The sequence below is a fragment of the Streptomyces candidus genome (assembly GCF_014207445.1).
Lineage (GTDB): Bacteria > Actinomycetota > Actinomycetes > Streptomycetales > Streptomycetaceae > Streptomyces > Streptomyces candidus.
Genome location: NZ_JACHEM010000011.1, coordinates 167,923 through 224,412 on the forward strand (window position 1 = coordinate 167,923; position 56,490 = coordinate 224,412).

Below are 56,490 nucleotides of genomic sequence, written 5' to 3' on the forward strand. Positions count from 1 at the left end.
GTGACGTCATGCCCCCGGAACCCCTTCTGTACGGGCGGGCCCGCGTCGACCTGGCCCGCAACGCGAGCGCGCGCTGTCCCGGTGTCTGAGCAGCGACGGACTGGACGACCGCACCACCCGTACCCGCCGAAGGACAACTCCGTGACGCCCCAGTCCGCTCTCGTGCCCGACGTCGCCGTGCCGCGGCCGACGGGACCCGCCCCCCAGGCGGGACCCGAGCTGCTCCGCTCGGTCTTCCGGCAGCACGCCGCGGGGGTCGCCGTGATCACCGCCGCGGGCCGCGACCTGCGACCCGTCGGATTCACCGCCACCTCACTCAACTCCGTCGCCGCGGAACCCCCGCTGATCTCCTTCGGGGTGGGCACCGGCTCCTCCAGCTGGCCCGTCCTCGCGGAGGCCGAGCACATCGGCGTACACGTGCTCGGAGAGGACCAGGAGGCGCTCGCCGCGACGTTCGCGCGCAGCGGCGCCGACCGGTTCGGCGCGCCGACCCGGTGGCGGACGGGGCCCGAGGGGGTGCCCGTCCTCGACGGGGTGCTGGCGTGGCTGGTGTGCCGGGTGGTGGCCCGGGTACCGGCGGGAGACCATCGCATCGTGCTCGCCCAAGCCGTGGCGGGGAATCCCTCGGCGGACCCCTCCGGGCGGGGGCGGCCACTGCTCTACCACCAGGGGCGCTTCAACGCCCTGCGCGACTGAGAGTTCCCCGAAACAGATGTTTGCCGGCGATTGCACAGCGTCGGCAAGGTCACAGTTCAAAGCGCTTGCTTAACGGGAACGCTGTGGATGTACTGACGAGTAATATTCGAGTTGGAGCGCAACCAGCCCCGACCGGAAACCGCCCCTTCAGGCGCCTATGCTGCCTGCAACGAGGCAGCCGACAAATAGACGATGCAGTAGGAGAGCCGGCGTGAGCTTGAGGATCGTTGTCTGTGTGAAGTACGTGCCCGACGCCACCGGCGACCGGCACTTCGCCGATGACCTGACGGTCGACCGCGACGATGTCGACGGTCTGCTGTCGGAGCTCGACGAGTACGCGGTCGAGCAGGCGCTCCAGATCGCCGACGAGGCCGACGACGCGGAGATCACCGTGGTGACGGTGGGCCCCGAGGACGCCAAGGACGCGCTGCGCAAGGCGCTGTCCATGGGTGCCGACAAGGCCGTCCACGTCGAGGACGACGACGTGCACGGCAGTGACGTCATGGCGACCTCGCTGGTGCTCGCCAAGGCCGTCGAGAAGACCGGTTACGACCTGGTCATCACCGGCATGGCGTCCACCGACGGCGTCATGGGCGTCCTCCCGGCGATCCTGGCCGAGCGTCTGGGCGTTCCGCAGGTCACCCTGCTCTCCGAGGTCAAGGTCGAGGACGGTGTCGTCAAGGGCCGCCGCGACGGCGACGCCGCGAGCGAGCAGCTGGAGGCCTCCCTCCCGGCGCTCGTCTCGGTGACGGACCAGTCGGGCGAGGCCCGCTACCCGTCGTTCAAGGGCATCATGGCCGCCAAGAAGAAGCCGGTGGAGTCCCTGGACCTCAGCGACCTGGACCTGGACGCCGAAGAGGTCGGCCTCGAAGGGTCCTGGACCGCGGTCGACTCCGCGGACAAGCGTCCCGAGCGCACCGCGGGCACGATCGTCAAGGACGAGGGCGAGGGCGGCAAGCAGCTGGCCGAGTTCCTCGCGGGCCAGAAGTTCATCTAGCGGCCGGGGTCCGGGGCCAGACCCCGGACCGGCACAGCACCTGAGCGCCCGTCCCCTTCCCCGTTTCTTCGCACTCGCAGGAGAGCATTCCCATGGCTGAAGTTCTCGTCTACGTCGACCACGTGGACGGTGCCGTCCGCAAGCCCACCCTGGAGCTGCTGACGCTCGCCCGCCGTATCGGCGAGCCCGTCGCGGTCTTCCTCGGGGCCGGTGGCGACGCCGCCGCCGCCGTGCTCGGCGAGCACGGCGCGACCCGCGTCCTGACCGCCGAGGCCGCCGAGTTCGGCGACTACCTCGTCGTCCCGAAGGTCGACGCCCTCCAGGCCGCGTACGACGCCGTCTCCCCGGCCGCCGTGCTGGTCCCGTCCTCCGCCGAGGGCAAGGAGATCGCGGCCCGTCTCGCGGTCCGCATCGGCTCCGGCATCATCACCGACGCCGTCGACCTGGAGGCCGGTGACGAGGGTCCGGTGGCCACGCAGGCCGCGTTCGCCGCCTCGTACACCACCAAGTCCCGTGTCTCCAAGGGCGTCCCGGTCATCACCGTGAAGCCGAACTCGGCCCCGGTCGAGGCCGCCCCGGCCGCCGGTGCCGTCGAGGCCCTGCCGGTCACCTTCTCCGACGCCGCCAAGGGCACCAGGGTCGTCTCGCGCACCCCGCGCGAGTCCACCGGCCGTCCCGAGCTGACCGAGGCCGCGATCGTGGTCTCCGGCGGACGCGGCGTCAACGGCGCCGAGAACTTCGCGGTCATCGAGAAGCTCGCCGACTCGCTCGGTGCCGCGGTCGGCGCCTCCCGCGCCGCCGTCGACGCCGGCTGGTACCCGCACTCCAACCAGGTCGGCCAGACCGGCAAGTCGGTCTCGCCGCAGCTGTACATCGCCTCCGGCATCTCCGGCGCGATCCAGCACCGGGCCGGCATGCAGACCTCCAAGACGATCGTCGCCGTCAACAAGGACGCCGAGGCTCCGATCTTCGACCTGGTCGACTACGGCGTGGTCGGCGACCTCTTCGAGGTCGTCCCGCAGCTCACCGCAGAGGTCGAGTCGCGCAAGGGCTGACCTGCACTTCTCGTACGACTCGGGGCCGCACGGTGTTCTCACCGGGCGGCCCCGAGCCGTATCCGGGGCCGGTGGCGGGGAACCATTGACGTGGATCACGGTGGGCCATTAACTTCGCTATGCGGATTGTTGATTCCGTGAAGCGGAAAACTGGAGGGTTGAGATGGGTCAGCAGGAGAAGGTGGCGACGAGCCTCACCGGCGCGGTCAGCGAGGGCATCAGCGCCTCCCTCGCACCGGTCGACGCGGAGCTGGCCCGCCGCTACCCCGGAGACCCCGGCACCCGGCAGCCCGTCCACACCGTCTACGTACCCGGCAACCTCTACGAGGCGGGCACCCTCCGTTCCTGGGGCGAGCAGGCGCTCGCGATGCTCGACGAGCACGCCCCCGACGCCGCCTCGTTCGCCGCCGTGCTCGGCCTGGACGCCTCCCTCGCGGACGCCGTGTACGACAGGGTGCGGGCCAAGCTGGAGCGCGAGCCGATCGAGGACCTGCGCATCGACTTCGAGGACGGCTACGGCGGCACGCCCGCCGACGAGGACGCCGACGTCGCCCGTACGGCCCGGCTGGTGGCCGAGGCGTACGCGAACGGCACGGCCGCCCCGTACATGGGTATCCGCATGAAGTGCTTCGAGGCAGCCGTCCGCGACCGCGGCATCCGCACCCTCGACGTCTTCCTGAGTGAACTGATGGCGGCCGGCGGGCTCCCCGAGGGCCTGGTCCTCACCCTCCCCAAGGTGACGTACCCCGAGCAGGTCACCGCCATGGTGCGGCTCGTCGAGGCGTTCGAGAAGGCGCACGCACTGGACGCCGGCCGGATCGGGTTCGAGATCCAGATCGAGACCAGCCAGTCCATCCTGGGCGCCGACGGCACCGCCACCGTCGCCCGCATGATCGACGCCGCCGAGGACCGCGCCACCGGACTGCACTACGGCACCTTCGACTACAGCGCCTGCGTCGGCGTCAGCGCCGCCTACCAGGCCAGCGACCACCCGGCCGCGGACCACGCCAAGGCGGTCATGCAGGTCGCCGCGGCGGGCACCGGGGTCCGGGTCTCCGACGGCTCCACGAACGTCCTGCCGGTCGGCTCCACCGAGAAGGTCCACGACGCCTGGCGCCTGCACTTCGGCCTCACCCGCCGTGCCCTGGCCCGCGCGTACTACCAGGGCTGGGACATGCACCCCGGTCACCTGCCGACCCGCTACGCGGCCGTCTTCGCCTTCTATCGCGAGGGCTTCGAGCAGGCCGCCGCCCGCCTCGCCGCGTACGCGAACCAGCTCGGCGGCGACATCGCCGACGAGCCCGCCACCGCCAAGGCGCTCGCCGGCTACCTGCTGCGCGGTATCGACTGCGGCGCCCTCGACACCGCCGAGGTCGCCCGGCTCACCGGCCTCACCCGCGCCGACCTGGACTCCTTCGCCTCACCGCGCCGCGGGGACCTCACGGCAACGGCTTCGTAACCCTGCTCAGCCCCGCGCCCGGCTGTCACTGCTGCCCCGTACTCTGTTCGCAACCACATTTGGCGTAACGGATCGGGGCAGTGGTGGCTACGGGGGAGAACGAGCGGCTGGCCGGCCGCTACCGCGTCATCGAACAGCTCGGCCGCGGCGGCATGGGCGTCGTCTGGCGCGCCGTCGATGAGGTGCTCGGCCGCGAGGTCGCCGTCAAGGAACTGCGCGCGTACAACGACGCCTCGGCGCCCGAACTGGCCGATCTGCGCGTACGGATGCAGCGCGAGGCCAGGGCTGCCGCCCGGGTCCGCCACCCCGGAGTCGTCGCCGTCCACGACGTCGCCGACCACGAGGGCCGCCCCGTCATCGTGATGGAGCTCGTGGACGGCCCGTCCCTGGACGCCGTGCTGACCGAGAAAGGTCTCCTGGACCCGCGCGAGGCCGCCGCTCTGGGAGCCAGGGTGCTGGAGGCGCTCGGCGCCGCCCACCGCGTCGGCGTCCTGCACCGCGACGTGAAGCCGGGCAACATCCTGCTCGACGGAAGCGGCCGGATCGTCCTCACCGACTTCGGCATCGCCGCCATGGACGACCCGGGCGACGGCTCCACCACCCGCCTCACCCGCAGCGGCGAACTGGTCGGCTCCCTCGACTACCTGGCACCCGAGCGCGCCCAGGGCCAGGAACCGGGCCCCGCCTCGGACATCTGGGCACTCGGCGCCACGCTGTACACGGCCGTCGAGGGCGGCTCGCCCTTCCGCCGTACGTCGACCTGGTCGACGCTGACCGCCATCGTCGTCGACCCGCTCCCGGAACCCGTGCGCTCCGGGCCGCTCGGCCCCGTACTGCAACGGCTCATGAGCAAGGACCCCGCCCAGCGGCCCGACGCGGCCGAGGCGGCGCGACTGCTCACCGCGGTCGCCGAGGGGAACCCGGCCGGGCCCGCACCGCGCCCCGCGCACCGAGCGACCGGCGCGCACGCACAACAGCCCCAGGGCGCGTTCGGGCCCGCCGTGCCCCCGGCCGCCGCGGCCGGAACGCCCGCCGCGGCTCCGTACGCCCAGCCGGCACCGGGCTTCGGACCGCACACGCCGCCCGCCCCTGGCGACTTCGGCACGGGGCCGGGCGGATACGGCACGAGCGGCGGCTACGGCACGGGAGCGAACCCGGCCGCGCACCCCTCGTACGCCACCGGGCCGACGCACCCCGCCGAGCAGGGGGGCCACCCGACCGGCCCGACGCCGTCGGCCGGGCCGCAGGACCCGGCATCCCTCGCGGCCTCCGCCGTCGCGGCGCCCGGGGGCGGCGGGCGGCGCGGCCGGGCGGCGCCCGCAGACACGGCCTCCGGCGGCCGGCGCAAGGCGCTCGTGGCCTCGGGCGTCGCCGCGGTGCTGCTGGCCGGCGCGGGAGTGACGTACGCCCTGGGCGACGGGAGCAACGCCGAGCGGACGGCGGGCGGCCCCGCGGCGAAGAGCTCGCAGGCGGCCGACGCACCGGACCCGGACGGCCTGCCGGCCATCGGCTCGCTGCCGACCGACGCCGCGCAGAAGACCGCCGCGCCCACGCCCCCCGGGAAGGACAAGGGCAAGCAGGCAGACCGGAAGACGCCCACGGCCACCCCGGGCGGCACGAAGCCCGGCTCTCCGTCCAGCGGCACCGACGCCGCGGGAGGCGTGGGTGGCAAGGGCGCCAAGACGTCCGACAACGGCTCCGCGGGCGCCGGCTCCGCGGGCGGGGCGGCCGGCTCGGGCGGCCGGGGTACGGCGGCGGGCGGCAGCGTCGCGGGAGGCGCCGCGGCCGGCGGCGGCAACCCGCCCCCGCAACCGCCCCCCGCGGCTCCGGTCTGCCACGGCATCGGCGCCGGGAAGTACAACTGCGACGTCTGGCGGACCTCCGACTCGATCCGCGCGAACGGCGACCGGGCAGGCACCCTCAACGCCGGCACCAACTACTTCTACTGCCAGGCCGACCTGGGCCGCCGCGTCACCTACGGCAACTGGACGAACGTCTGGTGGGCCAGGACCGACGACGACAACGGCAACACCGGTGTGTACGTCAGCGTCGTCTACCTCAAGGGCGGTGACAACGACCGGCCGCTGCCTGGCCTGCCCACCTGCTGAGCCGTCCCGGCGGTCACTCCCGCCCGCGCTCCGGCGGGATCTCGCCCGAGCCGCGCGGCACCAGGCGCGTCTCCAGCACCACCTGCACCGGGGCGCCTCCCGCCCCGTCCAGCCGGCTGAACAACAGGTCGGCGGCGGTGCGGCCGAGCGTCGCCGCGTCCTGCGCGACGACGGTGACCCCGGGATGCAGCAGATCGGCAAGTTCGAAGTCGTCGAACCCGACCAGGGCGACGGGGTGTTCGCGCCCCGCCAGCACCCGCACGACCGTGACCGTCACCCGGTTGTTGCCGGTGAAGACGGCCGTCACCGCCTCGTCCGCCGTGCCCTCCAGCATCGCCTCGGCGGCGGCCCGTACCCGCTCCGGTGCGGTGCTGCCCAGTGCCACCCACCCCTCGGCGACCGGAAGCCCGGCGTCCGCCATCGCGGCGTGGTAGCCGCGCAGCCGCTCGGTGGCGGTGTGGATGCGGGGCTGGTCGCCGATGAAGCCGATCCGGCGGTGCCCGTGTGCGATGAGGTGCGCCACGCCCGCGCGCGCCCCGCCGAAGCTGTCGGACCGCACGACATCGGCCTCGATGCGCCCCGCCGGACGGTCCACGAACACGGTGGCGACCCCCGCCGCCATCTCCGGCTCCAGGTAGCGGTGGTCGTCGCCGGCCGGGATCACGATCAGACCGTCCACCCGGCGGGCGCACAGGGCGAGCACCAACTCCTGTTCCCGGTCCGGGTCCTCGGCGCTAGAGCCGTTGATGAGGAGTGCGCCGTGGGCACGGGCGACCTCCTCGACGGCCCGGTTCAGCGGCCCGTAGAACGGGTCGGCGAGGTCTTCGAGGACGAGTCCGATGCTGGCGGTGCGGCCCTTGCGGAGCACCCGGGCGCTGTCGTTGCGGCGGAAACCCAGCGCGTCGATGGCCTCCCTGACGCGGCGTTCGGTGTCCGGGGTGACACCGGACTCGGCGTTGACGACCCGGGAGACCGTCTTGAGGCCGACGCCCGCGCGGGCGGCGACGTCCTTCATGGTGGGCCGGTTGCCGTAGCGGCTCTGCGGCGGCACGGGGCGCCGGGACCCTCCTGAGACGGACGGGGGAGGAGCGGTGGTGTCGGCCACGGTGCGCTGTCCTTCGGTCGTCGGCGTGGGGGCGGGTCGCGGGGTGTCGCGGACGTCGCGTCGGCTCACGGCACCGAGCATAGGGCTCCCGCACCTGGACAACGTTGTCAGGTGTAGGGAGACTGGCCTGGCCCTGGATCTTTCCCATCCCTTTTCCTCCCTGGAGTGGTACGCCGATGCACACCGAGTTCACCGACCTCGTCGCCGCGCTCGACATCGGCGGTACCAAGATCGCGGGTGCACTGGTGGACGACACCGGCCGGATTCACCTCAGGACCCAGCGGCCGACGCCCGCGCAGGAGGACGGGGAGAGCGTGATGGCCGCGGTCGACGCGGTGCTCGCCGAACTGACGGCCTCTCCGCTGTGGACCGCGGTGTCCGCCGTCGGCATCGGCAGCGCCGGCCCCGTCGACGCCGCCGCCGGTACGGTCAGCCCGGTCAACGTCCCCGGCTGGCGGGGCTTCCCGCTGGTCGCGCGGGTACGGACGACCGTCGGCGAGCTCCCGGTGCGGCTGGTCGGCGACGGTGTCGCGATGACCGCCGCCGAGCACTGGAAGGGCGCCGCCCAGGGCCACGACAACGCGCTCTGCCTGGTCGTCTCCACCGGCGTCGGCGGCGGTTTGATCCTGAACGGCCGCCCCCACCCCGGCCCCACCGGCAACGCGGGCCACATCGGGCACATCAGCGTCGACCTGGAGGGCGACCCCTGCCCGTGCGGCTCACGCGGTTGCGTCGAGCGCATCGCCAGCGGCCCCAACATCGCCCGGCGGGCCGCCGATCAGGGCTGGCGGCCCGGCCCCGACGGCGATGCCTCGGCCGCCGCCGTGGCCGCCGCGGCCCGCGCGGGCGACCCCGTCGCACTCGCGTCGTTCGCCCGCGCGGCGCAGGCCCTGGCCGCCGGAATCGCCGCCACCGCCACGCTCGTCGAGGTGGACATCGCGGTGATCGGCGGGGGAGTGGCGGGCGCCGGCGACGTCCTCTTCGAGCCGCTGCGGGCCGCGCTCGCGCAGTATGCCGCGCTGTCCTTCGTACGGGGGCTCAAGGCCGTGCCCGCCCGCATGGGCACGGACGCCGGTCTGGTGGGTGCGGCGGCCGCCGCGCTGCTCGACGGGAGTGCGCGGAGCGGTGGCGGCGGGCCGCGGTGAGCGCGCCGGGACGCGCTGCCTACCGGTCGTCGGCTCCCACCCGCAGCAGCGTCGTGCCGTGTGCGGGCACCGTCGCGGAGAGCGTGCCCGCGGACCGGACCTCCGTCTTGCGCCACAGGTCGCGCACCCGGTAGCCGGGGGCGTCGGGCAGACCGGCGGCGGTCGCGGCGGTCGTGATGCGCTGCGGCTTGTCGCTCTCGTTGAACAGGGCGACGGCACGGCTGCCGTCTGCCAGCTCCTTGGCGACGACCCAGCGGCCGCCCTCCGAGGAGACCACCGATCCCTGCCTGCCGAGCGGGTCCTGGTCGACGGCGACGACCTCCCGGTTGGAGAGGATGGCGAAGGTCGCGGGGGAGGCCTTGCGCAGGTCTGTGCTGATGAACAGCGGGGCAGCCATGATGGACCACATGGAGAAGTGCGTGCGGTACTCCGTGTCGGTCATGCCGCCGTTGCCCACCTCCAGCAGGTCCGGGTCGTTCCAGCCGCCGGGACCCGCGTGGTCGGCCAGCCGCAGGTTCTCCTTCATGATCCCCAGCATGATGGGCCACTTGTCCTTGATGTCCCGGGTGGTGCGCCACATGTGGCCGACGTCCCGGCCCCACTCCCACGGCCGGTACGAGCCCCACTCGCAGAGGCTGTAGAGGATGGGGCGACCGGTCCGGGCGGACGCGGCCTGCAACGCGTCGCGCATGGTGGTGTACCGGAGCATGTGGTCGACGCCCTCGTTGTTGCAGTTGTCGTACTTGAGGAAGTCGATGCCCCACTCGGCGAACTGCTGTGCGTCGCTGTACTCGTGGTTCAGTGCGCCGGGCATGCCGACACTGTCGCAGGTCCGGGTGCCCGCGCTGCTGTACAGGCCGAACTTCAGCCCTTTGGAGTGGACGTAGTCGGCGACCGCCTTGATCCCGTGGGGGAAGCGGACGGGATCCGGCACCAGCTTGCCCGCGGCGTCGCGCTGCGGCTTCGCCCAGCAGTCGTCGAGATTGACGTACTCGTAGCCGGCGTCCTTGAGCCCCTTCGAGACGAAGAGGTCGGCGATGCCCTTGATCATGGCCTCGTTGAACTCGGCACGGCAGTGGGTGGAGTTCCAGTTGTTGAAACCCATGGGCGGGGTGAGCGCCAGCGCTCCGGGGAGGGAGCGTTGGGCAGGGGCGGAGGGCTCCGCTCCGGCGGAGGGCTGTGCGGCGGAGGACGGCGCCGTGACGCACACCGCCCACAGCAGTCCGGCGGCGAGGGCAGCGGCCACCCCCGGGCGGGGCGCACGACGCGAGCGGCGGGGCGGGACCGGGCGACCGGACGAGGGGTGCATGGAGAGTTCCTCCGTAACGGCGGATGAACACGACCGGCTCAGCAAAACACGGACGCCGCGGCGGTGCCCGCAGGCGACCGGCGTGTTCACGCCGCGAAGACCGGACGGACGGTCAGGGGTGGCGTGCCCCGGGCACGGGTACGTTGATCCCGGTGACCGTCGACGACGCACCCCTCACCGAAGCCCGTCTCCTCGCGCAGCGCCTCGGGCTGCAACCCCTGCCCGTGGAGGGCGGGTTGTTCCGGCAGACCTGGGCGGGGCCGGCCGACGGAACGGGGCGGCCCGCCGGCACGGCGATACTCGTCCTGCTGACCTCGGCCCCCGGCGACTTCTCGGCGCTGCACCGGCTGCCCGTCGACGAGATGTGGCACTTCTACCGCGGTGATCCGCTGGAGCTGCTGCTCCTGGCCCCGGACGGCACCGACCGCCTCGTACCGCTCGGAGACTTCGCCCGGGGCGGTCCCGTGCAGTACGTCGTACGGGCGGGAACGTGGATGGGGGCGCGCGTGGCGCCCGGCGGCGCCTGGTCGTTGTTCGGTACGACGATGGCTCCCGGATTCCTGCCCGCGGACTACGAGGGCGGGGACGCGCGACAGCTCGGTGCCCGCTATCCGCAACAGGCCGCCCTCATCCGGGAACTGTGCCGCGACGGAGCACCGCTCAGCATGATCTACGGCAAGGAAGGCAACGAAGGTGACGGAAATGCGTGAGGCGGACCCGTGGGACCTGAGCGGACGCGTCGCCCTGGTGACCGGCGCCAGCGGTCGGGTCGGCCGGGGAATCGCGGAGAGGTTCGCCGCCGCCGGGGCCGACGTCGTCATCCACTACCGGCAGGACGAGAAGTCGGCCATGGCGCTCGTCACGCGGATCGTGGACGCCGGCGGCCGCGCCCTGTCCGTACAGGCGGACCTGACGCGCGAGTCCGAATGCCGACGGCTGGTCGAGACGGCGGCGGACTGGCGGGGCGGGCTGGACGTGCTGGTCAACAACGCGGGGATCCAGCCCACCCTCGACCTGGCGGACATGACCGCCGACGACTGGCGGGAGATGTACGACGCCAACACCACCAGCGCCTTCTGCTGCACCCGCGCCGCCGCGCCGCTCCTGGCCGCGAGGGGCGGCGGCAGCGTCGTCCACGTGGCCTCGATCGAGGCCGGTCAGGCCGCGCCGGGGCATGCGCACTACTGCGCGTCCAAGGCCGCACTGGTCATGTTCGCCCGCTCCGCCGCCCTGGAGTACGGTCGGGACGGCATCCGCGTCAACAGCGTCTCGCCGGGCCTGATCGACCACCCCGGCCTCGCCGGCGAATGGCCCGAGGGGGTGCGCCGCTGGGGCGCGGCCGCCCCGCTGCAGCGGCTCGGCACGCCCGAGGACGTCGGCAACGCGTGCGTCTTCCTCGCCTCCGACGCCGCCGCCTGGATCTCCGGTACGGACCTCGTGGTGGACGGAGGGATCAGCGCGCGGCCCACCTGGTGACCCGGCGCCGACACGCCGTCAGAGGGCGGCGACCTCCGCGGGCGCCGCCGCCTGCGCCACGACCACCAGGAACGCGTCCGCGTCCAGGTCCATCACCACTTCGGCCGGGCAGCCCTCCGTGCGCCGCGCGTGGGCGTACTCCTCGGCGGGCCAGCTTCCCCGCGGGCCACCGGCCGGAAAACGACGCAAAACCGTGCGGTTCATGCCGCACCCCTCTCATCCGTGCTCCTGCTGTACCTCTGTGCGCCCAACGAGACTCCGTGACGACGGGTCACGGCCGCAGCCGTCCCGGGGCGCCCCCATTATCTGCATCGACGCCGTTCGACGGGTGCGGCGTTGCCCGCGGCGGGACACAGCACTGCCACGGTTGTGTCCGCGGCCCGTCGCGGGCACCATGCCGCGGGACCGGCTGTTCGTGGCAGGGTGTTGCGGGCAGTCCACTGGGGGCAACGGCAGAGGGGGAACCGTGATTGTTTGGGTCAACGGTGCGTTCGGGGCGGGCAAGACGACTACCGCGCGCGAACTGATCGATCTGATCCCGAACAGCACCTTCTACGACCCGGAGGTGACCGGCGCCGCGCTCGAACACCTGCTGCCGCCCAAACGCCTCGCCGAGGTGGGCGACTTCCAGGACCTCCCCATGTGGCGGCGCATGGTCGTGGACACGGCGGCCGCCCTGCTCGCGGAGATGGGCGGGGTGCTCGTGGTGCCCATGACGCTGCTCAGGCAGGAGTACCGGGACGAGATCTTCGGCGGGCTCGCGTCACGCCGCATCCCGGTGCGGCACGTGCTGCTCCAGGTGGAGGAAACGATCCTGCGGGAGCGGATCGCGGCCCGTGCGGAGCCCGGAGGGAGCGCGGCGGACGCCGGGCTGCGGGTGCGGCAGCGGGCGTACGACCACATCGAGCCCTACCTGGCCGCACTGGAGTGGATCGTTTCCGACGCGCACGTCGTCGACGGCAGCCGGCTCACCCCGTACGAGGCGGCCGTGGCCGTCGCCGAGGCGGTGCGGTCCGGGGCGGCCCGACCCTGCGACATCGTGCAGACGCCGCCGCCGACCGCCGAGACCCTCGCCGCGGGAGTGCTGCTCTTCGACGAGGCGGACAGGGTGCTGCTCGTCGACCCGACGTACAAGCCCGGTTGGGAGTTCCCCGGTGGGGTGGTCGAGCGGGGGGAGGCACCCGCGCGTGCGGGGGTGCGGGAGGTCGCCGAGGAGACCGGGATACGACTGGAACGGGTGCCCCGGCTCCTGGTCGTGGACTGGGAACCGCCCCGCCCACCCGGATTCGGCGGGCTTAGGCTGCTGTTCGACGGCGGGCGGCTGGACGGGGAATCGGTGGAACGGGTGCTGCTGCCGGGGCCAGAGCTGCGGGAGTGGCGGTTTGTGAGAGAGGAGGACGCGGCCCGGCTGCTGCCGCCGGAACGGTACGAGCGTCTGCGGTGGGCGCTGCGGGCCCGGGAACGGGGCACGGTGCTCAACCTGGAGGCGGGGGTGCCGGTCGGCTGAGCGCACGGGGCGTCCGGTGAGCCGAGGTTGCTACCCGGCGGACGAGGCTTGTTCCGCCGCGGTGAGCAGCCGGGTCGCGGCGTCCTCCGTGAGCGGGTCGCCGTGCCCGAAGCAGGCGACGGACGGGGCGAGCGAAGCCAGCCGGCGCATGGTGGCCAGCGCCTGCGGGCGGTCCACGTTGAAGACACCGAGCATCACCTCGCCGACGGCGGCGACGCAGTCCCCGGTGAACAGGACGCCGTGGTGCGGGAGATGGACGCCGATCGAGCCGTCCGTGTGGCCCGGGGCGTGCACGACGCGCGCCCCGCCGCCGAAGCCGAGGAGGTCGCCGTCCTCCAGTTCACGGTCCACCCGGGTGGGCGGGGCGGGTGGAACCGTCAGCCCGTGCCGGTACAGCGGCACCTCCCAGTCCAGCAGGTCGGGCTCCGGGGTGGGCGCGTCGCCCCGCACCACCGGCGCGTCCAGGCGGTGTGCCAGCACCTGGGCCCCGTACCGGGCTGCCAGCTCCTCGGCGGCGCCCACGTGGTCGCGATGACAGTGGGTGAGCACGATGCGGCGCAGGTCCCGTGGATCGCGGCCGAGGCTGCGGATCGCCCGCTCGATGTCGGCGGCGGCATCCCGGTGCCCGGCGTCGATCAGGGTCAACTCGGTTCCCGAGGCGCCCTGTTCACGCCACAGGTAGGCCTGGCCGATGGGGAAACGCAGCATGTGGAGGTGCGGCAGTATCTCTACGAGGTCCATGCGGCGAACGTACGAGACGCCGTACGCCCGCCGCAGGAATCTACGCTCAGCGCTGAGTTCGCCCAGCGCTGAGCAGCCGTCCCGGGCGGCGCGTCAGACCGTCTTGGCGGACGCGTAGTTGAGGAGGAACAGGGCCTCGGCGACCGACAGGCGCTCCAGTTCCTCGGGCGACACGCTCTCGTTCACCGCGTGGATCTGTGCCTCCGGCTCGCTCAGTCCGATGAGGAGGATCTCCGCCCGCGGGTGGAGCGAGGCGAGCGTGTTGCACAGCGGGATGGAGCCGCCCATGCCGGAGACCTGCATCTCCTCGCCGGGGTAGGCCACGCGCATGGCGTCCGCCATCGAGGTGTACGCCGGACTGCTGGTGTCCGCCTTGAACGGCTGGCCCTGGCCGACCTGCTCGACGGTGACCCGGGCACCCCACGGGGCGTGCGCGTGAAGGTGCGCGGTCAGCAGCTTCGTCGCCCCGGCCGCGTCCTGGCCCGGCGGCACCCGCAGGCTGATCTGCGCACGGGCACTCGCCTGGAGGGACGGCGTGGCGCCGACGACCGGCGGGCAGTCGATGCCGACCACGGTGACGGCCGGGCGCGCCCAGATCCGGTCGGCCACGGTGCCGTCGCCGATCAGGCCGACGCCGTCGCGCACCTTCGCGTCGCCGCGGAACTCCTCCTCCGGGTACTGCAGGCCGTCCCAGGTGCCGTCCGCGGTGAGACCGTCGACGGTCGTCGAGCCGTCCGCGTCCCGCAGCGACGCCAGCAGATGGATCATCGCGGCGAGGGCGTCGGGGGCGGCGCCGCCGAACTGCCCCGAGTGCAGGTTGCCTTCGAGGGTGTCCAGGGTGACCCGCAGCATCGTCATGCCGCGCAGGGTGGCCGTCACGGTCGGCAGGCCGACGCGGAAGTTGCCGGTGTCGCCGATCACGACGGTGTCGGCGGCCAGCAGGTCCGGGTGCGCCTCCGCGTACCGCTCCAGGCCCCCGGTGGCCTGCTCCTCGGATCCCTCGACGACGACCTTCACGGAGACCGGGACGCCGCCGTTCTCCTTCAGCGCGCGCAGCGCGAGCAGGTGCATGAGGAAGCCGCCCTTGCAGTCGGCGGCCCCGCGCCCGTACCAGCGGCCGTCGCGCTCGGTCAGCTCGAACGGCGGCGAGACCCACTCGTCCACGCCGAGCGGCGGCTGTACGTCGTAGTGCGCATACAGCAGTACGGTCGGCGCGCCCTCGGGTCCCGGCAGGAAGCCGTACACCGACTGCGTCCCGTCGGGGGTGTCGAGCAGGGCGACGTCCTCGAAGCCCTCGGCGCGCAGCGCGTCGGCGCACCAGTTCGCCGCGGCCTCGCACTCGCTCCTGGGGAACCGGGCGGGGTCCGCCACCGACTGGAAGGCGACCAGCTCGGCCAGCTCCGTCCTGGCACGGGGCATCAGCGCGGCGACGGACGCGGCGATCGGGTGGGTGGCGGTCATGGGCGCAACTCCTCGTGGGTGCGACGGGGAAACGGCTGGGTGAGGCGGTGTGCGGTGCGGGGCAGCCGCATCGGCGACGCGGGTTCCGACCGTGCTTCCGGGACGTTTGTGCGTACGGGGAAGACGTGACCGATCCTCCCACAGGGGAGCCCGCGTCGGCCGCGCCGTAGGATGCCGCAGGAAAGCATGGGGCACGGGTCGGATCAGGAGCAGAAGCACATCGTGAGCAGCGAGAACGCAGACGCCACAGCAGACGCCGGACACGAGCGGGGCGAGGACGGCGGGCCCGTGTGGGACGTCGTGGTGGTCGGGGCAGGGCCCGCCGGGGCCTCCGCGGCGTACGCGGCGGCGAGCGCCGGGCGGCGCGTACTCCTGCTGGAGAAGGCGGAACTGCCCCGTTACAAGACGTGCGGCGGCGGCATCATCGGCCCGGCCCGCGACAGCCTTCCGCCCGGGTTCGTCCTGCCGCTGCGGGACCGGATCCACGCGGTGACCTTCTCGCTCGACGGGAAACTGACGCGTACCAGGAAGTCCCGCAAGATGCTGTTCGGCCTCGTCAACCGGGCCGAGTTCGACCAGGCGCTGGTGGACACGGCGACGAAGGCGGGCGCGGTCCTGCGCACCGGCGCCACCGTCGCCCGCGTGGAACAGCACGGCGCGGCGGTCCCCGACCGGCGGACCGCGGCCGTGATCCTCTCGGACGGGGAGACCGTACTCGCGCGGGCCGTCGTGGGCGCCGACGGCAGCGCCAGCCGGATAGGGACACACGTCGGTGTGGAACTCGACCAGGTCGACCTCGGCCTGGAGGCGGAGATCCCCGTGCCCGCGACCGTCGCCGAGGACTGGGCCGGCCGGGTGCACCTCGATTGGGGCCCCCTTCCCGGCAGTTACGGCTGGGTCTTCCCCAAGGGCGACACGCTGACCGTCGGCGTGATCGCGGCCAAGGGCGAAGGGGCCGCCACCAAGCAGTACTTGACGGACTACATCGCCCGTCTCGGCCTCTCCGGCTTCGAGCCCTCGATCTCCTCCGGGCACCTGACCCGCTGCCGCGCCGCCGGATCACCGTTGTCGCGGGGCCGTGTGCTGGTGTGCGGCGACGCGGCGGGCCTGCTGGAGCCGTGGACCCGTGAGGGGATCTCCTTCGCACTGCGGTCGGGACGGCTGGCGGGGGAGTGGGCGGTACGGATCGCCGAGGCGCAGGACGCGGTCGACGCCCGGCGGCAGGCCCTCAACTACGCCTTCGCGGTCAAGGCCGGGCTGGGCGTGGAGATGGGCGTCGGCAAGCGCCTGCTCACCCAGTTCGCACGTCACCCGGCAGTGATGCACACCGCGCTCACCGGTTTCCGGCCGGCCTGGAGGGCGTTCGCCCGGGTGACCAGCGGAGCGACGACCCTGGCCGAGCTGGTGCGGATGCACCCGGTGGCGCACCGGATGCTGAGCGCGACGCACAAGCCGGACACGGCGCCCGAGCGCGACGTGAAGTAGCACCGCCGCACACGACGGCCGCCGGATACGGTCCGTCGGTCCGTCCTCGTCCGTCGGTCCGCCCTGGTCCGGCGGGCCGTCGCGGGGCGGCCGTTTCCCTTTTGTACGGGCAGGTGGCCGTGGGCACGGCCGGCCCGATGCGGCTACGAGTCGGCGCGGGTGCGGCCCGGGTGGCCCGGCTGGGTGCCGGGCGCACCCCGGTAACGCCGCAGGACGTGCACGAGGCGTACCAGGAAGGCCACGGCGGCCAGTGTGCCCGCCGCGAGGCGGAGGATCCTCGTCACGGCGGGGGAGAGGTCGAGGAAGTAGACGGGGGACAGCAGCGCGCAGAGCGTGATCACGGCCAGCACAGCGGACTGACCAGCGCGTATCCGGTCTCGATGGTCATGGCGTCGCGCTGTGCCTGCGTCCGGCGTGGCCGGGCCCCCGTTTCCATGGGGGAAGCGTGACAAGCCGTACGGCCGTAGGGAAGAGGCCCGCTTCCCGGCCGTACGGTGGGTGCCCGGCGATCCCGAACTGCTGCGGGTGCGGCGGCGCCTCCGGTACAGGCTTGTCCGCGAGGTTGCCGCCGCACGCCCGGTGTCCCGGGTGTCCCGCGCCGGACGCCGGACCTCAGATGCCCGACAACTCCCGCCACGCCGCCGCGAGCCGGGGGTCCCCCGACAGCTCGGCCGACTCCGCGGGAAGCCGGTTCCACAGCACCGCGTAGAGCAGCCCCGCGGACCCGCTCAGCTCGGTGTCGGCCGGACCGTCATCGGTGCGTACGACGCGCGGCGGTGCGTCCTTCGTCAGGTGCATCGTCCACACGGCGTCCGTGCCCGAGGGCGCGTCCGTGGCCCTGATCCGCAGCGTGCGCGGGGAATCGGTCCTGACCCGGCTCCGGTCGCGCGCGTGGAATCCCGTGAGCAGCTCGTCGATGCCGTCGAGTGCGAAGTCGCGCTCCACGGGGCCGGGCCGACGGCCGGTCGCCGACTCGGCGTCGATCCGGTGCACCGCCGTCTCGTGCGCCTGCCGACGGGCCCAGAAGGCGCGCGGCGACGGAGCGGGCAGGAACGTCCAGCACTCCAGGTCGTCGGGGGCCGAGCGCAGCGCCGCGACCAGGGCGGCGTGCCCCTCCCGGTACCAGTCGAGCAGCGGGGCCCCGTCGAGGTCGGGCTCGGCGCCGCCGGGGCGGTACTCCCGGTGCCCCTGCGTGACGAAGGCCGTCGCCCAGCGGTGGACCTTGCCCGTGTGCCGCAACAGGTCGCGCACCCGCCAGCCGGGACAGCCGGGGACGGTGGCGTCGGTGCCCGCACTCTCGGCGGCGGACGCCAGCAACTCCCCTTCCGCAGCGAGGCAGTTGATGTGGGTCTCGTCGAGGGTCATGAGGCCGATCATGGCATGTCCGCGCGGTGTGGTCGTGGCCGTTTTCCGAGCGTGTGCCGTTCAGTGCGCGCAGGAGGGCCCCGGACGGGCCCGGCCGGCCACCAGGCCCAGGACCGCGGCCGTGGCGGCCAGTACCGCCACCGTCGTCAGCGCGAAGGGCAGTGAGAACCATTCGGCCAGGAAACCGATGGCGGGCGGGCCGAGAAGCATGCCGCTGTAGCCGAGGGTCGACGCGGTGGCGACCCCGCTCGGGCCCGCCAGCTCGCCCGCCCGCACGATCGCGACGGGGAAGATGTTCGCCAGGCCGAGACCCGTCACGGCAAAACCGAGCAGGGCGAGCCACAGCGTCGGCGCGAGGGAGCCGAGGAGCATACCGACGGCGGCGGTCGCCCCGCCCGCGACCAGCGTCCTGGTCTGGCCGAGCCGCTCCAGCAGGGTGGTGCCGGTCAGCCGGCCGACGGTCATGGCGAGCGCGAACAGTGCGTAGCCGGCTGCCGCCGCGCCCGGGTGCGCGCCGAGGTCCTGCTGGAGGTGCAGCGGACCCCAGTCCGCGAGCGCGCCCTCCCCGTAAGCCGTGCACAGGGCGATCACGCCGAAGAGCGCGACGGTACGACGCGTGGCGGGCGAGGTGCGCGGCCTGCCGCGGCGCGCGGCGTCGGCGCCGGTGGGTGCTGCGTCGGCCGCCGGGCCATGGGCGGTTGCTCCCGTACGGGAGGGCGGGCCCGTCTCCGTACGGTTCGAGGACCGCGGCGCCGGGGGGCTGCCCGCCGACGCGGTGGGCCGTACCGGCGCGAGATGCCGGGACTCCCGCAGCAGCATCGGCCCGGCGGCCGCCGTGAGCAGCAGGCCCAGTGCGGTCAGGGCCGTCAGGTGGACGAGCGGGGAGAGGCCGCCTGCGACGAGTCCGCCCAGCCCCGCGCCGACCATGCCGCCCAGGCTGAACGCCGCGTGGAAGCTCGGCATGACCGGTCGGCGCAGCGCCGCGACCAGGTCGACGGCCGCACTGTTCATCGCCACGTTGATGGCGCCGTACGTCGCGCCGAACACCAGCAGGACGAGACCGAGCGCGAGCGGCGAGTGCGTCAGCGGCGGCAGCGCGATGCTCAGCGAGAGCAGCACGCCGCAGACGACCGTGACCCGGCAGCTGCCGAAGCGTTCGCAGAGCCGTCCGGTCAGGGTCATGGTGATCACCGCGCCCGCCGACACTCCGAGCAGGGCGAGTCCCAGCGCGGCGGCCGAGGCCTCGGTCTGGGCCTTGATGGCCGGGATCCGCACCACCCACCCGGCGAAGACGAAACCGTCGAGGGCGAAAAAGAGGGTCAGGGCGAGACGGAGGCGGGCCGGCGAGGGCGCTGCGACGGTGGTTCCGCCCGGTCCCCCTGATGCGGCCGTCCGGACTTTGTTTAGGTTCGGCACAAACTCAGCGTAGGGGAAGCCACCGAACGGGGCAAGGCGCCCGGACGGCATGGCAGACTCCACGTCATGAACGGCAAGGGGACACGGGTGAGCAGCACCAGAACGAAGCTGGAAAGGGGCCGGGGAGCGCTCGGGCCCGCGCTGGAACTCGTGCACACCGGCCGCGCGCCCACCCGCGCCGTGCTCACCGCCGAACTCGGCGTCACTCGCGCCACCGCAGGCGCGGTCGCCGCCGAACTCGAAGCGCTTGGCCTCATCACGGTCGACTCGCGGCCCGTCGCCGTCGGTTCGCAGGGCCGCCCCTCGCACCGGCTCACCGTCGACGACGCGGGCCCGGTGGTGCTCGCCGCCCAGGTGCACTCCGACGGCTTCCGCGCCGCCCTGGTGGGCCTGGGCGGACGGATCGTCGCGACCGCGCCGGGCTGCGAGGTCGTCGACCCGGACCCCGCACAGGTCATCGGCGCGGTGGTCGACACGGGCGCCGCACTGCTGCGGCAGAGCGGACGACGGTGCGCGGGGGCGGGGCTCGCCGTGCCGTCGGCCGTCGCCGAACCCGAGGGCACCGCGCTCAATCCCATCCACGTGGCCTGGCCCGCCGGTTCCCCGGTCCGGGACATCTTCGCCGAACGGGTCGCCGCCGCCGGGATCGAGGGACCCGCCTTCACCGGCAACGACGTCAACCTCGCCGCGCTGGCCGAACACCGGCACGGGGCGGGCCGCGGCGCCCACCACCTGCTCTGCGTGGCGACGGGACACCGCGGGGTGGGCGGAGCGCTGGTGCTCGACGGGCGTCTGCACAGCGGGAGTTCGGGGCTGGCGCTGGAGGTGGGGCACCTCACGGTGAACCCCGAGGGGCGGCCGTGCTTCTGCGGGAGCAGGGGATGTCTCGACGTGGAGACCGACCCGCTCGCCTTCCTCGCCGAGGCGGGACGGACGCCGGGCCCCGAGACGTCGCTGCTCCACCAGGCGAAGGAACTGCTCCGGGAGGAGTACGGGGACCCGGTCGTGCGAGGCGCGGCCAGGGCGCTCGTGGACCGGCTGGGACTGGGGCTCGCGGGGTTGGTGAACATCCTCAACCCGGACCGGATCATCCTGGGCGGCCTGCACCAGGCCCTGCTGGCCGCCGAGCCCGACCGGCTGCGGGCGGTGGTGGCGGACCGCAGTCTGTGGGGACGCAGCGGGGGAGTGCCGATCCTGCCGTGCACGCTGGAGTACAACTCGCTGGTGGGGGCGGCGGAGGTGGCGTGGCAACCGGTGCTGGACGATCCGCTGCGGGGGCTGGCGGCGGGAGCGTAGCCGCAACGGCCGAGGCGTGCTGCGGGCCGGGCGGTGCTCGCCGTCACCCGCGACGCAGGCCCTCGGGCGGGCGGATCCCGGACGCGCCGCCGGGTGCGTGGGCAGGAGTCCGGCCGGGCCGGGGCGTCACCGGGGTGGGCGAGACGGCTTGCTACCTTCCGGGGATGACCGTTACCCCTGATGACATACGGCGGAGCGTCGGCCTCGCCTCCGCCGTCCTGCGGCAGACCGCGGGGAACGACTGGGGCGTCAAGGCCGGGGGGCTCGACTGGGACTGCTGGGAGACCGCCGAGCACCTCGTCGACGATCTCTTCTCGTACGCCGCCCAGCTCGCCTCGGGGCGTACCGACGCCGATGTGCCGCTCCGGTACACGCAGGAGGCTCCGGGCTCGCCGTGCAACGCGGTCCGCGTCGCACGCAAGGCGGGCGTGGAGGGCTTGCTGACGGTGCTCGAATCGGCGGGCGGACTGCTGTACGCGGTGGCCGCCGCCGCGCCGCCGCGGGTACGGGCACACCACGTCTTCGGGGTGTCCGACCCCGAGGGATTCGTCGCGATGGGCGTCGTCGAGACGCTCGTGCACACGCACGACCTGGCGACCGGGCTGGGCATCGGGGAGGCATGGCAGCCTCCCGCCGAGCTGTGTGCCCGCGCGCTCGCCCGCCTCTTCCCCGACGTCGCCGCCGGCCCGCCGCCCTGGCCCGCTCTGCTGTGGGCCACCGGCCGCGGCGAACTTTCCGGGGTCGCCCGGCGCGACACCTGGCGCTGGTACGGCGAACCCCGCTGATGCCTCGGCCGGGCGGCCGGCGTGACGCTGCCGGACCGCCCGGCGGAGAACCGGGCGCGGGCCCGGTCAGCCCACGGGGGCCGACTGGACCTGCGCGGTGCGTTTCTTGCGTTCGTGCCCCGTGAGCGGGGCCGACTTCAGGGTGACCGAGGGGGTGGGCAGGGCGAACCAGACGGTCTTCCCCGCGTCCCCCAGTGGGCGCACGCCCCAGCTTTCGCTGACCGCCTCGATCAGGGACAGACCGCGTCCGCCCGTGTCGAAGGGTTCGGCGTCACACACGGTGGGAAGCCGTGGGTCGTGGTCGCGGACGGACACCGTGAGCCGGTCGAAGAGCAGCTCCATCTCCACGGTGCATGTCTTGTCCGGTTGCGCGTGCTGGTGCACGTTGGTCAGCAGCTCGGTCACGCCGAGTGCCGCCGGGTCGATCAAAGGGTCCAGATGCCAATAGCGCAACTGCGCTGAAACGATTCTGCGGACTTGGCCGATCCGCGACGGCAGGGCTTGGAGCTCCACCGTGCAGTGCCTGCTGGGCTTGCTGATCACGGCTGCGACTCCCCGATTGAGGTCGGAAGGCGGTCGGAGACGATCTGATTCTCCGGGTGCGTGTCGAACGGGGCCGGATCTCAGCGTCACCGTCCGCACACCCTTGGTGAGGTATCGCAAGGGTGGCCCAGCGGAAACCGCCTCGCAACTCGCGTCGCTTCAGCCATGCGCGCCACGCAGCGTTTCGAGGAGGCCGTCGCCGGGCTCCGGGGCGGTCAGCGAATAGCGGGTGCCGTTCAGCCGGGCCACCAGTCGGCCGTCCCCGGCGAACCAGGGCCTGCCCGTCGTGACCGCGTCCAGCGGGGCGCTGTCGATGAGTGCGCCGTCGCTCCTCAGCAGGCTGAGCGTGCCGTCGCGGACGATGACCTGTCCCGCCCTGGTGAGCGAGCGCGTCCAGCGCTCTATCCGTACGCCCAGGACACTGAATTCGGGCTCCGGCATTGCCTGTTCGCCCCCTTCCGGTCGAGTTTCGCTCACTGACCCCCGGTTCGTACCCCCGTGCACTGCTCGGCAGTCTGCCCCCGGCCGGGCGCGTGCACCAGAGGGACGGCGCGCGGAAAGGAGCACTCCGTTTTTTGCGCCCCCGCCACCCGGTGCCCGTGGCACAAGGGAGTGCTATGGCTGCCCAAAGTGAACGTTTGTGCAGGTAGGAGGGATAAAATGGCGAATGCGAGGATCGCTGTGCCGGGTGCACGTGCCGCAGGCGCAGTCCCCTCGGGCAACCGATGCGAGCAGGAGGAGGAGTGGCGCGGATGAGCACCAGCGAACCGGCGGGTCCCGCGGATCCGACGGGCCCCGACGGCCCGGCAGGTCCCGACGCACCCGCAGGTCCCGTACGCCCGGCCGGTGTTGCGGGCCCCGGGGGCGGGCCGGCCGTCGCCGTTCCCACCGGCGACGTCGACCGCAGCGACCCCGAGTACCGGGCCTGGCTCAAAGAGGCCGTGCGCAAGGTGCAGGCCGACGCGAACCGTTCCGCCGACACCCACCTGCTGCGCTTCCCGCTGCCCGAGCAGTGGGGCATCGACCTGTACCTCAAGGACGAGTCGACCCACCCCACGGGCAGCCTCAAGCACCGGCTCGCCCGTTCGCTGTTCCTGTACGGGCTGTGCAACGGATGGATCCGGCCGGGGCGCCCCGTCATCGAGGCGTCCAGCGGTTCCACCGCCGTCTCCGAGGCGTACTTCGCGAAGCTGGTCGGGGTGCCGTTCATCGCGGTGATGCCGCGCACGACGAGCGCGGAGAAGATCCGCCTCATCGAGTTCCACGGCGGCCGGTGCCACTTCGTGGACGACTCGCGCAAGATGTACGAGGAGTCCGCCGCACTCGCGGCCGAGACCGGCGGCCACTACATGGACCAGTTCACCTACGCCGAGCGGGCCACCGACTGGCGCGGCAACAACAACATCGCCGAGTCGATCTACCAGCAGCTGCGGCTGGAGCGCTACCCCGAGCCGAGCTGGATCGTCGCCACGGCAGGCACCGGCGGCACCTCCGCCACCATCGCCCGCTACGTGCACTACATGCAGTACGACACCTTCATCTGCGTCCCCGACCCGGAGAACTCCTGCTTCTTCGACGGTTGGACGAACGGCGACCCGCTCGCCGGCAGCGACTGCGGCTCCCGCATCGAGGGCATCGGACGCCCCCGCATGGAGCCGTCGTTCGTGACGGGCGCCGTCGACCGGATGATGAAGGTTCCCGACGCTGCGAGCGTGGCCGCCGTACGGGCGCTGGAGGCGGTGCTCGGCCGCAAGGCCGGCGGCTCCACGGGCACCGGCCTGTGGAGCGCGCTGAAGATCGTCGCGGAGATGGTGGAGCAGGGCCGCACGGGCAGCGTGGTCACCCTGATCTGCGACCCGGGCGACCGCTACCTGGACAAGTACTACTCGGACGCCTGGCTGGCCGAACAGGGCCTGGACATCGCCCCCTACTCGGCGGCCATCGACAAGTTCCTGGCGACCGGCGTCTGGCCGTAGTCCCGAAGAGCCGGCCCGTGCGCGCCTCACGCGGCGCGTTGGTCAGGTCGATCCGGTACGCGTAGCGCGTCGACGGCTCGGCGGCCAGCACCGTCTCCATGAACCTGATGCCGCCCAGGAGGTGCGTCTCCCGGCCGCGGGCCGTGGGCCTGGCGAACGTCACCGCCGGAAACCAGCGGGCCAATGGGGCGGTCTCCCGGGCCGACGCCCGGTACACGTCCTCTGGCGGCGCACGGACGTCGGCGGCGAACACCAGGCGCACGGGGCGGACTCGACGAAGTCGAGCCCCACATCCCTCAGTGGCGGACCCCACGGGGCTGACCTCACGCGTCACGGATACGAGGCACAGGCAGAAGGCAGTTGACGGGGTATCAGCTGTCTGCGGGATCCGCCGGCTCTCCGGCCACCACGAACCCCGGCAGGTGCTCCGCCATCTCCTCGCGTGCCGCGTCCGACAGTCCGCTGTCCGTGACGAGGACGTCCACCCGGTCCAGCGCCGCGAACGAACTCAGGCCCACCGTCCCCCACTTGGTGTGGTCCGCGACCACCACCACCCGGCGGGCCGAGTCGACCAGTCTTCGGTTGGTCTCGGCCTCGGCGAGGTTCGGTGTGGACAGCCCCGCCTCCACCGATATGCCGTGCACCCCGAGGAACAGCAGGTCGAAGTGGAGCGAGCCGATCGCCTGGTCCGCGACCGGCCCCACCAGGGAGTCCGAGGGGGTGCGCACCCCGCCGGTCAGTACCACCGTCGCCGCCCCCGTGTTGTCGCCGCCCGGCTGGCGAGCCGCATGGAAGACGTCCGCCACCCGTACCGAGTTGGTCACCACCGTCAGGTCCGGCACGTCCAGCAGATGCCGGGCCAGGGCGTACGTCGTGGTGCCGCCGGACAGGGCGACCGCGCTGCCGGGGACGGCCATCGCGGCTGCGGTGCGCGCGATGTCCTCCTTCGCGGACAGCTCCAGCGCCGACTTCGCCTCGAAGCCGGGCTCGTGGGCGCTCGCCTCGACGACCGGCACCGCACCACCGTGCACCTTCTCGACAACGCCCTGGCGGGCGAGGGCGTCGAGGTCGCGGCGTACCGTCATGTCGGACACGTTCAGCCGCCGGGTCAGCTCGTTGACCCGCACCCCGCCGCGCCGCCTGACCTCGTCGAGGATGAGGGCGCGCCGTTGTTCCGCGAGCAGGTTCTGATTCTCGGTCACTGCGGGCCCCGGTCCTTTCCACGTCGCCGTAAGGGCTGCTCATCCTCGCACGGGGTGCAACGCGCCTCCACGGATGGTGCGGTACGCCACGCGAGGGACGGGTGAGGTGCGGCGTGCGGGCGCGACTTGCGAAGAATGTGCGGCGGGGTGGGCAGGGAGGGCCGCGTCCGGGATGCTGGAATTCCGCGTAAGGCCTGCGTAGAAGCAGCAGCTTGCCGTCGGCCTCGGCCCGTCGTACGTCCGCGAGAGCGAGTCCCGAAGTGCCCCCTGCCCCCGCCGTCCCGGACGGCCCCGCTCCGGAAGCCGTGGCTCCGGATGCCCGCGTCCCGCAAGCCGCCGCTCCGGGCATCCGTGTTCCGGAGATTCTCACCCCGCGAGCCGCCGCTCCGGAGGTTCTCGTCCCGGCCGGTGCCACGCCCGGCACCCCGCCCGCGCTCGAACTCGAACTGCTCGTCCACGGCGTGGGCGGCGCCACCCCCGAGGAGATGCTCGACGACCCCCGCACCGTGCGCGTCACCGGCGACGGCACCGCCGCGGTGTTCCGCCGCAGCGAGGACGTCGACGCCGAGGACCGGCCCACCGACTACCGGGACAAGCCGATCCCCGAGGCGTACGTCTGGTGCAACCTCACCTCGGGCAACGGCATCCGCGCCCTGTGGCTCCTGCTGCTGCCCTTCATGGTCGTCAATCTCGCGCACTGGATGCGCCCCGCCTCCGACGGGCACCCCCGCATCCTCCGCCTCTACGGCGTCCTGGTCCGCCTCGTCGCCCTCAGCCTCACCTTCCTCCTCGTCGGGGCCGCCTGCGAGGTCGCCCTCGACCTGACCGCCTGGCAGTGCGGCGGCTCCACCACCTGTGCGGGCAGGAAGTCCTGGCTGGGCTTCCTGTCCACCGCGCACGGCGGCTGGTGGAGTCAGCCCGGCCGGCGGATCGCCCTGGCCGCCCTTGTTCCCGCCGCCCTCACCGGACTGCTCTGGTACCTCTCGCACCGCACCTGGAGCGCGTACGAGTCCCAGCAGCCGCTGCCCGCCGCCCCCGACGACACCGAGGGCGCGGCATCCGGCCCGGCCCTCGGCCGCCCGGGATTCTGGTACGGACGCAGGCTCGTCGCCCGGCTGCGCGCCGCGCACACCGCGGCCGGGTTTCTCACCGTCGCCGCCGCCCTCGCCGTCACCACCGCCCGTTACGACAGGTCGGCCGCCCACACGGTGCCGGACGTGCTCGGCTGGGCCCTCCAGGGCGCGCTCGCGGCCGGCGGGATCGTCGTCGTGTGGGTGGTGTGCCGGCGCGGACGCACGGAGTCGCGCTTCGATGCGGCGCTGGACCGCGCACTGGTCACCCTGCTGCCCGCCACCGCGCTCGCCGCACTGCTGCTGTCCGTGCTGTACGCGGGCTGGTCCCGGCCGGGCTGGACGTCGGCGGGCCGCCTCGGCGGCGCCGACCGGGCCTTCGGTCTGCTCACCCTCGCCCAGCTCGTGCTGATCCTGACGCTCGGCGCGGTCGCGTTCTTTCTGCACCGCGGGGCGCCCGTCGCACGCAGCGCCATGCGCGGACTCGGCGGCCCTGCCGTCGCCATGCTGGCCTGCGCGCTCGGCGGCGTCATGACCGGCGGCGTCGCCCAGCGCGTCGCCGACTGGCTCGACGGCTCCGCCACCCCGGGCATGAGCACACGCCCCGCCGAAGGTGTCGCCGGCCCGCCCGTCCTGCTGACCTGGCAGGCGTCCGTCATCCCGCCGCTGTTGTGCGTCCTGCTCCTGCTGGCTCTCCGCTACGGAGTACGCACCTGGCACACCCGCGGCTCCCTCGCCGCGCGCGTCGAGGCCGACTACCCCGGCGAGAACCCGGACCCGGTGCGCACCCGGCGCATCGCCCTGGCCCGCGCCGCCGCCTCCCTCACCGACCTGGCCCCGCGCATGCTGGCCGTCCTGTCCGGTGCGACGCTGGCCCTGGGCGGTGTCGCACTGCTCGGCGCGCACCTCTACGACGAGGTGCCGGGCCGCGCCGCCAAGGGCACCCCCTCCGCGGTGGAGGCCTTCGCGCACACCTCCCAGGCCCTCGGCTCATGGCTCGTCGGCTTCGGATTCCTGCTGTTCGTCACCTGGGGCCGACGCGCCTACCGCGACCCCAAGGCCCGCCGCACCATCGGGATCCTGTGGGACGTCGGCACGTTCTGGCCGCGCGCCGCCCATCCCTTCGCCCCGCCCTGCTACGCCGAACGGGCCGTGCCGGACCTGACCTGGCGGATGGCCACCTGGACCGAACGCACCGGGGGCCGCCTCGTCATCTCCGGCCACTCGCAGGGCAGCGTCCTGTCCGCCGCCGCGCTCTGGCAGCTCCCGCGGCGCACCCGCCGACGGGTCGCCCTGCTGACGTACGGTGCGCCGCTGGAGCGCCTGTACGGCCGCTGGTTCCCCGCCCACTTCGGCCCCGACTGCCTGCGCCACCTGCACGACGAGGTCGCCTGCTGGCGCAACCTGTGGCGGCACACCGACCCGATAGGAGGCCCCGTCCGCGTCGACCCCGGCGCAGGACGACAGCCGGTGGACCATGACGCCCTGCTCGACCCGCTCGCCCACGGCCGCACCCGCGCCCACCCGCTGCCCGCACCGGTCCTGGGCCACTCCGACTACCAGGCCGACCCCGCCTTCGCCGTCGAACGGGACAAGCTCCTGGACCGGCTGCCGGAGACCGCCCTGCCGCGCCAGGACAGGGCGGGACGGAGGGCGGGCGGGTGACGTGCGCGCGGCACCTCAGTGCACGGGCAGTTCGGGCAGATCGTCCGGATAGAGCAGCGTCAGGTCGTCCGTGGACACCTCGGTGAACTGGGCGACCCGGCCCGCGTGCCGCTCCACCATCGACTCGAACGTCTGCCTGGCGGTACGGCCGTTGCCGAACGCCGGCCCTTTGGGAAGCGCCGTGAAGTACTTGAGCAGCGCTTCCGGGGTGCCCGTGCCCAGCCGGTACTCGTGGTCGTCCGCCTGCTGCTCCACGATCCGCAGAAGCTCGTCCGGCTCGTAGTCGGAGAAAGTGATGGTCCGTGAGAACCGGGAAGCCACACCGGGGTTGACGGAGAGGAAGCGTTCCATCTCCACCGTGTAACCCGCGACGATCACCACGACCGCCTCCCGGTGGTCCTCCATCAGCTTCACCAGGGTGTCGATGGCCTCCTTGCCGAAGTCCCGGCCGGAGTCCTCCGGGGAGAGGGCGTACGCCTCGTCGATGAACAGCACCCCGCCGCGCGCCCTGTCGAACGCCTCCTGGGTGCGGATCGCCGTCGAGCCGATGTGCTCGCCGACCAGATCGACCCGGGACACCTCCACGAGATGGCCGCGTTCCAGCACACCGAGGGAAGCGAGGATCTCCCCGTACAGCCGGGCTACCGTCGTCTTGCCGGTGCCGGGGGAGCCGGTGAAGACCAGATGGCGGCGGACCGAGGCCGCCTTGAGTCCGGCCTCCTGGCGCCGCCGGCCGATCTCGATCATGTCGGTGAGGGCGCGCACCTCCCGCTTGACGCTCTCCAGGCCCACCAGCGCGTCGAGTTCGCCCAGCACGTCCTGCGATGAGCGCGCCGGATCCGCGACGTCCGTGACCTCCGCGGCGGCGCCGGCCGTCGGCCGCTGGCCGGGAAGGGCCGAGAGCAGGCCGGGGGACTGGGTGGCGGTCAGCACCGCCGGTGGCGGCCCAACGGCCGAGGTCTTCACCGCGCTCTCGTCGCTGACGCAGTCCTCCACCACCGGCCCGTCCTCGGGGAACTCGTAGCCGCCGCGCGCGCACCGCTCGGTGCGGCAGCGCGTCAGCGTCGTACGGCAGCCGTCCATCACGTGGAAGCCGTAGCCGGTGCTGCCGCTCACCCGGCAGTTGTGGAAGGTGCCGCGTCCCTCGGCGGACACGTAGAAGCCCGACTCGGCGGGGGAGGTGACGGTGCAGCGCTCGATGCGCGGGTCCGCCCCCTTGGTGACGATCACACCGGTCTGCACTTCGTCGATGGTGCAGCCGGACAGGGTGCCGCCGCTGCCGTGGTCGCGGAACCACGCGCCGGTGGACGCCTCCTTGATGCGGCAGTCGTCCAGCTGGGCGACCGCCCCGTCGCTCACCGAGACGGCGGTGTTGCGCACCTGGGTGAGATCACTGTCGACGAGGTCGGCGCGCGAGCCCCGGTCGAGGACGAAGACCGCGTCCGGTACGTCGTGCACCCGGCACGACTCCAGCACGACGCTCGCCCCGTCGCTCACCCACACCGCCGGGTAGTCGCCGGTGCTGTCGTGGATCTCGCAGCCGCTGGCGTCCACGCGGGTGCCCGGGTCCCACACGGACAGGCCGTTGCGTCCGAAGCGGCGCACCGTCGAGCGGGACAGCGTGAGCACCGCACGTCCGCGCAGGTCGAGCGCGTTCTCCGGGATGTCGTGGATGTCGCAGTCCGACAGCGTCAGTACCGCGTCCGTGTCGAGGGTCACGCCGTCTCCCGAAGTGCGGTGCACCGCGCACTCCTTGAGGTGCCCAGTACCGCGCGCGGTGACCTGCACACCGGTGCCCTTCACCTCGTACACCTCGCAGCCGACCGCCTCGACCCCGCTGCCCTCGCCGGTCACCGACAGGCCCGAACCCGACGTGTGGTGGATCCGGCACCGTTCCAGGCGCGGATGCGCGCCGCCGCTCACCGAGACGCCGCTCTGGCCCGCCGCGAGGACCTCGCAGTCCTCGAAGAGGCCGCCCGCCCCGTCCAGCACGCCGATGCCGACGCCCCCCGGATTGTCGATGGTGCAGCGCCGCACGGTCGGCCTGGCCGCCCCGCGCACCTCGATCCCGACGGCGGACCGTGTCACGATCCGCAGGCCCTCCAGCTCCGGGGTGCCGTCCTCGATCAGCAGGGCGGGCGCGGCCGAGTCCTGCCCCTCCAGGGACAGTTCCTGCACGACGGCGGAGGCGCGCACCGTCAGGGCCACACCGTCCACCGGCGCGATGCGCACCGAACCGGCGGAACCCTCCGGCCCCCGCAGCGTCACCGCGCGCCGGAGGACAAGGTTCTCCCGGTACGTACCGGGAGCGATGGTGAGGACGTCGCCGTCCCCCGCGGCCTCCAGGGCGGCGGCGAGGGAGTCGTACTCACCCGTGCGGCGCCGCCACCTGGACGTGCCGGAGTGCGTCACCTGGACCGTGCCCTGTGCCATGGCGTTGCCGTGCCCCCACCTCGTGCGTCCCGCATGTCGCGTCGATCTCGCTGCACCACCGTAGCGCGCGGGGGGAGGGGGAGTTGACCGGTCCCGGCAGCGCCGTCCGGCCGCGTCCGGCGCACCGGGCGCCGCACGGGACACGACGTCAGCCGCCCGCGCCCGTGCGTCCCCACTCCGGGCCCACCTTCGCCCACGTCCGGTCCAGGAGCTCGTACCGCTGCCGAGTGAGGCGGCGTACGACCAGCCGCCTGCCGGAGTGCGCGAGGGCCGCCACCAGGACGGCCGCACCGAAGCCGGTCAGCGCCGCCCGGGCGCGCGCCGCCGCGGCGTCCACGGGCCGGTTGACGATCCGGCCGCGGTCGTCGGTCCACAGCGGGAACGTGTCACCGGGCTCGGCCACCCTGCGGAGCGTCGTCGTGCGCCCGGTGTGCCTGCTTCCGTCGTACGCCGTCCAGCTCGCCAGCACTGTGGCCGGGCCCGGATATCCGGAGCCGGCTTCCTCGCCGCCCGTGCGCAGCTCGCGCGCCGACTTGAGCACCACGGCCGTCGTCCCGTGCCGCTGCGCGTGCTGGAGGCGCACCTCCCGCTGGAGCGACGCGTCCGTCCGCACCCCGGCCGTGAGGCCGGCCACCGGGGCGACGAACGCGATGAGCACGACGGCCGCGAGCGCAACCCAGGCCTCCACGCGGTCGGTCGGCCGGCACAGCGGACTGCCGCGCCACCGCCACACCCCCGAAGCCGTCCCCCTGCGGGCCGGCAGCCGCTCCCTCCGCCGTGCCGGCCGTTCCGCTTCGCCCACTGTCCGCCCCTTCCGCGCCCGCCGGTCAACGCGCCCCGCCACTCGGCGAGTTCCCGGGGGAGATGCGCTCATTCGGCGGATTCGGGACAGAACTCTATGCGCCCTCGACCCTCACCGGGTCTCCGATCCGCACCACCCCGGTGCCCTCGGGAACGAGGTTCTGGCCGAAGACCAACTGGCTGCCGAACCTGCGGTGGCGGGCCAGCGAGCGCAGCGGTTCCTTGCCGCGCTCGGCGGTCCGCTGGTCCGTGGTGGTGACCACGCAGCGCCCGCACGGCTTCACGACCCGGAAGGACACCTCGCCGACGGTGATCCGCCGCCAGCCGTCCTCGGCCCACGGGGCGGTGCCGTCGAGCACCAGATTCGGCCGGAACCGGTTCATCGGAAGGGGGCCCTCCTCGGGCCGGTCGCCCTGGGCGATCAGGGAGTTGAGGGCGTCCAGTGACGACAGCGTGGTGACCAGGAGGGGGTAGCCGTCGGCGAAGGAGACGGTCTCGCCCTCCTTCGCGAAGTCCGGGTCCACGGGGCGCCGGCGTGCCGGATCGTCCATGTGCACCAGCCGGGTCCCGGCACCCAGGTAGGCGCTCCACCACGCGTCGGCGGCCGAACCGGCGGGCACCGCCTCGTACTTGTCCCCGAACAACGTCACCGAAACGGTCCGTACGGGGTCGGGGACCGCGACCTCCAGCGGGTCGTGGCCCGGAGCGGACACCCGGACGGCCCCGCCGGGCAACGGCTCGGAGGAGGTCAGTGCCAGGCGTGCGTGCTCGCGCTGGGTGAGCGCCTTGCCCGCCGCGTCGGTCAGCAGCCATCTGCGGTCCCCCGCCGGACCCCAGGGCTCGACCGTCATCTCACGCGGCGCGCAACCTCCCGTCGCCTTCACCGGATAGACGTGCAGGGCGTGCACCGACGCGGGAACAGAATTCGTCATGCGTTCATCCTGCCAGTGGGCCCGGACATCCGTCCGAGCCCACCTCGTGCCGTGGTGCGGTGCCCCGGCGCGCTGCCTCGCCCCGTCGCCCTAGTAGCCGCCACCGCCCTGCTGGTACTGGCGGTTGTACGGGTCCTCGTACTGCTGCGCGGCGGGTGCGGGGCGCGGAGCCACGGGGCGCATCGCCTCGTACCCGGCCGGCTGGGCCTGCCGCTGCGGCTGGTGGCCGTGCGGTCCCGTCGGAGCGACGGGACGCTGCGGCTGCGGCCGCTGCATCTGCGGGGCCTGAGGTCCCGGGTAGCCGCGCGGCTGGCCGGTCTGCTGCGGGATGTAGGGCGCGGGCGCCTGCTGCAGCTGCGGCATCGGTGCCTGCTGGAGGTGCGGTGCCTGCTGGTACTGCTGCACCGGTGCGGGTTGCGGCGCGGCGGTCTGGGGGTAGCCGTACGCCGGCTGCGGGTGGGAGGGTGCGGCCGGCAGCGCGGGGAGCGCGGTCGGCAGGGCCGGCAGGTAGCTGTTGCCGGCGTCGTACATGGCGGGCACCCGGATCGGTGCGATCTGGGGGGTGCCCCGCTCTGCGACCAGTGAGTCGTAGATCGGAGTGTCCGCGAAGGAGGGGGCGGAATAGTAGCCGCCGCCATAGGTGGAGCGGGGGGAGGTCATGGCACATAAGTTAAGCCCAAGATGTTCTGGTTGGGGAGCCCGGTAAGAGTGTTGTTTTGCGCGTTGTGTGCGGCCATGGGTCACTAATCAGAGCTAACTTGGGAAAATCGGTCGTCTTGTAACGTTCGGATCGTGTAAGGAACGGTCTATTTCGACTCGTGATGGGGGCGAGCACGTTCATGCTCAAGGGAACCAATGTGCCGGTGCCGGCGCAGTCCGTACGTGTCGAAGTCGGCCGCGGGTCCGGCCCCGGAGTGCCGGAGGTCGACGCCTCCGCGCTGTTGCTCACCGGCGGACGGGTGCGCTCCGACGCCGACTTCGTGTTCTACAACCAGCCCGCGCACGCCTCGGGCGCCGTGCGTTACGAGGGGAAGCAGCCGGGTGCGGGCGGCGTGGTCACGGACACGCTCTCCGTGGACCTCGCGCGCGTGGAGCCCGCCGTGGAGACCGTGGTGCTGGCCGCCTCGGCGGACGGCGGCGACTTCGGGCGGGTGCCCGGACTGTACGTACGCGTACTGGACGCGGCGAACGGCACGGAGATCGCCCGCTTCGACAGCCAGGACGCCACCGTCGAGACCGCGTTCGTCCTCGGTGAGCTGTACCGGCGGCAGGGCGCCTGGAAATTCCGTGCGGTGGGCCAGGGGTACAGCAGCGGTCTGGCGGGACTGGCGACGAACTTCGGGATCAGCGTCGACGAACCCCAGCAGGCGGCGCAGGCCCCCGCGGCCCCACCCGCACCGGCGGCCCCGGCGTACGTGCGGCCCACGGCGGCCCCGTCAACTCCGGTACCTCGGGCGGCGCCCGCGACGCCCTCCGCGCCGTCCCCCTCGTACGCCACGCCCCCGCCCGCGCCCGCTCCCGCCCCCGTACGGCTTTCCAAGGTCACGCTCACCAAGGCGTCGCCGACCGTCTCCCTGGCCAAGCAGGGCGGCACCGGCGGCGCCATGCGCGTCAACCTCAACTGGGAGTCCCGCAAGCAGTTCAAGGGGTGGGGCAGCAAGCTCGGCCGGGCGATGGCGGTGCACGCCGACCTCGACCTCGACCTCTGCGCGCTGTACGAACTCACCGACGGCCGCAAGGGCGTGGTGCAGGCCCTGGGGAACGCCTTCGGCGCGCTGCACCAGCCGCCGTACATCCTGCTCGACGGCGACGACCGCACCGGCGCCGTCTCCACCGGTGAGAACCTCACCATCAACCTCGACCACAAGGACCGGCTGCGGCGCGTCCTGATCTTCGTGACGATCTACGAGGGCGCACGCTCCTTCGCCGACCTGCACGCCACGGTGACGCTCACCCCGCAGAACGGCGCCCCCATCGACTTCTCCCTCGACGAGTGCACCGTCCCCTCCACCGTCGCGGCGCTCGCGCTGATCAGTGACGAGAACGGGGAGCTGACAGTCCGCCGGGAGGCCCAGTACCTGGTGCCGCAGCGCGGCGTCAGCCCGCAGCGCACCGTCGACCAGACGTACGGCTGGGGCATGGACTGGACGCCCGGCCGGAAGTAACGGTTCCGCGTTCCCGGACGGGCGGACGGCCCCCCCGCCCGTCCGGGATTCAGCGGTCCGGAGCGGTCTCCGGACGGGAGTACGTACGCCCCTTCCAGGCCGCGCCCCGGCCCCGGTGGTGCTGCACGGCCGAGTCCACCGTCATCAGCACGTACAGCAGCGCCGTGAACGGCAGCAGCGGGGCCAGCGCCGCCGTCTGCCGGTAGTAGGCCAGCATGGGCAGGTACGTGCCCGTCATCACCGCCCAGGCGGCCAGCCCCGCCCAGCCCGCCGCCACGTCCCCGGTGAACAGGCCGGCGGCCACGGCGTACGGCGGCACCAGGTAGACCAGCACCAGGCCCGCGACCGTCCCCAGGAGCAGCAGCGGACTGTGCCTGAGCTGGGCGTACGCGCTGCGCGACACCATCCGCCACAGATCCCCGAGCCCGGGGTACGGGCGCACACTGTCGACCCGTTCCGCCAGGCCCAGCCAGATCCGCCCGCCCGCCCGCTGCACGGCCCGCGCCAGCGCCACGTCGTCGATCACCGCACCCCGGATCGACTCGGGCACCCGCGCGCGGAGCGCCACCTCCGTACGCAGCAGCACACAGCCGCCGGCCGCCGCGGCGGTCCGCGCCCCCGCGCGGTTCACCCACCGGAACGGATAGAGCTGCGCGAAGAAGTACACGAAGGCCGGGACGACGAGCCGCTCCCAGGTGCTCGTCACGCGCAGCCTCGCCATCTGCGACACCATGTCGAACCCGCCGCCGGAACCGTCGCCCTCCGCCCGGCCGTCGCCTCGCGCGGCCGAAACCAGTTCCCGGAGGCTGTCGGGCTCGTGCGCGATGTCGGCGTCGGTCAGCAGCAGGTACGCGGGGTTGCCCGCACGGGCCACTTCCACCCCGTACCGCAGCGCCCACAGCTTTCCCGTCCAGCCGGGTGCGGGCTCGCCGGGTGAGACCACCGCCAGCGGCAGCCCGCCGTACTTCACCGACAGTTCCCGCGCCAGCTTCCCCGTGCCGTCGCTGCTCCCGTCGTCCACCAGGATCACCTCGGCGCCGCCCGGATAGTCCTGGGCCAGCAGCGACGGCAGGCTCTTGGCCAGCACCGCGGCCTCGTCGCGCGCGGGCACGACCACGGCGACGTGCGGCCAGCGCCCCGCGGGCGGCGCGGTGCGCGGCGGCAGGCGCTGATCGGTGCGCCAGAAGAAGCCGTGGCCCACCAGCAGCCACAGCCAGACGGACAGCGATCCCACAGCGATCCACGCGACGACGCTCACCCGTCGAAGTCTGCCGCAGCGGCCGCCCCGGCGGGAGGACGCCGGGGCGCACGGCCCGGTCGCCTGCCCGGGTGTTCGAGGGCTTCGACTAGGGTGACCTGGTGAAGATCGCGCTCATGGACTCCGGAATCGGCCTGCTCGCGGCGGCGGCCGCGGTGCACCGGCTGCGGCCCGACGCGGACCTGGTCGTCGCCTCCGACCCCGACGGGATGCCCTGGGGCCCCCGTACCCCCGAGGACATCACGGAGCACGCGCTCGCCGTCGCCAGGGCCGCGGCGGCGTACCGCCCCGACGCCCTGATCATCGGCTGCAACACCGCCACCGTGCACGCCCTGGACGCGATCCGCGCCGAACTGGAGCCCGGGATCCCGGTCATCGGCACCGTCCCCGCGATCAAGCCGGCCGCCGCGGCCGGCGGGCCCTTCGCGATCTGGGCGACCCCGGCCACCACCGGCAGCCCCTACCAGCGCGGCCTGATCCGCGACTTCGCCGGTGGCGTCGCCGTCACCGAGGTGCCCTGCCCCGGACTCGCGGACGCCCTGGAAAGCGCCGACGACGCGGCGATCGACGCGGCGGTGGCCGCGGCAGCCGCCCTCACCCCGCCCGAGGCAAGGACCGTCGTCCTGGGCTGCACCCATTACGAACTGGTCGCCGAACGCATCCGCACCGCCCTGCGGCAGCCGGCCGATCCCCGCCCGCTTTCCCTTCTGGGCTCGGCGGAGGCAGTCGCCGCACAAGCACTTCGACGGGCAGGCGCCGCTCCCGCCCCGGCCGCCGACCCCGTCTCCCACCTCACCGTTCTGCTCAGCGGACGCCGCTCGGCGACCCTCACCGCCCCGGCCCTCGCCTATGCCGAGGGCCGGCTGCTCGCTGCCATGCGCCCGGAACCTGAGTACGCTGCTGTGCATGAGGGACTTCCCCGGCGCTGACGACCGTTCCGACGAGTCCGCCGCTGCGCCCCCCACCACCCGCTGGACCGGCCGCGCCACGAACCGTGCGCAGTGGCTGCTCTCGGCCGCCGGGGCGGGAGTCCTGGCACTGGGCATCGAACTCGCCGTCGGCTCCCCCTGGGTCTCCGGCATCATTCCGCTCCTGATGGCGGTCGTCGGCTGTCTGCTCGTCGGCTTGATGGTGATCTTCGGGACACTCGCCTTCGTGCACGTCACCGTCACGGTCGACGACGAGGCACTGGAGGTGCGCTGCGGCCACCTGGGGCTGCCGCGCCGCCGCATTCCGCTCTCGCACGTGAAAAGCGTCGAGTTCGCGCCCCGCGTCACCCCGCGTCACTGGGGCGGCTGGGGCTACCGCTGGCGGCCCGAACAGGGCACGGCGGTGGTTGTGCGGCGTGGCGAAGGCGTGGTGCTGCGACTGGGCGACGGACGCACCTTCACCGTCACGGTCGACGACGCGGCCGGAGCGGTACGCGCGATCCGCGACCGGCTCCTCCCCCACCCGGCAGCCGGGCAGCCGGAGAGATGAGCCGACGGGCCCGCTCCGGCCAGGTCCCCGGCCCGGACCGGACCGCCCTCCTCCGGTGGGGCGCGGCCACCGTAGACTCCGCCGGGTGAGCACCACCATCACCCCCACGGACCAGCCGGTACCGGCCCCCGACACCTCCCGCAAGGGGCTGCCGCGACTGCTTGCCGTGCTGCTGCGGCCCGCCGCTGCCGCCGCCTCGGGACTGCTCCTCTACGCGAGCTTCCCGCCCCGCCTGCTGTGGTGGCTGGCGCTGCCCGGCTTCGCACTGCTCGGCTGGTGCCTGCGCGGGCGCCGGCTGCGCGCGGGCTTCGGCCTCGGGCTGCTGTCCGGGCTCGGCTTCCTGCTGCCGCTGCTGTCGTGGACGGGCGAGGAGGTCGGGCCCGTGCCGTGGCTGGCGCTCACCCTCATCGAGGCGCTCTTCCTCGCCTTCGTCGGCATGGGCATCGCCGCGACGTCCCGGCTTCCCGCCTGGCCGGTGTGGGCGGCGGCCCTGTGGATCGCGGGGGAGGGATTGCGTGCCCGCGTCCCGTTCGAGGGCTTCTCCTGGGGGAAGATCGCGTTCGGGCAGGCCGACGGCGTCTTCCTGCCGCTCGCCGCGCTCGGCGGCACGCCCCTGCTGAGCTTCGCGGTCGCCCTGTGCGGCTTCGGCCTGTACGAGGGCGCACGGCAGTTCCGTTCCTACCACGCCACCCGCACGGTCCGCCGCGCGGGCGTCGCCGCAGCGGTCCTGGCGGTCCTCGTTCCGCTCGTCGCCTCTCTCGCCGTCCGCCCCCTCCTCGACGACTCCGCCGAGGACGGCACGGCCACCGCCGCCCTCATCCAGGGCAACGTGCCGCGCCTGGGCCTCGACTTCAACGACCAGCGGCGCGCGGTCCTGGACAACCACGCCCGCCGCACCGAGCAGCTCGCCGACGAGGTGAAGGCCGGGAAGAAGCCCGGGCCCGACTTCGTCGTGTGGCCGGAGAACTCCTCCGACCTCGACCCCTACCGCAACGACGACGCCCGCGACGTCATCGACCGGGCCGTGAAGAAGATCGGCGTCCCCGTCGCGGTCGGCGCCGTCCTCACCCCCGAGACCGGCCCGCTGCGCAACACCCTCATCCAGTGGGACCCCGAGCGCGGCCCCGTCGACACCTACGACAAGCGGCACATCCAGCCCTTCGGCGAGTACATGCCGATGCGCGACTTCGCCCGCATCTTCAGCTCCGACGTGGACCGGGTCCGGCGCGACTTCGGCCCCGGGACGAAGGTCGGCGTCTTCGACATGGCCGGCACCAAGGTCGGCCTGGTCACCTGTTACGAGGCCGCCTTCGACGACGCCGTACGGGACACCGTGCTGCACGGCGGTCAGCTCATCGCCGTACCCAGCAACAACGCCACCTTCGGCCGCAGCGAGATGACGTACCAGCAGCTCGCCATGAGCCGGGTGCGCGCCGCCGAACACGGCCGGGCCGTCCTGGTGCCCGTCACCAGCGGTGTCAGCGCGGTCATCAGGCCCGACGGCGAGGTCGTCCAGCAGACGAAGCTGTTCACCCCCGACGCCCTCGTCGCCAAGGTCCCGCTGAGGTCCTCGCTCACCCCGGCCACCCGGATGGGCATCGGCCCGGAGATCGCGCTCGGACTGCTCGGCGCGGCCTCACTGGCCTGGTCGACGGCCCTCGCGCTGCGCGCCCGGCGCGGCGAACAGCACCGTTCGAGGGTCCCTTAGGCTCTTGTCATGGCAACTCCCGACTTCATCAAGAACCTCCGCTCCACCGCGGGTCACCAGCTGCTCTACCTCCCCGGTGTGACGGCCGTCGTCTTCGACGACGCGGGCCGGGTGCTGCTCGGCCGCCGCTCCGACAACGGTGAGTGGTCGGTCGTCGGCGGCATCCCCGAGCCGGGCGAGCAGCCCGCCCGGGCGGCGGTTCGCGAGGTGTTCGAGGAGACGGCCGTGGAGTGCGAGGTCGAGCGGATCGTCCTGGTCCAGACCCTCCGGCCGGTGCAGTACGAGAACGGCGACATCTGCCAGTTCATGGACGTCACGGTGGCCTGCCGCGCGACCGGTGGCGAAGCCCGGGTGAACGACGAGGAGTCCCTGGAGGTCGGCTGGTTCCCGGTCGACGCACTGCCGGAGATGCGGGAGTTCTCCACCTTCCGGATCATGCAGGCCCTCGCGAACGAACCGGCCTGGTTCGCCCCGGCCGAGGACGCGACGCTCGGCGACGCGGGCCTGGGCGTCATTCCGCAGGGGCGCTGACCGGGGGCCTGGGCGGCGGCGTGGCACGGCGGGCCCGGGCGCATCCGCTACGTCCGCGGTGCGCCCGGACCGTCGTGCGCCCGGGATCGTCGGTGTTCCGGTGTCCTCAGAGCTTGCGGTAGGTGTACGCCTCGGAGGCCGCAGCCGCGACGTCGGCCAGCGGGGCGCCCGCCGACGCGGTGACGACGGCGGCGACCGCGCCCTCGACGAACGGGGCGTCCAGCAGCCGTGTCCCCGGAGGGAGTTCGTCCTCGTCGGCCAGCAGCGCCTTCACGGTCAGCACCGCACTGCCCAGGTCGGCCAGCACGGCCACCCCCGCCCCCCGGTCCACCGAACGGGCGGCCTCGGCGACGAGGTCCGCGCTCGTACCGAGGCCGCCGTCCGCGTCGCCGCCCGCAGCGGCGACCGGGGCGCTCCGTCCGCCGCCCGCGAGCCCCTGTGCGAGCGCCGCCACGGAAGCGGCCACCGCCGCACTGTGCGACACCAGCACGACCCCCACGAGCCCCGCCGCCGGCTGCGCACCGCTCCCGCTCATCCGGCGGCCGCCTCGGCGAGCGCACGGAGCAGGAGCGCCGACGACGTGGCACCCGGGTCCTGGTGCCCGACGCTGCGCTCGCCGAGATAGCTGGCCCGCCCCTTGCGCGCCCGGAGCGGCACTGTCGCCAGCGCGCCGCTCTCGGCGGCGTCCCGGGCAGCGGCGAAGGCCACCCGCGGTTCTTCCCCGCGCGCGGCGTCGAGCGCCTCCACTCCCGGCAGCAGCGCGTCCAGCATCGTCTTGTCCCCGGCCGCCGCGCCGCCGAGCTGCGCCACCGCGTCGGCCCCGACCCGCAGCGCCTGCGCGAACTCGGCGACCGACACCTGCGCCGCGTCCCCGAAGGTCTTGCCGGTACGCCGCAGCAGCATCCCGTACAACGGCCCCGAGGCACCGCCCACAGTGGAGATCAATTGCCGGGACGCCAGCGCCAGGACACCCCCCGGCGTGTCCGGTGGCTCCTTCTCCAGCGCGGCGGCCACAGCCGCGAAGCCGCGCCGCAGGTTGCTGCCGTGGTCGGCGTCCCCGATGGGGGAGTCCAGCTCGGTCAGCCGGTCGGCATCGGCTTCCACCGCGGCGGCCGTGCCAGCCATCCACCGCCGGAAGAACTCCGCGTCCAATGTCACTTCCCTCTCCCCGCGCTCGTGTTGCCCGCTTTCCGAACCCGCGGCGGAACCGCCACCGGCTGCCGCGCCGGTCACCTCAACGCCCCCAGCGCAGCGCCGCGGTCTCCACCGGCGCGTCCCACCACCGCAGCAGCTCCTCGTCGACCTGACAGAGCGTCACCGAGCAGCCCGCCATGTCGAGGGACGTGACGTAGTTGCCGACCAGCGTACGAGCCACCGGCACGCCACGCTCCGAAAGGACGCGCTGGACCTCCGCGTTGAACCCGTACAGCTCCAGCAGCGGCGTCGCTCCCATCCCGTTCACCAGCGCCAGTACGGGACCCGTGGGCCGCAGGTCCTCCAGCACCACGTCCACCGCGTAGTCGGCGATCTCCCGCGCGGTCATCATGGCCCGCCGCTCCCGGCCCGGCTCGCCGTGGATGCCGACCCCCAACTCCAGCTCCCCCGGGGGGAGATCGAAGGTGGGACTGCCCTTCGCTGGCGTCGAGCACGCGCTCAGTGCCACCCCGAAGCTCCGCGTCGCCCCGTTCACCCGCCGCGCCACCTCGGCCACCCGCTCCAGCGGGGCGCCCTCCTCGGCCGCCGCGCCCGCGATCTTCTCCACGAACAGGGTGGCTCCGGTGCCGCGCCGCCCGGCCGTGAACAGGCTGTCCGTCACCGCTACGTCGTCGTCGACCAGGACCTTGTCGACCCTGATGCCCTCCTCCTCGGCGAGTTCGGCGGCCATGTCGAAGTTGAGGACGTCCCCGGTGTAGTTCTTGACGACGAACAGCACTCCCTGCCCGGAGTCCACCGCAGCGGCGGCACGCACCATCTGATCCGGCACGGGGGAGGTGAACACCTCTCCAGGACACGCCGCCGACAGCATCCCGTGCCCCACGAACCCCGCATGCAGGGGCTCGTGCCCGCTCCCGCCGCCCGAGACCAGCCCCACCTTCCCGGCAACCGGGGCGTCCCGCCGCAGCACCACCCGGTTCTCCACGTCGACGGTCAACTCCGGGTGCGCGGCGGCCATCCCGCGCAGTGCGTCGGCGACGACGGTCTCGGGGACGTTGATGAGCATCCTCATGGGTACCTCCGGCAGGGAACGACGGGCGGGACGTCGGCCTTCGTGCGCCGACCGCGCCCCAGTATCCAAGAGGAACCGTTCTAGTGTGCGTGTCCCGGGGCTTCCTGTTCCGCGTGGCCGCCGGGCGGGGGCGCGGTCCGGCCCGCCTCGTCCGGCCGCGCGGCCTCGACGGTGAACGCGGCCGTGCGCACCTTGCCGTCGTGCTGGAAGTCGAGGAAGACGCGGTAGGTGCCGGTGCTCGGGGCGGTGGCGGTGAAGGAGACCTGGGGTCCGGGCCGGGTGCTGCCGTCGCCGGGCCCGCCGTTCGGGTGAACGTGCAGGTGGGCGAGGTCGCCGGAGCGCAGGACGACGAGGTGCCCGTACGCGCCGAGGTAGGGCTGGAGGTCGGTGACGGGCCTGCCGTTCCTGGCGACGTTCAGGAGGAGTCCGGCGCTCCTGCCGGGTGTCAGGCCGCCGGTGAGGGTGACCTCGTATCCGTCGACCACGGCCGTGCGGGAGGGGGCGGGGAGGGGAGCGGGGGCGTAGTCGCCGGAGACGGCGAGATCGGCGCCGAGTGTCAGGGCTTCGGCTCCCTTCCCTGCGGGCCTGAAGTCGGCGAAGGCGCGGTAGCCGCCCGCGTCCGGCAGGTCGGCCGTGGTGCTCCAGGTGCCGTCGGCGGCGCGGCTGGGGTGCAGGTGGCGGTACACGCTCAGGTCCCGTGACGCGACGATGAGATGCATCTCCCTATCGTGCTGGCGGGTGTACGCGGTGACCTTGCGTCCGCCGGCGTCGCGGATCGAGAAACGGAGCGGGACGCGGTCGCCGGCGGCGACCCGGGGTGTGTCGAGGACGAGGCTGTAACCCCTTTCGGAGACCTGCAGTCCACCGGCGGCCGGCGCCGCCCCGGTCGTGCCGTGGCCCGGCTGCTTCGCGCCCGGTGCTTGCGCCGCGTGCGCGGCGCTGTCCCTCGCGGCGTGGGCCCGGGACTCGCCGGGGCCGACGGCCGCGCCGACGCCGTAGGCCGCACCGAACGTCACGGTGACGCCTGCGGCGAAGGCGGTGATCTTGAGCCCGGTACGCATGGCGCTCCTCCGAAAGGGGGTGGGGTCGGCCCGCCCGGTGCGGCCAGCCTGAGACCAGCATACCCCCCAGGGGTATGCGGTCAAGGGGAGAGCTGCCGGAAGGACCGGGATCGGACCGGGAGCGGTCGCGGAGAGTACCGCAGCGTTCCCCGGCTCCGGAGCCGGGGGCCGGCGGTGGCCAAGATCGCGGGCGCTCCGTACGGGACCCGTCAAGAGCGCGCCCGCGCACGTCAGAGGGGCGTCAACGCGAGCCGCAGGGCCACCGCAACGCGCTTTCCTCGTCCCGGGACGTACGGCAGCCGCCGCCCGCCCCCGGTCGTCAGACCGCTCCCATCCGTCACTGCACACAGGAGTTCGCGATGGCCGACCTGGCCTTCGTCGCCACCACGATCGCGGTCTTCGCGCTGGTGGCTCTCATCGCCAAGGGGGTGACGAAGCTGTGACCGCCGAGAACGTCGTCGGCCTCGTCGTGGCCGTCGCCCTGGTGGGATATCTGATCCTCGCCCTCGTGTACCCGGAGAGGTTCTGAGCCCGACATGTCTCCCGTCCTCGCCGGAGTGCTCCAGTTCCTGGCGCTGCTGGCCGCCCTGGCCCTGGCGTACCGTCCCCTCGGCGATTACATGGCCCGCGTCTACTGCTCGTCCCGGCACCTGTGGGTCGAGAAGTGGATCTACCGGGCGGTGGGCGCCGACCCGTCTGCGGAAATGCGCTGGCCCGCCTACCTGCGCGGCGTCCTCGCCTTCTCTCTGGCCGGCGTGCTGTTCCTCTACCTGCTCCAGCGGGTGCAGGGGGTGTTGCCCGGCTCGCCGGGCTTCGCCCCGATCGACCCGGACCAGGCCTTCAACACCGCCGCGTCCTTCGTGACGAACACCAACTGGCAGTCGTACGCGGGCGAACAGGCCATGGGCCGGCTCGTGCAGACCTGCGGGCTGGCGGTGCAGAACTTCGTGTCCGCCGCCGTGGGCATGGCCGTCGCGGTCGCGCTCGTACGCGGCTTCGCCGCCCGTCCGGGGACACGCGGTTGCGCCCGTACCGGGGAGGCCCCGTCGCACACCGGCCCACTCGGAAACTTCTGGGCCGACCTGGTGCGCGGCGTCGTCCGCATCCTGATCCCGCTCTCGGTCCTCGGCGCGCTCGTCCTGGTCGCCTGCGGAGCCCTCCAGAACTTCTCGGGTCTCCACGAGGTCGGCCAGTTCGGCGGCGGCGTCCAGCAGTGGCACGGCGGCGCCGTGGCCTCCCAGGAGGCCATCAAGGAACTGGGCACCAACGGCGGCGGCTACTACAACGCCAACTCCGCCCACCCCTACGAGAACCCCAACGGCCTGTCCAACCTCTTCGAAATCTTCCTGATCCTCCTCATCCCCTTCGCGCTGACCCGCACCTTCGGGAGGATGACCGGCTCGGTCCGACAGGGCTACGCGATCCTCGCCGCCATGGCGACGATCTGGACCGTCTTCACCGCCCTGATGATGTGGACCGAGTTCGCCCACCACGGACCGGCGTTCGAGGCGGCCGGCGGTGCGACGGAGGGCAAGGAGACCCGCTTCGGGATCGCCGGATCGGCGATCTTCTCGGTGGCCACCACGCTCACCTCCACCGGGGCCGTGAACTCCTTCCACTCCTCCTACACCGGTCTCGGCGGCGGCCTCGATCTGCTGGGCATGCAGCTCGGCGAGGTGGCCCCCGGCGGCGTCGGTTCCGGACTGTACGGAATGCTGGTCATGGCGATCGTGGCGGTGTTCCTCGCCGGACTGATGGTCGGCCGCACCCCCGAGTACCTGGGCAAAAAGATCGGTACCCGGCAGATCAAGTTCGCCGCCTGCTACTTCCTGATCACTCCGGCGCTGGTGCTCGGGTTCACGGCAGCGGCCGTGGCGCTGCCGACGCCCGGCGGCTCGACGCTGAACCCGGGCCCGCACGGCTTCTCCGAGATCCTGTACGCCTACACCTCGGGCGCCAACAACAACGGCAGCGCGTTCGGCGGGCTGAGCGCGGACACCGAATGGTTCAACACCACCCTCGGCATCGCGATGATGCTGGGCCGCTTCCTGCCGATGGTGTTCGTCCTCGCCCTGGCCGGCTCCCTGGCCGGGCAGGGCCCCGTACCGCAGACGGCGGGCACGCTCCGTACGCACAAGCCGCTGTTCACCGGCCTCCTGGTCGGCACCGTCATGATCGTCACCGGTCTCACCTACTTCCCCGCGCTCGCGCTGGGACCGCTTGCCGAAGGGCTCGCCTCATGAGCACTCCCACCGTGACCCCTCCGCGCACGGAGACCGGGGCCTCGCACTCCGACGCACCCGCCGGTCACCGGCCCGGCGGCGGAACGGGCCGGATCGGCGGGGGTCTGTTCGACCCCCGGCAGCTCCTCACGTCGTTCCCCGACGCGGTGCGCAAGCTCGACCCCCGGGTGATGGCCAAGTCGCCGGTGATGTTCGTCGTCGAGATCGGATCCGTACTGACCACGGTGCTCGCCGTCCTGAACCCCGGCGACTGGTTCGGCTGGGCGATCGCCGCCTGGCTGTGGCTGACGACGCTCTTCGCCAACCTGGCGGAGGCCGTCGCCGAGGGCCGCGGCAAGGCGCAGGCCGCCACGCTGCGCAGGACCAGGACGGACACGGTCGCGCGCCGGATCACCGGCCCGGACGAGGAACGCATCGCGGGTACGGAGCTGCGCGTCGGCGACCTCGTGGTGTGCGAGGCGGGGGACGTCGTCCCCGGCGACGGCGACGTCGTGGACGGCGTCGCCTCGGTCGACGAGTCGGCGATCACGGGCGAATCGGCGCCGGTGATACGGGAGTCGGGCGGCGACCGGAGCGCGGTCACCGGCGGTACGAAGGTGCTCTCCGACCGCATCGTCGTCAGGATCACGGCCGAGCCGGGCGCCACCTTCATCGACCGGATGATCAGCCTGGTCGAGGGTGCGGCCCGGCAGAGGACGCCCAACGAGATCGCGCTGAACATCCTTCTCGCCTCCCTCACCGTCGTCTTCCTGCTGGCCGTCGTCACCCTCCAGCCGTTCGCGACGTACGCGGGCGCCCCGCAGTCGATGGTGGTGCTGGTCGCCCTGCTCGTCTGCCTGATCCCCACCACCATCGGCGCGCTGCTCTCCGCGATAGGCATCGCGGGCATGGACCGCCTCGTCCAGCGCAATGTGCTCGCCGTGTCCGGCCGGGCGGTGGAGGCCGCGGGCGACGTGTCGACGCTGCTGCTCGACAAGACCGGCACGATCACGCTGGGCAACCGGCAGGCGGTGGAGTTCCTCCCGGTACGAGGGGTGGCGGAGAACGAACTGGCCGACGCCGCCCAGCTGTCATCACTCGCCGACGAGACCCCCGAAGGCCGCTCCGTCGTCGTCCTGGCGAAGGAGCGGTACGGGCTGCGCGAACGCCACCAGGGCGAGTTGACGCACGCCGAGTGGGTGGCGTTCACCGCGCAGACCCGGATGTCGGGCGTGGACACGACGGACGGGCACAAGGTGCGCAAGGGCGCGACCGGATCCGTCGCCGCCTGGGTGCACGAGCGGGGCGGCAGCGTCTGCGAGGACGTCCGGACGCTCACCGACCGGATCTCCGCAGCCGGCGGCACCCCACTGCTGGTCGCCGAGGAGAACCGGGGCACAGCCCGCGTCCTCGGCGTCATCCACCTCAAGGACGTCGTCAAGGAGGGCATGCGCGAGCGGTTCGAGGAACTGCGCAGGATGGGCATCAGAACGGTCATGATCACGGGGGACAACCCGCTGACCGCGAAGGCCATCGCCGACGAGGCGGGCGTGGACGACTTCCTCGCCGAGGCCACGCCCGAGGACAAGATGGCGCTGATCCGAAGGGAACAGGCCGACGGCACACTGGTCGCGATGACCGGCGACGGCACGAACGACGCGCCCGCCCTCGCCCAGGCGGACGTCGGCGTCGCCATGAACACCGGCACCTCCGCCGCCAAGGAGGCCGGGAACATGGTCGACCTCGACTCCGACCCCACCAAGCTGATCGAGATCGTCGGGATCGGCAAGCAACTCCTCATCACCCGAGGCGCGCTGACCACCTTCTCGATCGCCAACGACGTCGCGAAGTACTTCGCGATCATCCCGGCCATGTTCGCGGTGGCACACCCCGGACTCGACAAGCTCAACATCATGGACCTGCACTCCCCGCAGTCGGCGATCCTCGCCGCGGTGATCTTCAACGCGCTGGTCATCGTCGCGCTGGTCCCGCTCGCCCTCAGGGGCGTCCGCTACCGGCCGATGAGCGCGGACCGGATGCTGCGGCGCAACCTCGGGCTCTACGGGCTCGGCGGGCTCATCGCCCCCTTCCTCGGCATCAAGGCCATCGACCTCCTGCTCTCCCTCATCCCCGGAAACGGCTGATTCCCGATGACCCACTCCCACCACGTGGCCGCGCGCACCGCCCGGCAGCTCGGCGCCGGACTCCGCGCCCTGATCGCCCTGACCGTCCTGTGCGGCGTGCTCTATCCGCTCGCCGTCACCGGCATCGCCCAGGCCGCCTTCCCGGGCCGGGCCAACGGCTCGCAGCTCACGGACGCCGGCGGCAGGGTCGTCGGCTCCGAGTTGATCGGCCAGCGCTTCGACCTGCCGAAGAAGAACCCGGACGACCCCGAGGAGACACCGGTCCCGGACCTGCGGTGGTTCCAGCCCCGCCCCTCGGCGGGCCTCACGACCCACGGCGCCGATCCCCGGTACGCGCTGCTCGTGTCCGGCGCAACCCACCTGTCGGGCGACAACGAGGTGCTGCTGCGGGCCGTCCGGGACGCCAAGGCCGCGGTGATCGAGGACAACACGGCCGCCGGGTACCGGCCCACGGCCGCCGACGTCCCCGCCGAAGCCGTCACCTCCTCCGGCTCCGGACTGGACCCGCACATCCCTCCCGCGTACGCCGCCCTCCAGGTCCACCGGGTCGCGGAACGCAACCACCTCGCCGTCGCCGAGGTCCGCGCACTGGTCGAAGCGCACACCGACGGCCGCATCCTCGGTTTCGTGGGCGAGCCCACGGTGAACGTGCTCTGGCTCAACGTCGCCCTCAAGGCGCTCCTCGGCACCCGCTGACGCGCTCCCCGGCGCGCACAGGGACCGGGGGAGCCGCCGAAGCGGCTCCGGGCGGACACGTCCCCCGGAGCCGCACGTCCCGCGGGCGGGCCGGTGACTCAGGAGTCCCCGAAGTCGATCTCCGCCGAGGCGACGATCCGGGCGCCCATGTTGCGCTCCATCATGCGCAGCGCCGCGTCCGCGAGGTCCTCGTGGATGTGGGCGACGGCATCGTGCGGAACGGTGACCCGCAGATGGCGGATGTGGGCGTCCAGCGCCGAGTACAGGACGCACTGTTCGGTCACCTGCCCGCACATGATCACGTGGTCGATGCCCTGCTGGGAGAGGAGGTAGCCGAGCGGCGTCTCGTAGAAGATCGAATGCCGGGCCTTGACGACGAACAGGGACGACTTGTCCGGGGCGAGGGGGCGTACGAGCGAGGCATGTGGTCCTGCGAGCGCGGTCTCCAGGATCTCGCCGTGGTGCGAGCGCCACTCGCCGAAGTTGTCGTTGGCGTAGATGACGGGGATCTCGTGACCGCGGGCGCGGTCGATGAGCTCCACGACGCTGGGGAGGGCCTTCTCCACGGAGGGGATCAGGAGGTGGGCATCCTCGTGCGTGTAGGTGTTGATCATGTCGATGACGATGAGAGCGGTCTTTCCCATGCCTACTACCTTGCCGTTCCGTCGGAGTGCTTGCCTGTTCACGCCCCCTAGGCCTGCCGCCGCTCTGGGCCGCGGTCTGGTTCCGGTGCCCGTTTTCGGCCGGTCGAACACCGGAACGCAATGTTCACGCCGGGTCCACGAGAGAGGCCGTATATCCGCCGGTAACTCTTCACGGCCGGCGCGCAGTGTGCTCCCGTCACAGTTCCCGACCCCGAAGGAGCCCGTACGGTGATCACCTCCTCCGCCGAGCAGCCGGCCCAACCGCCCGCCGGACCCCGCCGCCGTGCGCGCACGGCGGCCGTCGCCCTCGCCGTCGCACTGGCCGCGCTCGCGACCGCCGCCCCCGCGCAGGCCGGGGCCACGCGACCGGCGCCGCACGCCCACCAGGCACTTCCCGCGCTGACACCGCGCGCCGAGACGCCCCCGCTGTACGACGACGAGGCGGGCGGCAACGCGGACGCCGACGACCCGGCGATCTGGCGCAACGCCGCCGACCCGGGCCGCAGCCTGGTGGTGGCCACCGCCAAGGAGGGCGGACTGCGGGTGTACGACCTGGACGCCCGCCAGGTCCAGTCCGTCGCCGCACCGTCGGGCCCGGCCCCGGGCGACGCGCCGGGCCGCTTCAACAACGTCGACCTCGTGCAGGGCCTCGCGCTGCCCTCCGGACCCGCCGACCTCGCCGTCACCAGCGACCGCGGCAACGACCGGTTGCGCTTCTACCGCATCGACGGCAGCGCGAAGGCCCGCCGGGCGAACGCCCCGCTCACGGACGTCACGGACCCGGCCGCGCCCCCCGTCTTCTCCGCCTCGCAACAGGAGATCAACGACCAGCGCACCGCATACGGGCTCGCCACCTGGACCGACCGCACCACCAAGCGCTCGTACGCCCTGGTCAGCCGGCGCGAGACGACCCGCGTCGCGCTCCTCGAACTCCTCCCCGCGGCGAACGGCACCGTCGGCTACCGCAAGGTCCGCACCCTTGACCTGCCCTCCGCCTTCCGGCTGCCGAACGGCAGGACCTGGACCCCGTGCGGCGAGCCCGGCGAGCTGCCCCAGGTCGAGGGCATGGTCGTCGACCCCGCCGACGGCACCCTGTACGCGGGCCAGGAGGACGTCGGCATCTGGCGGCTGCGCGCCGACCTCACCTCGAAGCCCGAACTCATCGACAGAGTGCGGGAGTACGGGGTGCCCGGCACCTACGACGAGGGAACCGAGGAGTGCGTGCCCGGCGCCGACCCGGGCTACGGCGGCAGCCGCCTCACCGCCGACGTCGAGGGCCTCGCCCTGATCACCGAGGCCGACGGGGACGGCTACCTCCTCGCCTCCAGCCAGGGCGACAACACCTTCGCCGCGTACGACCGCGAGAAGAGCGACGACAACGAGTACGAGGGCGGCTTCCGCGTCACGGCGGCCTCCGCCACCCTCGACGGCTCCGAGGAGTGCGACGGCGCCGCGGCGCTGAACGCCCCGCTCGGCCCGCAGTACCCGCGGGGCCTGCTCGTCGTCCAGGACGGCGACGACACCCCGCAGGCCGGCGGGCGCGAGGCCACCGGGTTCAAGTTCGTCGACCTGGGCCGCGTGCTCGACGCGCTGGACGACTGAGCCCGTCGTGTTCGGGGGCTACGGTTTGCGCCCCACGCCCCCGAACATCGCCACCTCGGCGGGCGGCCCGTCCCCCGGCCCGCCCTCCGCGCGCCAGCGCGAGCACGACACCACACCCGGCGCCAGGAGTTCCAGCCCGTCGAAGTAGCGGGCCACCTGCTGCGGGGTGCGCTGGGTGAGCCTCGGGGTGCCGTTCTCGTTCCAGAACGCCACGGCGGCGTCCACGTCCGGCATGGCCGCACTGGTGATGGTGTGCGAGAGGACGAGGTGACTGCCGGCGGGCAGGGCGTCCATGAGGCGCCGGACGATGCCGTACGACTCCTCCTCGTCCTCGATGAAGATGACCACGCCCAGGAGCATCAGGGCGACGGGCCGCGACAGGTCCAGGGTCTTCGCGGCGTGGGCGAGGACGGCGTCGACGTCGCGCAGGTCCGCGTCCGCGTAGGCGGTGTGCCCCTCGGGGGTGCTGGTGAGCAGGGCCTGGGCGTGGGTCAGCACGATGGGGTCGTTGTCGACGTAGGCGACGCGGACGTCCGGGGCGATGCGCTGGGCGACCTCGTGGGTGTTGCCGGCGCTGGGGAGCCCGGTGCCCACGTCCAGGAACTGGCGGATGCCGCAGTCCGCGGTGAGGTGGCGCACCGAACGGCCGAGGAACTCCCGGTCGGCCCGCGCGTAGTCTCCGATACCGGGGTGCAGTCGCCGGATCTGATCGCCGGCGGCGCGGTCGACCGGGTAGTTGTCCTTGCCGCCGAGCCAGTAGTTCCAGATGCGCGCGGTGTGCGCGCGGGTGGTGTCGATCCTGGTGTGCACGGGACTCCTGTCGCAGGTGCGGGCGTACGGCGGACGCGGGACCCGGGGCGGGACGTTCCGCTCCCTTCCCCGTGCGCGTGCGCAACGGGGCGGACCCCGATGCCCCGGGACCCGCCGCCCGCGGTGAGCGCCCAGGCCCCGCGAGGGGGACAGCTACCCCTCGAACGCCCCCAGGATTCGTTCAGCGGCCATCGTCGCCGTCAACCCGCCCTCCCGCAAGGCCCGTTCGACATCCGGGGTGATCCGCCGCACCTCCGGGTGCGCGTACAGCCGCCCCAGCAGCTCGTCGCGGACCATCGCCCACGCCCAGTCCACCTGCTGCCCCGCCCGCTTGGCGGCCAGCCTGCCGGACGTGTCCAGCAGCGTGCGGTGCTGCTCCAGCCGGTCCCACACGGCGTCCAGTCCCGCGGACTCGCGCGCACTGCAACTCAGCACCGGGGGAGTCCACGCCGCGTCGACCGGGTGCATCAGCCGCAACGCCCCCGAGAGCTCCCGGGCGGCGGACCTGGCGTCCCGCTCGTGCGGTCCGTCGGCCTTGTTGACGGCGACGACGTCCGCGAGTTCGAGGACCCCCTTCTTGATCCCCTGCAGCTGGTCACCGGTGCGGGCCAGCGTCAGCAGCAGGAAGGAGTCCACCATCGCGGCCACGGCCGTCTCCGACTGCCCGACGCCCACCGTCTCCACCAGCACCACGTCGTACCCGGCGGCCTCCACCACGACCATCGCCTCGCGTGTCGCCCGCGCCACCCCGCCCAGCGTGCCCGCCGAGGGCGACGGCCGTACGAAAGCGGCGGGATCGACCGCCAGCCGTTCCATCCGGGTCTTGTCGCCCAGGATGGAGCCTCCCGTCCTGCTCGACGACGGGTCGACGGCGAGCACCGCCACCCGGTGCCCGAGCCCGGTCAGCATCGTCCCGAAGGCGTCGATGAACGTCGACTTGCCGACACCGGGAACCCCGCTGATGCCGATCCGGCGCGCGGACCCCGAGTGCGGCAGCAGCTCCCTCAGCAGCTTCTGGGCCAGAGCGCGATGGTCGGCCCGGGACGACTCGACGAGGGTGATCGCGCGGGCCACGAAGGCCCGCTTCCCGTCGAGGACGCCCTTGACGTACGCCTCGATGTCGATCCTCGGCGGCATCCGGCCTCAGCCCTCGCCCGTGACGGCCGGCGGTACGGGCAGCTCGTGCCCGAGGTCCGCCGCCAGCCGTTCCACCAGGTCGTACGCCGCGTCCGGGATCACCGTGCCGGGCGGGAAGACGGCCGTCGCGCCCGCCTCGTGCAGCGCCGGAACGTCCTGCGGCGGGATGACGCCGCCGACGACGATCATCACGTCCTCCCGGCCCTCCGCCGCCAGCTCCTCGCGGAGCGCCGGTACGAGCGTGAGGTGACCCGCGGCCAGCGAGGAGACGCCGACGATGTGCACGTCCGCCTCGACGGCCTGCCGCGCCACCTCCGCCGGGGTCTGGAACAGCGGGCCGACGTCCACGTCGAAGCCCAGGTCGGCGAAGGCGGTGGCGATCACCTTCTGGCCGCGGTCGTGCCCGTCCTGGCCCATCTTGGCGACCAGGATGCGCGGACGCCGTCCCTCCGCCTCCTCGAACGCGTCGACCAGCGCGCGGGTGCGCTCCACGGAAGGGGACTCTCCTGCCTCGTTGCGGTACACACCGGCGATCGTACGGATCTGGCCCGCGTGCCGCCCGTACACCTTCTCCAGCGCGTCCGAGATCTCGCCGACGGTCGCCTTCGCCCGGGCCGCGTGCACGGCGAGCGCGAGCAGGTTGTCGTCGAGGGACCGGGACGCACCGCGCTCGGCGGACGCCGTCAGCGCCCGCAGCGCGCCCTGGCAGGCAGCCTCGTCGCGTTCCTCGCGCAGCCGCTTCAGCTTCGCGAGCTGCTGCGTGCGGACCGACGAGTTGTCGACCTTCAGGACGTCGATCTGCTCGTCCGTCTCGACCCGGTACTTGTTGACGCCGACGACGGGCTGGCGGCCGGAGTCGATCCGGGCCTGGGTGCGCGCCGCCGCCTCCTCGATGCGCAGCTTCGGGATGCCCGCGTCGATGGCCTTCGCCATGCCGCCGGCCGCCTCGACCTCCTCGATGTGCTGCCAGGCCCGCCGCGCCAGGTCGTACGTCAGCTTCTCGACGTAGGCGCTGCCGCCCCACGGGTCGATGACCCGGCCGGTGCCCGACTCCTGCTGGAGGAGGAGCTGTGTGTTGCGGGCGATGCGGGCGGAGAAGTCGGTGGGGAGCGCGAGGGCCTCGTCGAGGGCGTTGGTGTGCAGGGACTGGGTGTGGCCCTGGGTCGCGGCCATCGCCTCGATGCAGGTGCGCGGCACGTTGTTGAAGACGTCCTGCGCGGTCAGTGACCAGCCCGAGGTCTGCGAATGGGTGCGCAGGGACAGCGACTTGGGGTTCTTGGGATCGAACTGCTTCACCAGCTTCGCCCACAGCAGACGGGCCGCCCGCAGCTTGGCGACCTCCATGAAGAAGTTCATGCCGATCGCCCAGAAGAACGACAGGCGAGGCGCGAACGCGTCCACGTCCAGGCCCACTTCAAGACCCGCACGCAGGTACTCCACACCGTCGGCGAGGGTGTACGCCAGCTCCAGGTCGGCCGTCGCGCCCGCCTCCTGGATGTGGTAGCCGGAGATCGAGATGGAGTTGTAGCGCGGCATCTTCTGCGAGGTGTAGGCGAAGATGTCCGAGATGATCCGCATCGAGGGCTTCGGCGGATAGATGTAGGTGTTGCGGACCATGAACTCCTTGAGGATGTCGTTCTGGATGGTCCCCGCCAGCTTCTCCGGCGGCACCCCCTGCTCCTCGGCCGCCACGATGTAGAGCGCCAGCACCGGAAGCACGGCGCCGTTCATCGTCATCGACACCGACATCCTGTCCAGCGGGATGCCGTCGAAGAGCTGCCGCATGTCGAGGATCGAGTCGATGGCCACGCCCGCCATGCCGACGTCGCCCGTCACCCGCGGGTGGTCGCTGTCGTACCCGCGGTGGGTGGGCAGGTCGAAGGCGACCGAGAGGCCCTTCTGCCCGGCGGCCAGGTTGCGCCGGTAGAAGGCGTTGGACTCCTCGGCCGTGGAGAAGCCCGCGTACTGGCGGATCGTCCACGGCTGGTTGACGTACATGGTGGGGTAAGGGCCGCGCAGGTACGGGGCCACACCCGGGTAGGTGTGCAGGAAGTCCAGGCCCTCGGTGTCCTTGCCGGTGTACAGCGGCTTCACCGGGATGCCCTCGGGGGTGTCCCACACCAGGTCCTCTGCGCTGCGTCCGGTCGACTCCTTGACGGCCGCACGCCACTGCTCCTCGGAGGCGGCAGGGGAGGAGTCCGCCGCGAGGGGAATCTGTGAGAAGTCGGGGATGCTGCCCATCACTTCACTTCCATACGGTCGAGGACGGCGGTGAGCGTGGCCACCGCGTCCGAGCCCGCGAAGACGAACTCGTCGACGCCGGCGCTCCGGTACGTCTCTTCGGCTTCCCCCGGGCGGCCCGCCAGGTAGACCGTCCGCGCCCCCGCCTCCTTGAGCGCGGCGGCGACGTCGGCCGCCTGCTCGGCGTACAGGGCGTCACTGGAGCAGATGCAGGCGACGCGCGCACCGCTCGCGGCGAACGCCGCCGCCGCGGACGAGGCGTCGACCGTCACCGGGTCGTGCACCGGCTCGACACCGCCGGCCTGGAAGAGGTTCGCGGCGAAGGCCGACCGGCCGGTGTGCGCCGCCGCCGGCCCCAGTGCGGCGAGGAACACGCGGGGCCGGGCCCCGGTCGCCGCCAGGTGCGCGTCCGAGCGGGCACGCAGGGCCTCGAAGTCCTCGTCCCTGCGGACCCGCGGGAGCCCGCCGGAGGGCGCTGCGGGTGCCGGGTCACGGTCGACGATGCGCTCGGCGAGCAACGGGAACTCGCTGACGCCGGTGATGGGCTCGCGGCGGGTGGCGAGCGACTTCCTGCGCTTCTCCCAGGCCGCGGCGATCCGCTCGCCGACCAGCCCGGACGCCAGAGCGTCGGCCTGGCCGCCCGCCTGCTCGATCTCCTGGAACCACGCCCAGGCCGCCGCCGCGAGCTCGTCCGTGAGCTGCTCGACGTACCAGGAGCCGCCTGCCGGGTCGACGACCCGCGACAGGTGCGACTCCTCGACGAGGATGGTGGAGGTGTTGCGGGCGATACGCCGCGCGAACGCGTCCGGCAGCCCGACGGCCCGGTCGAACGGCAGGACCGTGACGGCGTCCGCGCCGCCCACCCCCGCCGCCATGCAGGCGATCGTCGTGCGCAGCATGTTGACCCATGGATCGCGGCGCGTCATCATCACCGACGACGTCACCGCGTGCTGCCGCTGCCCGGCGGCTCCGGCCGCCCCGCACACCTCGCCGACACGGGCCCACAGCCGGCGGGCCGCGCGCAGTTTGGCGATGGTGAGGAACTGGTCGGCGGTGGCCGCGTACCGGAATTCCAGCTGCCCGCAGGCCGCGTCGACGTCCATGCCCGAGGAGGTGAGGTCGCGCAGATACGCGACGCCGGTGGCCAGCGAGCAGCCCAGCTCCTGGGCGGCCGACGCGCCCGCCTCGTGGTACGGCAGCGCATCCACCACCAGAGCGCGCACGTGCGGGAACTGGCGGGAGGTCAGTCCGGCGAGCGCCACCGCCGACCGCGCCAGCGAAGGATCGGACACCCCCGTACGGGCGGCATGGCCCAGCGGGTCGGCGCCCAGATTGCCGCGCGCTTCCTCGGGTTCCACGCCCCGCACCTCGTACAGCCGCAGCAACTCCCGTGCGGCGGGCTCGAATTCGGCTCCGGCATCGAGGGCGACGGAGGCGAGGTCGAGGTAGACCCCGTCCAGGGCCTGCTCCAGGCCGGACACGGGCAGCCCGGCGGCGCCCACCGCCAGCCACAGGGAGGAGACGCCGTTCTCCAGGTCGGCCAGCACCGCCTCGTTGGCGCGCGCGGGATCGGGGCGTTCGTGCCGCTGCCGTACGTCCCAGCCGCCCGCGGCCGTCGCACCGGCAGCGGAGGACCCCCGGGTGAAGGGGGCGAAACCCGGCAGCCCGGGGCCGCCGTGCTCGGCACGGGCGGGGACGTCGGCGGTGTAGAGCGGGCGCGTCGTCAGCCCGTCGTCGAGGGAGGTGGAGAGGGCGTTTTCCGCCGCAGCTCCCGTGACGTCTTTACCCGATTTGCGCAGCACGCCTTCCACCAGGCGCTGCCACTGCTCATGGGTCGCATCAGGGAACTCGGCGGCCAGGGAGAGCCCGTCGTCAGGCAGGACCGTCATGCTCAGATGCTAGGGCAGTCCGCCAAAGGTGCAGCAGGGGTAACCGCTGTGACCTTGACCTCTCCTGACCAGGCTTGATCCGTTCACCCGAATGCCCTACTGGTGAGTACGGAATGTGGTCGTCCGGCGCGGACGGAGGCGCTCGTGCGTACGGGGGCGAACGCGCCCGCCCGGACGACGGCGCGCCACCCGCACGCCGTACCCACCCCCTGCTCACGCCATGCGCAGTTCGCCCTCCGTCTGCTCCTCGCCACGCCCCGTCGGCGAGGAAACCAGCGAGAAGGGGTGCCCCGCCGGGTCGCTGTAGCGGCGCACGTCCCGGCTCAGCCCCGAATAGTTGGGGGTCTCCAGCGGCCGCGCGCCCAGGCCGATGACCTCACGCTCCGCCTCGTCCATGTCGTCGGGCGCCACCAGAATCCGCAGGTGGGCCTGTTGCGAGTCGTCCGGGCGCGGCCAGCTCGGCGGCGCGTAGCCGTGGTCGCGCCGGATCGCCAGATGGACGCCCTCGTGACCGACGATCTCCACGAAGTCCATGTCCTCGCCCCGGCGGGTCTCCGCGTCGAGAAGTCTGGCGTAGAACTCCGCCAGCTCGTCCGCCTCCGAGCAGTCCAGTACCAGCACCGTCCGCTTCGTCACTGCCATGATTCC

50 protein-coding genes and 1 pseudogene are annotated in these 56,490 nt (G+C 73.0%); 24 read left to right on the top strand and 27 right to left on the bottom strand.

Annotation, left to right across the window (positions count from 1 at the left end; translation table 11 throughout):
• Positions 1-162 precede the first annotated feature (162 nt).
• From HNQ79_RS21460 to HNQ79_RS21480, 5 genes are all read left to right on the top strand, one after another.
• Entirely contained in the window at positions 163-696 is a 534-nt protein-coding gene (locus HNQ79_RS21460; protein WP_373312594.1) for a flavin reductase family protein, read from the top strand.
• Positions 697-907: 211 nt separating this feature from the next.
• On the top strand, positions 908-1,693 hold the full coding sequence (locus HNQ79_RS21465; RefSeq protein ID WP_185033514.1) for an electron transfer flavoprotein subunit beta/FixA family protein: 786 nt from the start codon (positions 908-910) through the stop codon (positions 1,691-1,693).
• A gap of 92 nt (positions 1,694-1,785) precedes the next feature.
• On the top strand, positions 1,786-2,748 hold the full coding sequence (locus HNQ79_RS21470; protein WP_185033516.1) for an electron transfer flavoprotein subunit alpha/FixB family protein: 963 nt from the start codon (positions 1,786-1,788) through the stop codon (positions 2,746-2,748).
• Between the two features lie 163 nt (positions 2,749-2,911).
• Entirely contained in the window at positions 2,912-4,207 is a 1,296-nt protein-coding gene (locus HNQ79_RS21475; RefSeq protein WP_185033518.1) for a DUF6986 family protein, read from the top strand.
• An 83-nt stretch (positions 4,208-4,290) separates the two neighbouring features.
• The gene (locus tag HNQ79_RS21480) at positions 4,291-6,315 is read left to right on the top strand and encodes a serine/threonine-protein kinase (RefSeq protein WP_185033520.1); all 2,025 of its coding nucleotides are present in this window, start codon (positions 4,291-4,293) and stop codon (positions 6,313-6,315) included.
• A gap of 13 nt (positions 6,316-6,328) precedes the next feature.
• On the opposite strand, the gene HNQ79_RS21485 is transcribed toward HNQ79_RS21480, so the two are convergent.
• Positions 6,329-7,330, bottom strand: a complete 1,002-nt coding sequence (locus HNQ79_RS21485) for a LacI family DNA-binding transcriptional regulator (protein ID WP_229923617.1) — start codon at positions 7,328-7,330, stop codon at positions 6,329-6,331.
• Between the two features lie 266 nt (positions 7,331-7,596).
• On the opposite strand from HNQ79_RS21485, the gene HNQ79_RS21490 reads away from it, so the two are divergent.
• Positions 7,597-8,565, top strand: coding sequence for an ROK family protein (locus HNQ79_RS21490; RefSeq protein ID WP_185033524.1), 969 nt, complete (start codon positions 7,597-7,599; stop codon positions 8,563-8,565).
• A 25-nt stretch (positions 8,566-8,590) separates the two neighbouring features.
• Here the strand turns inward: HNQ79_RS21490 and HNQ79_RS21495 are convergent.
• Positions 8,591-9,874: pseudogene (locus tag HNQ79_RS21495) on the bottom strand (glycoside hydrolase family 27 protein); the annotation flags it as partial.
• Positions 9,875-10,026: 152 nt separating this feature from the next.
• Here HNQ79_RS21495 and HNQ79_RS21500 point away from each other — a divergent pair.
• The gene (locus tag HNQ79_RS21500; RefSeq protein ID WP_229923601.1) at positions 10,027-10,584 is read left to right on the top strand and encodes a cupin domain-containing protein; all 558 of its coding nucleotides are present in this window, start codon (positions 10,027-10,029) and stop codon (positions 10,582-10,584) included.
• On the top strand, positions 10,577-11,350 hold the full coding sequence (locus HNQ79_RS21505) for an SDR family NAD(P)-dependent oxidoreductase (RefSeq protein WP_185033721.1): 774 nt from the start codon (positions 10,577-10,579) through the stop codon (positions 11,348-11,350). Before HNQ79_RS21500 ends, HNQ79_RS21505 begins: the two co-directional genes overlap by 8 nt.
• Positions 11,351-11,368: 18 nt before the next feature.
• Here HNQ79_RS21505 and HNQ79_RS21510 read toward each other — a convergent pair whose 3' ends face one another.
• On the bottom strand, positions 11,369-11,554 hold the full coding sequence (locus HNQ79_RS21510; protein WP_185033530.1) for a DUF8839 family protein: 186 nt from the start codon (positions 11,552-11,554) through the stop codon (positions 11,369-11,371).
• Positions 11,555-11,816: 262 nt separating this feature from the next.
• Here HNQ79_RS21510 and HNQ79_RS34550 point away from each other — a divergent pair, with 262 nt between their 5' ends.
• On the top strand, positions 11,817-12,857 hold the full coding sequence (locus HNQ79_RS34550; protein ID WP_308437354.1) for an NUDIX hydrolase: 1,041 nt from the start codon (positions 11,817-11,819) through the stop codon (positions 12,855-12,857).
• Between the two features lie 30 nt (positions 12,858-12,887).
• On the opposite strand, the gene HNQ79_RS21520 is transcribed toward HNQ79_RS34550, so the two are convergent.
• Both HNQ79_RS21520 and HNQ79_RS21525 read right to left on the bottom strand, forming a co-directional pair.
• Entirely contained in the window at positions 12,888-13,598 is a 711-nt protein-coding gene (locus tag HNQ79_RS21520) for an MBL fold metallo-hydrolase (RefSeq protein ID WP_185033532.1), read from the bottom strand.
• Positions 13,599-13,691: 93 nt separating this feature from the next.
• Positions 13,692-15,059, bottom strand: coding sequence for a dipeptidase (locus HNQ79_RS21525; RefSeq protein ID WP_185033533.1), 1,368 nt, complete (start codon positions 15,057-15,059; stop codon positions 13,692-13,694).
• A 222-nt stretch (positions 15,060-15,281) separates the two neighbouring features.
• Between HNQ79_RS21525 and HNQ79_RS21530 the strand changes: the two genes are divergently transcribed.
• Positions 15,282-16,544, top strand: a complete 1,263-nt coding sequence (locus HNQ79_RS21530; protein ID WP_506005060.1) for a geranylgeranyl reductase family protein — start codon at positions 15,282-15,284, stop codon at positions 16,542-16,544.
• 143 nt (positions 16,545-16,687) lie between these two features.
• Here the strand turns inward: HNQ79_RS21530 and HNQ79_RS21535 are convergent, their stop codons facing one another.
• The 4 genes from HNQ79_RS21535 to HNQ79_RS21545 all read right to left on the bottom strand — a co-directional run bounded on the left by HNQ79_RS21535 (position 16,688) and on the right by HNQ79_RS21545 (position 19,325).
• Positions 16,688-16,894, bottom strand: a complete 207-nt coding sequence (locus HNQ79_RS21535) for a DUF6332 family protein (protein WP_221507992.1) — start codon at positions 16,892-16,894, stop codon at positions 16,688-16,690.
• The gene (locus HNQ79_RS34555) at positions 16,882-16,980 is read right to left on the bottom strand and encodes a DUF6332 family protein (protein ID WP_221507993.1); all 99 of its coding nucleotides are present in this window, start codon (positions 16,978-16,980) and stop codon (positions 16,882-16,884) included. Before HNQ79_RS34555 ends, HNQ79_RS21535 begins: the two co-directional genes overlap by 13 nt.
• 176 nt (positions 16,981-17,156) lie before the next feature.
• Positions 17,157-17,909 (bottom strand): maleylpyruvate isomerase family mycothiol-dependent enzyme, encoded by a 753-nt coding sequence (locus HNQ79_RS21540; protein ID WP_185033536.1) that lies wholly within the window; start codon positions 17,907-17,909, stop codon positions 17,157-17,159.
• 60 nt (positions 17,910-17,969) lie between these two features.
• Complete coding sequence (locus HNQ79_RS21545; protein ID WP_185033537.1) at positions 17,970-19,325, bottom strand: MFS transporter; 1,356 nt, start codon at positions 19,323-19,325, stop codon at positions 17,970-17,972.
• A 66-nt stretch (positions 19,326-19,391) separates the two neighbouring features.
• Between HNQ79_RS21545 and HNQ79_RS21550 the strand changes: the two genes are divergently transcribed.
• Both HNQ79_RS21550 and HNQ79_RS21555 read left to right on the top strand, forming a co-directional pair.
• Positions 19,392-20,621 carry an ROK family protein gene (locus tag HNQ79_RS21550; RefSeq protein ID WP_185033538.1) on the top strand — a complete coding sequence of 410 codons (1,230 nt, stop codon included), beginning with the start codon at positions 19,392-19,394 and terminating at the stop codon, positions 20,619-20,621.
• A gap of 164 nt (positions 20,622-20,785) precedes the next feature.
• A complete protein-coding gene (locus tag HNQ79_RS21555; RefSeq protein ID WP_185033540.1) occupies positions 20,786-21,406 on the top strand; it encodes a hypothetical protein in 621 nt (206 codons plus the stop codon).
• Positions 21,407-21,472: 66 nt separating this feature from the next.
• Here the strand turns inward: HNQ79_RS21555 and HNQ79_RS21560 are convergent, their stop codons facing one another.
• A complete protein-coding gene (locus HNQ79_RS21560) occupies positions 21,473-21,949 on the bottom strand; it encodes an ATP-binding protein (RefSeq protein WP_185033542.1) in 477 nt (158 codons plus the stop codon).
• A 159-nt stretch (positions 21,950-22,108) separates the two neighbouring features.
• The gene (locus tag HNQ79_RS21565) at positions 22,109-22,390 is read right to left on the bottom strand and encodes a hypothetical protein (RefSeq protein WP_185033544.1); all 282 of its coding nucleotides are present in this window, start codon (positions 22,388-22,390) and stop codon (positions 22,109-22,111) included.
• 311 nt (positions 22,391-22,701) lie between these two features.
• Between HNQ79_RS21565 and cds1 the strand changes: the two genes are divergently transcribed.
• Entirely contained in the window at positions 22,702-23,925 is a 1,224-nt protein-coding gene (gene cds1, locus HNQ79_RS21570; protein WP_229923600.1) for an L-cysteine desulfhydrase Cds1, read from the top strand.
• Between the two features lie 371 nt (positions 23,926-24,296).
• Here the strand turns inward: cds1 and HNQ79_RS21575 are convergent, their stop codons facing one another.
• Positions 24,297-25,127 carry a DeoR/GlpR family DNA-binding transcription regulator gene (locus tag HNQ79_RS21575; protein WP_185033546.1) on the bottom strand — a complete coding sequence of 277 codons (831 nt, stop codon included), beginning with the start codon at positions 25,125-25,127 and terminating at the stop codon, positions 24,297-24,299.
• A gap of 347 nt (positions 25,128-25,474) precedes the next feature.
• Between HNQ79_RS21575 and HNQ79_RS21580 the strand changes: the two genes are divergently transcribed.
• Entirely contained in the window at positions 25,475-27,862 is a 2,388-nt protein-coding gene (locus HNQ79_RS21580) for a hypothetical protein (RefSeq protein WP_373312593.1), read from the top strand.
• A 15-nt stretch (positions 27,863-27,877) separates the two neighbouring features.
• On the opposite strand, the gene HNQ79_RS21585 is transcribed toward HNQ79_RS21580, so the two are convergent.
• The 4 genes from HNQ79_RS21585 to HNQ79_RS21600 form a co-directional block, all read right to left on the bottom strand.
• Positions 27,878-30,295 (bottom strand): right-handed parallel beta-helix repeat-containing protein, encoded by a 2,418-nt coding sequence (locus tag HNQ79_RS21585; protein WP_185033548.1) that lies wholly within the window; start codon positions 30,293-30,295, stop codon positions 27,878-27,880.
• 148 nt (positions 30,296-30,443) lie between these two features.
• Positions 30,444-31,097 carry an Rv1733c family protein gene (locus HNQ79_RS21590; protein WP_229923599.1) on the bottom strand — a complete coding sequence of 218 codons (654 nt, stop codon included), beginning with the start codon at positions 31,095-31,097 and terminating at the stop codon, positions 30,444-30,446.
• A 94-nt stretch (positions 31,098-31,191) separates the two neighbouring features.
• Positions 31,192-32,028 carry an MOSC domain-containing protein gene (locus tag HNQ79_RS21595; protein WP_185033550.1) on the bottom strand — a complete coding sequence of 279 codons (837 nt, stop codon included), beginning with the start codon at positions 32,026-32,028 and terminating at the stop codon, positions 31,192-31,194.
• Between the two features lie 90 nt (positions 32,029-32,118).
• Positions 32,119-32,688: a DUF6643 family protein gene (locus HNQ79_RS21600; RefSeq protein ID WP_185033552.1), complete on the bottom strand. Its 570-nt coding sequence runs from the start codon at positions 32,686-32,688 to the stop codon at positions 32,119-32,121.
• Between the two features lie 161 nt (positions 32,689-32,849).
• Between HNQ79_RS21600 and HNQ79_RS21605 the strand changes: the two genes are divergently transcribed.
• Complete coding sequence (locus HNQ79_RS21605; RefSeq protein ID WP_185033554.1) at positions 32,850-34,193, top strand: TerD family protein; 1,344 nt, start codon at positions 32,850-32,852, stop codon at positions 34,191-34,193.
• Between the two features lie 49 nt (positions 34,194-34,242).
• Here HNQ79_RS21605 and HNQ79_RS21610 read toward each other — a convergent pair whose 3' ends face one another.
• Positions 34,243-35,451, bottom strand: a complete 1,209-nt coding sequence (locus HNQ79_RS21610) for a glycosyltransferase (RefSeq protein WP_185033556.1) — start codon at positions 35,449-35,451, stop codon at positions 34,243-34,245.
• 101 nt (positions 35,452-35,552) lie between these two features.
• On the opposite strand from HNQ79_RS21610, the gene HNQ79_RS21615 reads away from it, so the two are divergent.
• The 4 genes from HNQ79_RS21615 (at position 35,553) to HNQ79_RS21630 (ending at position 39,169) form a co-directional block, all read left to right on the top strand.
• The gene (locus HNQ79_RS21615) at positions 35,553-36,380 is read left to right on the top strand and encodes a glutamate racemase (protein WP_185033558.1); all 828 of its coding nucleotides are present in this window, start codon (positions 35,553-35,555) and stop codon (positions 36,378-36,380) included.
• Entirely contained in the window at positions 36,358-36,930 is a 573-nt protein-coding gene (locus tag HNQ79_RS21620) for a PH domain-containing protein (RefSeq protein WP_185033560.1), read from the top strand. The genes HNQ79_RS21615 and HNQ79_RS21620 overlap by 23 nt, the downstream gene beginning before the upstream one ends.
• Positions 36,931-37,015: 85 nt before the next feature.
• Positions 37,016-38,638: an apolipoprotein N-acyltransferase gene (gene lnt / locus HNQ79_RS21625; protein WP_185033562.1), complete on the top strand. Its 1,623-nt coding sequence runs from the start codon at positions 37,016-37,018 to the stop codon at positions 38,636-38,638.
• Between the two features lie 9 nt (positions 38,639-38,647).
• Positions 38,648-39,169, top strand: coding sequence for an NUDIX hydrolase (locus tag HNQ79_RS21630; protein WP_185033564.1), 522 nt, complete (start codon positions 38,648-38,650; stop codon positions 39,167-39,169).
• A 106-nt stretch (positions 39,170-39,275) separates the two neighbouring features.
• Here HNQ79_RS21630 and HNQ79_RS21635 read toward each other — a convergent pair whose 3' ends face one another.
• The 4 genes from HNQ79_RS21635 to HNQ79_RS21650 form a co-directional block, all read right to left on the bottom strand.
• Positions 39,276-39,704, bottom strand: coding sequence for a PTS sugar transporter subunit IIA domain-containing protein (locus HNQ79_RS21635; protein WP_185033566.1), 429 nt, complete (start codon positions 39,702-39,704; stop codon positions 39,276-39,278).
• A complete protein-coding gene (gene dhaL, locus HNQ79_RS21640; RefSeq protein ID WP_185033727.1) occupies positions 39,701-40,294 on the bottom strand; it encodes a dihydroxyacetone kinase subunit DhaL in 594 nt (197 codons plus the stop codon). Before dhaL ends, HNQ79_RS21635 begins: the two co-directional genes overlap by 4 nt.
• 109 nt (positions 40,295-40,403) lie before the next feature.
• Complete coding sequence (gene dhaK / locus HNQ79_RS21645; RefSeq protein ID WP_185033568.1) at positions 40,404-41,396, bottom strand: dihydroxyacetone kinase subunit DhaK; 993 nt, start codon at positions 41,394-41,396, stop codon at positions 40,404-40,406.
• 80 nt (positions 41,397-41,476) lie between these two features.
• The gene (locus tag HNQ79_RS21650; RefSeq protein WP_185033570.1) at positions 41,477-42,457 is read right to left on the bottom strand and encodes a DUF8832 domain-containing protein; all 981 of its coding nucleotides are present in this window, start codon (positions 42,455-42,457) and stop codon (positions 41,477-41,479) included.
• 439 nt (positions 42,458-42,896) lie between these two features.
• On the opposite strand from HNQ79_RS21650, the gene kdpF reads away from it, so the two are divergent.
• The 4 genes from kdpF to HNQ79_RS21670 are packed head-to-tail and all read left to right on the top strand — an operon-like array spanning position 42,897 to position 47,519.
• Entirely contained in the window at positions 42,897-42,986 is a 90-nt protein-coding gene (gene kdpF / locus HNQ79_RS33860) for a K(+)-transporting ATPase subunit F (RefSeq protein WP_185033572.1), read from the top strand.
• A gap of 7 nt (positions 42,987-42,993) precedes the next feature.
• Positions 42,994-44,700: a potassium-transporting ATPase subunit KdpA gene (gene kdpA, locus HNQ79_RS21660; protein ID WP_185033574.1), complete on the top strand. Its 1,707-nt coding sequence runs from the start codon at positions 42,994-42,996 to the stop codon at positions 44,698-44,700.
• Complete coding sequence (kdpB, locus tag HNQ79_RS21665) at positions 44,697-46,823, top strand: potassium-transporting ATPase subunit KdpB (RefSeq protein WP_185033576.1); 2,127 nt, start codon at positions 44,697-44,699, stop codon at positions 46,821-46,823. The genes kdpA and kdpB overlap by 4 nt, the downstream gene beginning before the upstream one ends.
• Positions 46,824-46,829: 6 nt before the next feature.
• On the top strand, positions 46,830-47,519 hold the full coding sequence (locus HNQ79_RS21670) for a potassium-transporting ATPase subunit C (RefSeq protein WP_185033578.1): 690 nt from the start codon (positions 46,830-46,832) through the stop codon (positions 47,517-47,519).
• A 98-nt stretch (positions 47,520-47,617) separates the two neighbouring features.
• Here the strand turns inward: HNQ79_RS21670 and HNQ79_RS21675 are convergent, their stop codons facing one another.
• Positions 47,618-48,163 (bottom strand): cysteine hydrolase family protein, encoded by a 546-nt coding sequence (locus tag HNQ79_RS21675; RefSeq protein ID WP_185033580.1) that lies wholly within the window; start codon positions 48,161-48,163, stop codon positions 47,618-47,620.
• A 228-nt stretch (positions 48,164-48,391) separates the two neighbouring features.
• On the opposite strand from HNQ79_RS21675, the gene HNQ79_RS21680 reads away from it, so the two are divergent.
• Complete coding sequence (locus tag HNQ79_RS21680; RefSeq protein ID WP_229923598.1) at positions 48,392-49,765, top strand: phytase; 1,374 nt, start codon at positions 48,392-48,394, stop codon at positions 49,763-49,765.
• An 18-nt stretch (positions 49,766-49,783) separates the two neighbouring features.
• Here the strand turns inward: HNQ79_RS21680 and HNQ79_RS21685 are convergent, their stop codons facing one another.
• From HNQ79_RS21685 to HNQ79_RS21705, 5 genes are all read right to left on the bottom strand, one after another.
• Complete coding sequence (locus HNQ79_RS21685; protein WP_185033582.1) at positions 49,784-50,575, bottom strand: SAM-dependent methyltransferase; 792 nt, start codon at positions 50,573-50,575, stop codon at positions 49,784-49,786.
• Positions 50,576-50,728: 153 nt separating this feature from the next.
• A complete protein-coding gene (gene meaB / locus HNQ79_RS21690) occupies positions 50,729-51,712 on the bottom strand; it encodes a methylmalonyl Co-A mutase-associated GTPase MeaB (protein ID WP_185033584.1) in 984 nt (327 codons plus the stop codon).
• A 6-nt stretch (positions 51,713-51,718) separates the two neighbouring features.
• Complete coding sequence (scpA, locus tag HNQ79_RS21695) at positions 51,719-53,953, bottom strand: methylmalonyl-CoA mutase (protein ID WP_185033586.1); 2,235 nt, start codon at positions 53,951-53,953, stop codon at positions 51,719-51,721.
• Positions 53,953-55,842: a methylmalonyl-CoA mutase small subunit gene (mutA, locus tag HNQ79_RS21700; RefSeq protein WP_185033588.1), complete on the bottom strand. Its 1,890-nt coding sequence runs from the start codon at positions 55,840-55,842 to the stop codon at positions 53,953-53,955. The genes scpA and mutA overlap by 1 nt, the downstream gene beginning before the upstream one ends.
• Positions 55,843-56,055: 213 nt before the next feature.
• A complete protein-coding gene (locus HNQ79_RS21705) occupies positions 56,056-56,484 on the bottom strand; it encodes a VOC family protein (protein ID WP_185033590.1) in 429 nt (142 codons plus the stop codon).
• Positions 56,485-56,490: the final 6 nt, after the last annotated feature.

Excerpts from the sequence above, each read along its gene's own strand:
- dhaL (WP_185033727.1), bottom strand. The coding sequence starts at position 40,294 with ATGGCTGGCACGGCCGCCGCGGTGGAAGCCGATGCCGACCGGCTGACC.
- HNQ79_RS21565 (WP_185033544.1), bottom strand. The coding sequence starts at position 22,390 with ATGCCGGAGCCCGAATTCAGTGTCCTGGGCGTACGGATAGAGCGCTGG.
- HNQ79_RS21600 (WP_185033552.1), bottom strand. The coding sequence starts at position 32,688 with ATGACCTCCCCCCGCTCCACCTATGGCGGCGGCTACTATTCCGCCCCC.
- HNQ79_RS21635 (WP_185033566.1), bottom strand. The coding sequence starts at position 39,704 with ATGAGCGGGAGCGGTGCGCAGCCGGCGGCGGGGCTCGTGGGGGTCGTG.
- HNQ79_RS21550 (WP_185033538.1), top strand. The coding sequence starts at position 19,392 with ATGAACGGCAAGGGGACACGGGTGAGCAGCACCAGAACGAAGCTGGAA.
- HNQ79_RS21620 (WP_185033560.1), top strand. The coding sequence starts at position 36,358 with ATGAGGGACTTCCCCGGCGCTGACGACCGTTCCGACGAGTCCGCCGCT.
- HNQ79_RS21525 (WP_185033533.1), bottom strand. The coding sequence starts at position 15,059 with ATGACCGCCACCCACCCGATCGCCGCGTCCGTCGCCGCGCTGATGCCC.
- cds1 (WP_229923600.1), top strand. The coding sequence starts at position 22,702 with ATGAGCACCAGCGAACCGGCGGGTCCCGCGGATCCGACGGGCCCCGAC.
- HNQ79_RS21605 (WP_185033554.1), top strand. The coding sequence starts at position 32,850 with ATGGGGGCGAGCACGTTCATGCTCAAGGGAACCAATGTGCCGGTGCCG.
- HNQ79_RS21705 (WP_185033590.1), bottom strand. The coding sequence starts at position 56,484 with ATGGCAGTGACGAAGCGGACGGTGCTGGTACTGGACTGCTCGGAGGCG.
- HNQ79_RS21470 (WP_185033516.1), top strand. The coding sequence starts at position 1,786 with ATGGCTGAAGTTCTCGTCTACGTCGACCACGTGGACGGTGCCGTCCGC.
- HNQ79_RS21490 (WP_185033524.1), top strand. The coding sequence starts at position 7,597 with ATGCACACCGAGTTCACCGACCTCGTCGCCGCGCTCGACATCGGCGGT.
- HNQ79_RS21510 (WP_185033530.1), bottom strand. The coding sequence starts at position 11,554 with ATGAACCGCACGGTTTTGCGTCGTTTTCCGGCCGGTGGCCCGCGGGGA.
- dhaK (WP_185033568.1), bottom strand. The coding sequence starts at position 41,396 with ATGAGGATGCTCATCAACGTCCCCGAGACCGTCGTCGCCGACGCACTG.
- HNQ79_RS34555 (WP_221507993.1), bottom strand. The coding sequence starts at position 16,980 with ATGGAAACGGGGGCCCGGCCACGCCGGACGCAGGCACAGCGCGACGCC.
- HNQ79_RS21595 (WP_185033550.1), bottom strand. The coding sequence starts at position 32,028 with ATGACGAATTCTGTTCCCGCGTCGGTGCACGCCCTGCACGTCTATCCG.
- kdpA (WP_185033574.1), top strand. The coding sequence starts at position 42,994 with ATGTCTCCCGTCCTCGCCGGAGTGCTCCAGTTCCTGGCGCTGCTGGCC.
- kdpB (WP_185033576.1), top strand. The coding sequence starts at position 44,697 with ATGAGCACTCCCACCGTGACCCCTCCGCGCACGGAGACCGGGGCCTCG.
- HNQ79_RS21475 (WP_185033518.1), top strand. The coding sequence starts at position 2,912 with ATGGGTCAGCAGGAGAAGGTGGCGACGAGCCTCACCGGCGCGGTCAGC.
- HNQ79_RS21670 (WP_185033578.1), top strand. The coding sequence starts at position 46,830 with ATGACCCACTCCCACCACGTGGCCGCGCGCACCGCCCGGCAGCTCGGC.
- HNQ79_RS21520 (WP_185033532.1), bottom strand. The coding sequence starts at position 13,598 with ATGGACCTCGTAGAGATACTGCCGCACCTCCACATGCTGCGTTTCCCC.
- HNQ79_RS21555 (WP_185033540.1), top strand. The coding sequence starts at position 20,786 with ATGACCGTTACCCCTGATGACATACGGCGGAGCGTCGGCCTCGCCTCC.
- HNQ79_RS21585 (WP_185033548.1), bottom strand. The coding sequence starts at position 30,295 with ATGGCACAGGGCACGGTCCAGGTGACGCACTCCGGCACGTCCAGGTGG.
- HNQ79_RS21650 (WP_185033570.1), bottom strand. The coding sequence starts at position 42,457 with ATGCGTACCGGGCTCAAGATCACCGCCTTCGCCGCAGGCGTCACCGTG.
- HNQ79_RS21485 (WP_229923617.1), bottom strand. The coding sequence starts at position 7,330 with ATGAAGGACGTCGCCGCCCGCGCGGGCGTCGGCCTCAAGACGGTCTCC.
- HNQ79_RS21540 (WP_185033536.1), bottom strand. The coding sequence starts at position 17,909 with ATGACCCTCGACGAGACCCACATCAACTGCCTCGCTGCGGAAGGGGAG.
- meaB (WP_185033584.1), bottom strand. The coding sequence starts at position 51,712 with ATGCCGCCGAGGATCGACATCGAGGCGTACGTCAAGGGCGTCCTCGAC.
- scpA (WP_185033586.1), bottom strand. The coding sequence starts at position 53,953 with ATGGGCAGCATCCCCGACTTCTCACAGATTCCCCTCGCGGCGGACTCC.
- HNQ79_RS21630 (WP_185033564.1), top strand. The coding sequence starts at position 38,648 with ATGGCAACTCCCGACTTCATCAAGAACCTCCGCTCCACCGCGGGTCAC.
- HNQ79_RS21675 (WP_185033580.1), bottom strand. The coding sequence starts at position 48,163 with ATGGGAAAGACCGCTCTCATCGTCATCGACATGATCAACACCTACACG.
- HNQ79_RS21505 (WP_185033721.1), top strand. The coding sequence starts at position 10,577 with ATGCGTGAGGCGGACCCGTGGGACCTGAGCGGACGCGTCGCCCTGGTG.
- mutA (WP_185033588.1), bottom strand. The coding sequence starts at position 55,842 with ATGACGGTCCTGCCTGACGACGGGCTCTCCCTGGCCGCCGAGTTCCCT.